The organism is Mesorhizobium sp. M1163, assembly GCF_040318415.1.
In the GTDB taxonomy this organism is placed as follows: domain Bacteria; phylum Pseudomonadota; class Alphaproteobacteria; order Rhizobiales; family Rhizobiaceae; genus Mesorhizobium.
Map to the genome: position 1 here is coordinate 111,482 of NZ_JAMYMF010000003.1, position 54,715 is coordinate 166,196.

58 protein-coding genes (2 of these 58 cut by a window edge) are annotated in these 54,715 nt (G+C 62.9%); 28 read left to right on the top strand and 30 right to left on the bottom strand.

Annotation, left to right across the window (positions count from 1 at the left end; all coding sequences use genetic code 11):
* From NKH43_RS04135 to NKH43_RS04160, 6 genes are all read left to right on the top strand, one after another.
* Window positions 1–755 carry the 3' end of a carboxyl transferase domain-containing protein gene (locus NKH43_RS04135; protein ID WP_352856739.1) on the top strand. Its footprint begins 853 nt before the window's first position, so only the last 755 of its 1,608 coding nucleotides appear in the window; the start codon falls outside the window, past its left edge; its stop codon occupies window positions 753–755.
* Between the two features lies 1 nt (window position 756).
* Entirely contained in the window at window positions 757–1,287 is a 531-nt protein-coding gene (locus tag NKH43_RS04140; protein ID WP_352856740.1) for an O-acetyl-ADP-ribose deacetylase, read from the top strand.
* Window positions 1,288–1,403: 116 nt separating this feature from the next.
* Window positions 1,404–1,778, top strand: coding sequence for a hypothetical protein (locus NKH43_RS04145; RefSeq protein WP_352856742.1), 375 nt, complete (start codon window positions 1,404–1,406; stop codon window positions 1,776–1,778).
* A 45-nt stretch (window positions 1,779–1,823) separates the two neighbouring features.
* The gene (locus NKH43_RS04150) at window positions 1,824–2,192 is read left to right on the top strand and encodes a hypothetical protein (protein WP_352856744.1); all 369 of its coding nucleotides are present in this window, start codon (window positions 1,824–1,826) and stop codon (window positions 2,190–2,192) included.
* 36 nt (window positions 2,193–2,228) lie between these two features.
* Complete coding sequence (locus tag NKH43_RS04155) at window positions 2,229–2,603, top strand: hypothetical protein (RefSeq protein ID WP_352856854.1); 375 nt, start codon at window positions 2,229–2,231, stop codon at window positions 2,601–2,603.
* Window positions 2,604–3,129: 526 nt separating this feature from the next.
* Window positions 3,130–5,118 carry an acetyl/propionyl/methylcrotonyl-CoA carboxylase subunit alpha gene (locus NKH43_RS04160; RefSeq protein ID WP_352856745.1) on the top strand — a complete coding sequence of 663 codons (1,989 nt, stop codon included), beginning with the start codon at window positions 3,130–3,132 and terminating at the stop codon, window positions 5,116–5,118.
* 98 nt (window positions 5,119–5,216) lie between these two features.
* Here the strand turns inward: NKH43_RS04160 and NKH43_RS04165 are convergent, their stop codons facing one another.
* Together NKH43_RS04165 and NKH43_RS04170 are read right to left on the bottom strand one after the other, a co-directional pair.
* Window positions 5,217–6,338 (bottom strand): branched-chain amino acid ABC transporter substrate-binding protein, encoded by a 1,122-nt coding sequence (locus NKH43_RS04165; protein WP_352856746.1) that lies wholly within the window; start codon window positions 6,336–6,338, stop codon window positions 5,217–5,219.
* 380 nt (window positions 6,339–6,718) lie between these two features.
* The gene (locus NKH43_RS04170) at window positions 6,719–6,985 is read right to left on the bottom strand and encodes an SEL1-like repeat protein (RefSeq protein ID WP_006199745.1); all 267 of its coding nucleotides are present in this window, start codon (window positions 6,983–6,985) and stop codon (window positions 6,719–6,721) included.
* Window positions 6,986–7,443: 458 nt separating this feature from the next.
* Between NKH43_RS04170 and NKH43_RS04175 the strand changes: the two genes are divergently transcribed.
* The 5 genes from NKH43_RS04175 to NKH43_RS04195 all read left to right on the top strand — a co-directional run bounded on the left by NKH43_RS04175 (window position 7,444) and on the right by NKH43_RS04195 (window position 11,078).
* Window positions 7,444–7,788, top strand: a complete 345-nt coding sequence (locus NKH43_RS04175) for a DUF2147 domain-containing protein (RefSeq protein WP_352856748.1) — start codon at window positions 7,444–7,446, stop codon at window positions 7,786–7,788.
* 208 nt (window positions 7,789–7,996) lie between these two features.
* Window positions 7,997–8,149, top strand: coding sequence for a hypothetical protein (locus NKH43_RS04180; protein WP_023718367.1), 153 nt, complete (start codon window positions 7,997–7,999; stop codon window positions 8,147–8,149).
* Window positions 8,150–8,180: 31 nt separating this feature from the next.
* Window positions 8,181–8,375 carry a hypothetical protein gene (locus tag NKH43_RS04185; RefSeq protein ID WP_352494833.1) on the top strand — a complete coding sequence of 65 codons (195 nt, stop codon included), beginning with the start codon at window positions 8,181–8,183 and terminating at the stop codon, window positions 8,373–8,375.
* A gap of 83 nt (window positions 8,376–8,458) precedes the next feature.
* A complete protein-coding gene (locus NKH43_RS04190) occupies window positions 8,459–9,961 on the top strand; it encodes an AMP nucleosidase (RefSeq protein WP_352494832.1) in 1,503 nt (500 codons plus the stop codon).
* Window positions 9,962–10,040: 79 nt separating this feature from the next.
* A complete protein-coding gene (locus NKH43_RS04195; protein ID WP_352856750.1) occupies window positions 10,041–11,078 on the top strand; it encodes an endonuclease/exonuclease/phosphatase family protein in 1,038 nt (345 codons plus the stop codon).
* Window positions 11,079–11,109: 31 nt separating this feature from the next.
* Here the strand turns inward: NKH43_RS04195 and NKH43_RS04200 are convergent, their stop codons facing one another.
* The 3 genes from NKH43_RS04200 to NKH43_RS04210 all read right to left on the bottom strand — a co-directional run bounded on the left by NKH43_RS04200 (window position 11,110) and on the right by NKH43_RS04210 (window position 13,785).
* Complete coding sequence (locus NKH43_RS04200; protein WP_352856751.1) at window positions 11,110–11,706, bottom strand: DUF922 domain-containing protein; 597 nt, start codon at window positions 11,704–11,706, stop codon at window positions 11,110–11,112.
* A 110-nt stretch (window positions 11,707–11,816) separates the two neighbouring features.
* Window positions 11,817–13,496, bottom strand: coding sequence for an electron transfer flavoprotein-ubiquinone oxidoreductase (locus NKH43_RS04205; protein WP_352856753.1), 1,680 nt, complete (start codon window positions 13,494–13,496; stop codon window positions 11,817–11,819).
* Window positions 13,497–13,602: 106 nt separating this feature from the next.
* Complete coding sequence (locus NKH43_RS04210) at window positions 13,603–13,785, bottom strand: hypothetical protein (RefSeq protein WP_198030476.1); 183 nt, start codon at window positions 13,783–13,785, stop codon at window positions 13,603–13,605.
* Here NKH43_RS04210 and NKH43_RS04215 point away from each other — a divergent pair.
* The 3 genes from NKH43_RS04215 (at window position 13,736) to NKH43_RS04225 (ending at window position 16,223) form a co-directional block, all read left to right on the top strand.
* A complete protein-coding gene (locus NKH43_RS04215; RefSeq protein ID WP_023718372.1) occupies window positions 13,736–14,380 on the top strand; it encodes a hypothetical protein in 645 nt (214 codons plus the stop codon). The genes NKH43_RS04210 and NKH43_RS04215 overlap by 50 nt on opposite strands.
* A 37-nt stretch (window positions 14,381–14,417) precedes the next feature.
* Window positions 14,418–15,299 carry a uracil-DNA glycosylase gene (locus NKH43_RS04220; RefSeq protein ID WP_023718373.1) on the top strand — a complete coding sequence of 294 codons (882 nt, stop codon included), beginning with the start codon at window positions 14,418–14,420 and terminating at the stop codon, window positions 15,297–15,299.
* A gap of 105 nt (window positions 15,300–15,404) precedes the next feature.
* Window positions 15,405–16,223 carry a helix-turn-helix domain-containing protein gene (locus tag NKH43_RS04225; RefSeq protein WP_352856754.1) on the top strand — a complete coding sequence of 273 codons (819 nt, stop codon included), beginning with the start codon at window positions 15,405–15,407 and terminating at the stop codon, window positions 16,221–16,223.
* Here NKH43_RS04225 and NKH43_RS04230 read toward each other — a convergent pair whose 3' ends face one another.
* Together NKH43_RS04230 and NKH43_RS04235 are read right to left on the bottom strand one after the other, a co-directional pair.
* A complete protein-coding gene (locus NKH43_RS04230) occupies window positions 16,224–17,201 on the bottom strand; it encodes a DMT family transporter (RefSeq protein ID WP_502899437.1) in 978 nt (325 codons plus the stop codon).
* On the bottom strand, window positions 17,198–17,413 hold the full coding sequence (locus NKH43_RS04235) for a hypothetical protein (protein WP_023718376.1): 216 nt from the start codon (window positions 17,411–17,413) through the stop codon (window positions 17,198–17,200). The genes NKH43_RS04230 and NKH43_RS04235 overlap by 4 nt, the downstream gene beginning before the upstream one ends.
* A gap of 154 nt (window positions 17,414–17,567) precedes the next feature.
* Between NKH43_RS04235 and pepN the strand changes: the two genes are divergently transcribed.
* Window positions 17,568–20,213 carry an aminopeptidase N gene (pepN, locus tag NKH43_RS04240; RefSeq protein ID WP_352856755.1) on the top strand — a complete coding sequence of 882 codons (2,646 nt, stop codon included), beginning with the start codon at window positions 17,568–17,570 and terminating at the stop codon, window positions 20,211–20,213.
* A gap of 181 nt (window positions 20,214–20,394) precedes the next feature.
* Window positions 20,395–22,722 (top strand): PAS domain-containing sensor histidine kinase, encoded by a 2,328-nt coding sequence (locus NKH43_RS04245; RefSeq protein ID WP_352856756.1) that lies wholly within the window; start codon window positions 20,395–20,397, stop codon window positions 22,720–22,722.
* A 52-nt stretch (window positions 22,723–22,774) separates the two neighbouring features.
* Here NKH43_RS04245 and NKH43_RS04250 read toward each other — a convergent pair whose 3' ends face one another.
* The 14 genes from NKH43_RS04250 to NKH43_RS04315 all read right to left on the bottom strand — a co-directional run bounded on the left by NKH43_RS04250 (window position 22,775) and on the right by NKH43_RS04315 (window position 38,506).
* Window positions 22,775–23,245, bottom strand: coding sequence for an EF-hand domain-containing protein (locus NKH43_RS04250; RefSeq protein WP_352856757.1), 471 nt, complete (start codon window positions 23,243–23,245; stop codon window positions 22,775–22,777).
* A gap of 145 nt (window positions 23,246–23,390) precedes the next feature.
* Window positions 23,391–26,357, bottom strand: a complete 2,967-nt coding sequence (locus tag NKH43_RS04255; RefSeq protein WP_352856758.1) for a bifunctional [glutamine synthetase] adenylyltransferase/[glutamine synthetase]-adenylyl-L-tyrosine phosphorylase — start codon at window positions 26,355–26,357, stop codon at window positions 23,391–23,393.
* Complete coding sequence (locus NKH43_RS04260; RefSeq protein WP_023718381.1) at window positions 26,357–27,826, bottom strand: sensor histidine kinase; 1,470 nt, start codon at window positions 27,824–27,826, stop codon at window positions 26,357–26,359. The genes NKH43_RS04255 and NKH43_RS04260 overlap by 1 nt, the downstream gene beginning before the upstream one ends.
* A 6-nt stretch (window positions 27,827–27,832) precedes the next feature.
* Window positions 27,833–28,507, bottom strand: coding sequence for a response regulator transcription factor (locus NKH43_RS04265; RefSeq protein ID WP_254819962.1), 675 nt, complete (start codon window positions 28,505–28,507; stop codon window positions 27,833–27,835).
* Between the two features lie 301 nt (window positions 28,508–28,808).
* Complete coding sequence (locus NKH43_RS04270; RefSeq protein ID WP_352856760.1) at window positions 28,809–30,365, bottom strand: Do family serine endopeptidase; 1,557 nt, start codon at window positions 30,363–30,365, stop codon at window positions 28,809–28,811.
* 116 nt (window positions 30,366–30,481) lie between these two features.
* A complete protein-coding gene (locus tag NKH43_RS04275) occupies window positions 30,482–30,949 on the bottom strand; it encodes a cytochrome c-type biogenesis protein (protein WP_352856761.1) in 468 nt (155 codons plus the stop codon).
* Window positions 30,946–32,934, bottom strand: coding sequence for a heme lyase CcmF/NrfE family subunit (locus NKH43_RS04280; protein WP_352856763.1), 1,989 nt, complete (start codon window positions 32,932–32,934; stop codon window positions 30,946–30,948). The genes NKH43_RS04275 and NKH43_RS04280 overlap by 4 nt, the downstream gene beginning before the upstream one ends.
* A 71-nt stretch (window positions 32,935–33,005) precedes the next feature.
* The gene (gene ccmE / locus NKH43_RS04285; protein WP_023718386.1) at window positions 33,006–33,449 is read right to left on the bottom strand and encodes a cytochrome c maturation protein CcmE; all 444 of its coding nucleotides are present in this window, start codon (window positions 33,447–33,449) and stop codon (window positions 33,006–33,008) included.
* 3 nt (window positions 33,450–33,452) lie between these two features.
* Window positions 33,453–34,583: a c-type cytochrome biogenesis protein CcmI gene (gene ccmI, locus NKH43_RS04290; RefSeq protein WP_352588743.1), complete on the bottom strand. Its 1,131-nt coding sequence runs from the start codon at window positions 34,581–34,583 to the stop codon at window positions 33,453–33,455.
* A 117-nt stretch (window positions 34,584–34,700) separates the two neighbouring features.
* Window positions 34,701–35,135: an RT0821/Lpp0805 family surface protein gene (locus NKH43_RS04295; protein ID WP_023718388.1), complete on the bottom strand. Its 435-nt coding sequence runs from the start codon at window positions 35,133–35,135 to the stop codon at window positions 34,701–34,703.
* Between the two features lie 109 nt (window positions 35,136–35,244).
* The gene (locus NKH43_RS04300) at window positions 35,245–36,657 is read right to left on the bottom strand and encodes an ATP-binding protein (protein WP_051409642.1); all 1,413 of its coding nucleotides are present in this window, start codon (window positions 36,655–36,657) and stop codon (window positions 35,245–35,247) included.
* A gap of 10 nt (window positions 36,658–36,667) precedes the next feature.
* Complete coding sequence (locus NKH43_RS04305) at window positions 36,668–37,333, bottom strand: response regulator transcription factor (RefSeq protein ID WP_023718390.1); 666 nt, start codon at window positions 37,331–37,333, stop codon at window positions 36,668–36,670.
* Window positions 37,334–37,397: 64 nt separating this feature from the next.
* On the bottom strand, window positions 37,398–37,697 hold the full coding sequence (locus tag NKH43_RS04310; protein ID WP_352588748.1) for a hypothetical protein: 300 nt from the start codon (window positions 37,695–37,697) through the stop codon (window positions 37,398–37,400).
* Window positions 37,698–38,095: 398 nt separating this feature from the next.
* Window positions 38,096–38,506, bottom strand: a complete 411-nt coding sequence (locus NKH43_RS04315) for a DUF3168 domain-containing protein (protein WP_023718393.1) — start codon at window positions 38,504–38,506, stop codon at window positions 38,096–38,098.
* A 266-nt stretch (window positions 38,507–38,772) separates the two neighbouring features.
* Between NKH43_RS04315 and NKH43_RS04320 the strand changes: the two genes are divergently transcribed.
* Complete coding sequence (locus NKH43_RS04320; RefSeq protein ID WP_352588751.1) at window positions 38,773–38,988, top strand: hypothetical protein; 216 nt, start codon at window positions 38,773–38,775, stop codon at window positions 38,986–38,988.
* 44 nt (window positions 38,989–39,032) lie between these two features.
* The gene (locus NKH43_RS04325) at window positions 39,033–39,257 is read left to right on the top strand and encodes a hypothetical protein (protein ID WP_031193831.1); all 225 of its coding nucleotides are present in this window, start codon (window positions 39,033–39,035) and stop codon (window positions 39,255–39,257) included.
* On the opposite strand, the gene NKH43_RS04330 is transcribed toward NKH43_RS04325, so the two are convergent.
* Both NKH43_RS04330 and NKH43_RS04335 read right to left on the bottom strand, forming a co-directional pair.
* Window positions 39,254–39,520, bottom strand: coding sequence for a DUF1488 family protein (locus tag NKH43_RS04330; protein ID WP_023718394.1), 267 nt, complete (start codon window positions 39,518–39,520; stop codon window positions 39,254–39,256). The genes NKH43_RS04325 and NKH43_RS04330 overlap by 4 nt on opposite strands.
* Window positions 39,517–39,789: a hypothetical protein gene (locus NKH43_RS04335; RefSeq protein ID WP_023718395.1), complete on the bottom strand. Its 273-nt coding sequence runs from the start codon at window positions 39,787–39,789 to the stop codon at window positions 39,517–39,519. The genes NKH43_RS04330 and NKH43_RS04335 overlap by 4 nt, the downstream gene beginning before the upstream one ends.
* A gap of 243 nt (window positions 39,790–40,032) precedes the next feature.
* Between NKH43_RS04335 and NKH43_RS04340 the strand changes: the two genes are divergently transcribed.
* From NKH43_RS04340 to NKH43_RS04365, 6 genes are all read left to right on the top strand, one after another.
* Complete coding sequence (locus NKH43_RS04340) at window positions 40,033–40,371, top strand: co-chaperone GroES (protein ID WP_352588754.1); 339 nt, start codon at window positions 40,033–40,035, stop codon at window positions 40,369–40,371.
* A gap of 102 nt (window positions 40,372–40,473) precedes the next feature.
* Window positions 40,474–42,093, top strand: coding sequence for a chaperonin GroEL (gene groL / locus NKH43_RS04345; protein ID WP_352788997.1), 1,620 nt, complete (start codon window positions 40,474–40,476; stop codon window positions 42,091–42,093).
* Window positions 42,094–42,175: 82 nt separating this feature from the next.
* The gene (locus NKH43_RS04350; RefSeq protein WP_023718397.1) at window positions 42,176–42,337 is read left to right on the top strand and encodes a hypothetical protein; all 162 of its coding nucleotides are present in this window, start codon (window positions 42,176–42,178) and stop codon (window positions 42,335–42,337) included.
* A gap of 610 nt (window positions 42,338–42,947) precedes the next feature.
* Window positions 42,948–45,107, top strand: coding sequence for a transglycosylase domain-containing protein (locus NKH43_RS04355; protein ID WP_352856766.1), 2,160 nt, complete (start codon window positions 42,948–42,950; stop codon window positions 45,105–45,107).
* Between the two features lie 97 nt (window positions 45,108–45,204).
* The gene (locus NKH43_RS04360; RefSeq protein ID WP_023718400.1) at window positions 45,205–45,789 is read left to right on the top strand and encodes a DUF1214 domain-containing protein; all 585 of its coding nucleotides are present in this window, start codon (window positions 45,205–45,207) and stop codon (window positions 45,787–45,789) included.
* Window positions 45,782–46,330 carry a DUF1254 domain-containing protein gene (locus NKH43_RS04365; RefSeq protein WP_023718401.1) on the top strand — a complete coding sequence of 183 codons (549 nt, stop codon included), beginning with the start codon at window positions 45,782–45,784 and terminating at the stop codon, window positions 46,328–46,330. The genes NKH43_RS04360 and NKH43_RS04365 overlap by 8 nt, the downstream gene beginning before the upstream one ends.
* Before the next feature lie 14 nt (window positions 46,331–46,344).
* On the opposite strand, the gene NKH43_RS04370 is transcribed toward NKH43_RS04365, so the two are convergent.
* Window positions 46,345–46,536: a hypothetical protein gene (locus NKH43_RS04370; protein ID WP_031193791.1), complete on the bottom strand. Its 192-nt coding sequence runs from the start codon at window positions 46,534–46,536 to the stop codon at window positions 46,345–46,347.
* Between the two features lie 187 nt (window positions 46,537–46,723).
* Between NKH43_RS04370 and NKH43_RS04375 the strand changes: the two genes are divergently transcribed.
* Window positions 46,724–47,731 carry a DUF2336 domain-containing protein gene (locus tag NKH43_RS04375; RefSeq protein ID WP_352856768.1) on the top strand — a complete coding sequence of 336 codons (1,008 nt, stop codon included), beginning with the start codon at window positions 46,724–46,726 and terminating at the stop codon, window positions 47,729–47,731.
* Window positions 47,732–47,741: 10 nt separating this feature from the next.
* On the opposite strand, the gene NKH43_RS04380 is transcribed toward NKH43_RS04375, so the two are convergent.
* The 3 genes from NKH43_RS04380 to NKH43_RS04390 form a co-directional block, all read right to left on the bottom strand.
* On the bottom strand, window positions 47,742–48,089 hold the full coding sequence (locus NKH43_RS04380; protein ID WP_352856770.1) for a DUF1491 family protein: 348 nt from the start codon (window positions 48,087–48,089) through the stop codon (window positions 47,742–47,744).
* Between the two features lie 94 nt (window positions 48,090–48,183).
* A complete protein-coding gene (locus tag NKH43_RS04385; protein ID WP_023718404.1) occupies window positions 48,184–48,951 on the bottom strand; it encodes a peptidoglycan-binding domain-containing protein in 768 nt (255 codons plus the stop codon).
* Window positions 48,926–50,671, bottom strand: coding sequence for an ATP-binding protein (locus NKH43_RS04390; RefSeq protein ID WP_352856856.1), 1,746 nt, complete (start codon window positions 50,669–50,671; stop codon window positions 48,926–48,928). Before NKH43_RS04390 ends, NKH43_RS04385 begins: the two co-directional genes overlap by 26 nt.
* 519 nt (window positions 50,672–51,190) lie before the next feature.
* On the opposite strand from NKH43_RS04390, the gene NKH43_RS04395 reads away from it, so the two are divergent.
* Both NKH43_RS04395 and NKH43_RS04400 read left to right on the top strand, forming a co-directional pair.
* Entirely contained in the window at window positions 51,191–51,556 is a 366-nt protein-coding gene (locus tag NKH43_RS04395; RefSeq protein ID WP_352856858.1) for a DUF5330 domain-containing protein, read from the top strand.
* A gap of 113 nt (window positions 51,557–51,669) precedes the next feature.
* Complete coding sequence (locus tag NKH43_RS04400) at window positions 51,670–52,098, top strand: SufE family protein (protein ID WP_023718407.1); 429 nt, start codon at window positions 51,670–51,672, stop codon at window positions 52,096–52,098.
* 113 nt (window positions 52,099–52,211) lie between these two features.
* On the opposite strand, the gene NKH43_RS04405 is transcribed toward NKH43_RS04400, so the two are convergent.
* From NKH43_RS04405 to NKH43_RS04415, 3 genes are all read right to left on the bottom strand, one after another.
* Window positions 52,212–52,637 carry a Ros/MucR family transcriptional regulator gene (locus tag NKH43_RS04405; RefSeq protein ID WP_023677844.1) on the bottom strand — a complete coding sequence of 142 codons (426 nt, stop codon included), beginning with the start codon at window positions 52,635–52,637 and terminating at the stop codon, window positions 52,212–52,214.
* A 413-nt stretch (window positions 52,638–53,050) separates the two neighbouring features.
* A complete protein-coding gene (locus tag NKH43_RS04410; protein WP_352856771.1) occupies window positions 53,051–53,185 on the bottom strand; it encodes a hypothetical protein in 135 nt (44 codons plus the stop codon).
* An 11-nt stretch (window positions 53,186–53,196) separates the two neighbouring features.
* Entirely contained in the window at window positions 53,197–53,421 is a 225-nt protein-coding gene (locus NKH43_RS04415) for a hypothetical protein (RefSeq protein ID WP_352856772.1), read from the bottom strand.
* A gap of 115 nt (window positions 53,422–53,536) precedes the next feature.
* Between NKH43_RS04415 and NKH43_RS04420 the strand changes: the two genes are divergently transcribed.
* Window positions 53,537–54,715, top strand: the 5' portion of a protein-coding gene (locus tag NKH43_RS04420; protein ID WP_352856774.1) for a S9 family peptidase. The gene runs 933 nt beyond the window's last position; 1,179 of the gene's 2,112 nt are visible here — the first part of the coding sequence; its start codon is at window positions 53,537–53,539; its stop codon lies off the right edge, out of view.

Below are 54,715 nucleotides of genomic sequence, written 5' to 3' on the forward strand. Positions count from 1 at the left end.
ATCCACATGAACTCTACGGCATCGTACCGACGGATTTGCGCCAGCCTTACAACGTGCGCGAGGTGATCGCCCGCATCGTCGACGGCTCCGAGTTCGATGAGTTCAAGCAGAATTACGGCACCACGCTGATCACCGGCTTCGCCCACCTCAGCGGCATGCCGGTCGGCATCGTCGCCAACAATGGCGTGCTGTTTTCGGAAAGCGCGCTGAAGGGCGCGCACTTCATCGAGCTGTGCTGCCAGCGCAAGATCCCGCTGGTCTTCCTGCAAAACATCACCGGTTTCATGGTCGGGCGAAAATACGAGGCCGGCGGCATCGCCAAGGATGGCGCCAAGCTGGTCATGGCGGTCGCAACGGCCAAGGTGCCGAAGGTGACCGTGATCATCGGCGGCTCGTTCGGCGCCGGCAATTACGGTATGTGCGGACGCGCCTATTCGCCACGCTTCCTGTGGATGTGGCCGAATGCCCGCATCTCGGTGATGGGCGGCGAACAGGCAGCAACGGTGCTGGCCGTCGTCAAGCGCGAAGGCATCGAGCGCAAGGGTGGCGAGTGGAGCGCCGAAGAGGAAGCAAAATTCAAGAAGCCGATCCTGATGAAGTACGAGCATGAAGGCCACCCGCTCTATTCGTCGGCAAGGCTCTGGGACGACGGCATCATCGATCCGGCGAAGACCCGCGAGGTGCTGGCGCTAAGCCTGTCGGCCGCGCTGAACGCCGGGATCGAGGAGACCCGGTTCGGCGTGTTCAGGATGTGAGATGAGCGCAGTCGGCCAGAGGATTCGCGTTCACACCGGCGACATCACGAAGCTGGCGGTCGATGCCATCGTCAATGCCGCCAACACCTCGCTTCTCGGCGGCGGTGGCGTGGACGGCGCCATTCACCGCGCGGCCGGCCCCGAGCTTGAGTTCGAATGCCGGATGCTGAATGGCTGCAAGGTTGGCGAGGCAAAACTCACCAAGGGCTACAGGCTGCCGGCACGCTACATCATCCACACGGTCGGACCGGTCTGGCAAGGCGGCAGCAAAGGAGAAGCCGAGCTGCTCGCCTCCTGCTATCGCCGGTCACTCGAAATCGCCGCCGCAAAGGACTGCCGGACGGTGGCGTTTCCAGCGATCTCGACCGGTGTCTACCGCTATCCTAAGGATCAGGCGACGCAAATTGCTGTCGGTACCGTGAGTGCCTTCATCGGCCAGAATATCGTTCCGGAAACCGTCATTTTCTGCTGCTTCGACGAGCCGACGGCCGAACTGTATCAGCGGATCGTTGCTGCACTCGGCAGGGTGTGACCCTGCGCGGGCGACGAACCCGTCCACACCTCCAGACCTTTTTTGCTTCTTCATCTGGCCAGCCGAAAGAATCACGGCTATTGGTCATCGCAAATACCAATGGGGATTGGGCGAAGATGAAACGGCGGCTTTTCAAGGAAAGAACTGCGTCTATACTTGCGGGGTTGCTTATATTAGCGACGCCTGGCATCAGTGCAGCGGCGTCGCTGGCTGGGAAAGTCGGCGACAAGCGTTCCTTCGTGTATCTCCCTCAGCAAGGCTCGGAAGGCAATTGCAGGCAGGCCTACAACGCCTATGTGGCTGCGGCCGGTCATTCCGCCTACGCATCGACCATCACCGGAGCAAGGGTCCTGTATTTCGTCTGCGGCGTGCACGTTAACGCACCGTCCCAGAAGGCTGCCGAAGCGCTCGCGCTTAAGTCATGCGAATCCGGTCGCAAGAAGTTCAAAGTGGACATGGTCGGCGGCTGCGGCGTAGTCGCTTCCAAGTAGCTTTCGGCATCAAAGGGCCAGATAGCAATGGGGGATAGGGCGAAGATGAGACTTCAGCTTTTTCAGAAAACAACTGTATCCATATTTGCAGGGTTGCTCGTGTTGGGGGCGCCCGGCATCGGAGCAGCGGAGTCGCTGGCGGGAAGCAATGGCGACAGCCGCTATCCCGTCTATTTCGCACCTGGCTCGACGGGAGGCTGTCAGAAGGCATACAGGGCCTATGTGGCGACCGGCAGCCATTCCGCTTATGCGTCGACTCCATTCAATTGGGCGACCGAGTTCATGATTTGCGCGCGTGCAAATGCAACGTCGCAAAAGGCTGCAGAGGCGCAGGCGCTGAAATCCTGCCAGTCAGCCAAGAAGAGCTACAAGGTCACAACCGCGGGAGCTTGCAGCATCGCTGCCTCCAAGTAGGAGATGCTGTTGGCGTTCGCTCTTCCAGGGGGAAAAATGACACCGAGACACGCCAAAAGTACAATCGCTTCGATACTTGCCGGCTTTCTTGTATTCACGGCACCTGGCATAGGAACGGCGGAATCGCTGGCGGGAAGCAAGGGCGAGACCCGTTTTTACCCCTATTTGCCGAAGAATCCGAAGGATCCATGCACCATGGCTTACAAGGCCTATGTAGCGGCCGGCGGCCATTCGGCCTATGCAAGCACTCCGTATTCCCGGGTGCGTTCGCTGTACATCATCTGCGGCTCACGCTTGAATGCACCATCACAGCAAGCTGCCGAAGAGTTGGCGTTAAAATCCTGTCAGGCCACCCGCAACAGTTACAAGGTTACGACAGGCGGAGGCTGCGAAATAGCCGCCTCCAAATAGCTGAATATCTGCCAGTCTTGGTTTTTTCAAATGGGTTGGGCAATGAAATCTTTATCCATCAGGCGAGCAACCATATTGGTACTTGCACTGCTCGTGGCCTCTGCACCGAATGTTGGCGCCGCCGAATCGCTAGTTGGAAGCAAGGGCGACGTCCGTTTCTACCCGTATTTGCGGGCAACCGCGGATCGGCCGTGTACCAAGGCATATAAGGCGTATATGGCGGCCAGCGGCCATTCAGCCTATGCGACCACTCCCTATTCCAGAGTGCGTTCGTTGTACATCATGTGCGGCTCGCGCTTGAATGCGCCCTCGCAAAAGGCTGCCGAGGATATGGCTATGAAATCCTGCCAGGCCACCCGCAGCCATTACAAGGTCACGACCGGTGGAGCTTGCGAAATCGCGGCCTCCAAGTAGGCAGGCCTCGCTTGCCTATCCTTTGACGGCCAGATTACAAAGCGGGGTATTGCCGCAGCTCGCGTGAAGAGAATTCGCGCCGTTGGCGGCGAGCTCTGCCTGTGGAGGCCCGATGTTCGCCAAGATCCTGATCGCCAACCGTGGCGAGATCGCCTGCCGGGTGATCCGCACGGCACGCAGGATGGGTGTGCGCAGCGTCGCCGTCTATTCTGACGCCGACGCTCGCGCCTTGCATGTCGAGACGGCGGACGAGGCGGTGCATATCGGTCCCTCGCCTGCCGGCGAAAGCTATCTGCGGGGTAACAAGATCATCGCGGCGGCCTTGGCCACGGGTGCCGAGGCCATTCATCCGGGCTACGGCTTTCTCTCGGAAAATCCCGACTTCGTCGACCAGGTGGTCGCGGCGGGGCTGATCTTCATCGGGCCGTCGGCGGCCTCGATCCGCGCCATGGGATTGAAGGACGCGGCTAAGCGGCTGATGGAAAAGGCCGGCGTGCCGGTGGTGCCGGGCTATCATGGCGAGGCGCAGGAGATCGTGTTGCTCGCGTCCAAGGCGCGCGAGATCGGCTACCCCGTATTGATCAAGGCGCGCGCCGGTGGCGGCGGCAAGGGCATGCGGCGCGTCGAGCATCCCGATGATTTTTCGGAAGCACTGTCTGGCGCACGGCGCGAGGCGAAGGCCGCCTTCGGTGACGACCGCGTTTTGGTGGAAAAATATGTCGACAAGCCGCGCCACATCGAAGTGCAGATATTCGGCGACAGTTTCGGCAATGTCGTGCACCTCTACGAGCGCGACTGCTCGGCGCAACGCCGCCACCAGAAGGTGATCGAGGAGGCGCCTGCCCCCGGCATGACGCCGGCGTTGCGCAAGGCGATGACCGAGGCGGCGGTGAAGGCCGCCAAGGCAATCCACTATTCCGGCGCCGGCACCATCGAGTTCATTGTCGATGCCTCTCAAGGTCTGAAGGCCGACCGTTTCTGGTTCATGGAAATGAACACCCGCCTGCAGGTCGAGCACCCGGTCACCGAAATGGTCACCGGCATCGACCTGGTCGAGTGGCAGTTGCGGGTGGCCTCCGGCGAAAAACTGCCGAAGACGCAGAGCGAGGTCGCGCTCTCCGGCCACGCCTTCGAGGCGCGCATCTATGCCGAGGACGCAGCAAGAGGGTTTTTGCCGGCGACCGGCACCTTGCACCATTTAAAATTTCCGCAACCGGCGCCCGAAGGTGCGAGCATGCGCATCGAAACCGGTGTGCGCGCCGGCGATGCGATCTCGCCGTTTTACGATCCGATGATCGCCAAGCTGGTCATCCATGGCAAGGACAGGCGGACGGCGCTCACGGCACTCGGCGCGGCGCTGTCGCAGACCGAAATCGCCGGCTCGACGGTCAACACCGCCTTTCTTGCCGCGCTGGCCGCTGATGCGGATTTTGCGGCGGGCGATGTCGATACCGACCTGATCGCCAGGCATCAGCAGGCGCTGACGGCGGTTCCGCCGCCGAGCGGTGAGACGATTGCCGCTGCGGCACTTGCCGCGTCTGGTGCGGGCGACTTGCCGTCCTCCGACGATCCCTGGTCGTCACTGGCCGGCTATGCGCATTTCCACGCGGTGGCGCGGCGCACGCTGCTGAGATTTGGCGAGCAGGGGATCGTCGCGCGCGTATCGGTGCGGCCGGACGGGCGGTTCGAGGTGGCGCTGGATGCCCCCTATGACAGCGCCAATTCGCATGATCTCCGCGCCGGGCCTCGCCTCGCCCGCTGGCCGGGCCACGTCACGGTCTTCGAAGGCGCCATCGGCTACGGTTTTGCCGTGCCGGATCCGCTGGCGCGGGCCGACGAAGCCGCAGCCGCTTCCGGCAGCCTGCGCGCGCCAATGCCGGGACTGGTCAAATTGGTTCGTGCTGGCAAAGGCGAGGCCGTGATCAAGGGGCAGCCGCTGCTGATCCTGGAGGCGATGAAGATGGAGCACACCATTGCCGCCCCCCATGACGGGGTAATCGCCGAAATCGCTGCCGAAGGCGCGCAGGTCACCGACGGAACCGTGCTGGTTCGCTTTGCCGAGGAACCACAGCTGACTGCTGTTTCCCTATCCACGAAGTGATCTCGAACGCGTCACAAAGGCATCGCCAAGAACAACATGGCCGGGTTTGACCCCGGCCATGTTCGATTACACCAGCGCAGCTTGCGGCGCCGCGGCCATTACGGCTGGATCGGGGCGTATTTGCCGTCGTGCCACTGGTTGATGTCGTAGCTGGCGTTCTTGAGGTCGCCTTTCTCGTCGAAGGTGACCGGACCGACAACCGTGCTGATCGGCTGGCCGTTCTTCAACGCTTCAGCGACCTTGACCGGGTCGTCGCTGCCGGCGCGCTTGATGCCTTCGGCGAAGGCCTGGATCACCGCATAGGAAAACAGCGTGAAGCCCTCCGGCACGAAGCCGCCGGCCTTGATTTTGGCGATGGCTTCCTTGGCTTCGGGCTTCGCCTGCGGATCCGATGGGAAGACGAACATGGTGCCTTCACCGGCCGGACCGGCAACCTGCCAGAATTCCGGCGAAGCGATCGAGTCCGGCATGATCAGCTGGAACTTGAGGTTCTGCTCCGCCGACTGGCGCAGGATGAGGCCCGCTTCGGGATGATAGCCGCCGAAATAGACGACATCAGCTTTCAGCTCCTTGAGCTTGGTAACAAGCGCGGAGTAGTCCTTCTCGCCGGCGTTGATGCCCTCGTAGAGGATCTCCTTGAGACCGTTCTGGTTCATCGTTGCCTTGACGGCATCGGCCACACCCTGCCCATAGGCGCTCTTGTCGTGCATGATGACGACGTTCTTGCCGGCATATTTCTTGGCGATCCATGGACCGATGAAAGCGCCCTGCGCATCGTCGCGCGTATAGAGGCGCATGATCGTCGGCCAGCCGGCCTTCGCCGCTGCGTCGGTCAGCACCGGGTTCGAGGAAGCCGGACTCATCATCAGCGCACCGGCTTCGGCGTAGACAGCGGAGGCCGGGATGCTGGAGCCCGAGCAGGCATGGCCATCGATGAACTTGACACCATTGGCGATGATGCGGTTCGCGACCGAAACTGCCTGCTTCGGATCGCACTGGTCGTCCTCGATGTCGAGCTTGATCTGGCGGCCGTCGACGCCGCCCGCCGCGTTGATCGCGTCGGTGGCGGCTTGCGCGCCCTGCTTGAACTGGTCGCCGATGGTGGCAAGCTGACCGGTCATCGGTCCGACCACCGAAAAGGTGATGTCGTCGGCGAAGGCGACCGGCGCGGTCATCATCAGGCCAAATATGGCGGCGCTCAAAATACTGAATTTCTTCATGGTGACACAACTCCTCCACTCTCGCGCGACCGTTCCGGCCGCGCCTCTTCCAGAGTGGCGGGAGAATTTCATCCTTCACCGGAGCTGTCTAGGCGCATCGTCGGCACTCGATTGGGCCTGCAACACGCGGTCCCAAAGACAAAGCCGCGCCAGCCTTGTTCCGGCCGGTCGCGGCTTTTGCCATCGAGCTTCCCAACGCATCGGCGCCAGGAACCGCTCGCCTTCCCTGTCTATTGCACAGCTCGCTGCCGTGTTCTTGATCTTGTTAGCCCAGCCGTCTTGCGCGGCCTTGATTTTTCGGGCCCCGCCATCTGCGCGGCTTTGACCCGAAGCGTCCCTGTCGTGAACTCAGTACCCCCGTGAAGTCGACATTGACGAATTCAGTGCATCGTCATCCATTCGCGGGCTTCGCGGAGCGCCTTGGCGATCTCGACCTTCGACATGGCGGCCGACAGTTCAGAGCGCAGTTCCGCGGCGCGGACCGACCCCTTGATCGCGGCGATGTTGAACCATTTGTGGGCGGCGACGACATCGGTCTCGCAATCGCGGCCGGTCGCATACATCATGCCCAACTCGAAAAGAATATCGGCCTGGGCAGTTGCCCCCATGGCGCCGAAGCCGGCTTCAAGCATTTCAAAACGTGCCATTTCAATCCCCTGTTCTGGCTCCCGAGAGCTGTCTCCGTCTGTCCCTCGGTGTCCTTGACTACCTTCGGGGGCGGCCGCTCTTTCGATGCTTTCGAGAATGCCGCGGAGGCTTGAATCCGTCGTTAAATGGCGTGCTTAATTTGAGGAAAACAAAGCTAAAACAAGAGGTAAACGCGAAAATTCGTTAAGGATACAAACCCAGCAATCGCGCCGGTTCGCACAAAATTTGAAGAAAACTTGCGAGGCACGGATCAAGACTCCGCTAACCACGGAAGATAAAGACGTGTGCGGCCCGTTTCATTTTTCACCGGCGCGGCCGTTCGGGAGCGGGCAAAAACCCGCAACCCTTCCCTCGCGGCACCGCTTTTGTTTTTCCGGGAGCTGGACTAGCTTACGTTTGCGTAAGGGGCAGACAGCCGGGACGGAGCCCGATTGGACTTGCCTGAGGGAGGAGAGACATGTTTCGACAAGTGAGCCTGGCCCTCGCGGCCGCAATAATGATGACCGGCGCGGCATGGGCCGATCCGATCGAAGGCAATTGGAAAACGCAAGCCGGATCGACTGCCGCCATTTCGGGTGGCGGCGGGGCATTTTCGATTACGCTCAAATCCGGCAAATTTGCCGGCAAGAACATCGGTTCACTGAGGGTGGCCGGCGACAACAAATATGCCGGCACGATAACCGACCCGGAAACCGACAAGACCTATTCGGGCAAGGCGTCGCTTTCCGGCAGTTCGCTCAAGATGAGCGGCTGCGTGCTCGGCGGGCTGATCTGCAAGAGCCAGACCTGGCATAAGCTCTGATCGAGCCATTCCTGCCGGGATGAGCGGGGCCAGTTGGCCCCGTTTTCATGTTATCGGTCTCGCGGCCACGGCATCGCCATCGGTCGCTGCTTTCAAGGCGGCCCGTCCAGAGATCATCAACCATTTTGAACCCCAGATGAACGCCGGCATCAGAGCTGGTTCAGCCGGGGCGAGGCATTGTCATGCGTGTTGAAGGAGACACCGCGCAATGCTTGCCCGCCGCTTCACCATCGTCTGCCTGCTGATGAGCCTGTTCGGCATGTTGTTCGCTGTCCTTGTCGCCGAAGCCGGCCGTCCGGCCCGCGCCTGGGATGTCGCCATTTCCTGCCGGCTCGGTTGCCCGAACCAGCTTCGCCACTGAACCCGACAGCGAGAATCTAGAAAACCACGCCATGACCCACCTCACCGCCAACGTCCTCAAGACCCTTCGGCTTCTGCCGCGGACGGCGCTCATCCTGATGCTTCTGGCGGCCCCGGTCCTGGCCGTGCCGACGATGCGCGCCGATGCCGGTTCGACCATCGAGGCGCCTGCGCTGAGGAAGTCCGGTCTCGGCTTTGTGCTGCTGGTCAGCCTGCGGCGCGGTTGAATCGCAGGAAAGAAAACGCCCAACAGCGTTCTGAGACCGCCTTACCCCCTCCCAACCGCGCGCCCAACTCTCTATATTGGGTCATGGAAAAGCGAATCTATCCCCAAGCCATTGAATCGGTCGTCACGCCGGAGCCGTTTGGCCGACAGAGCTTCAACGACGCCAAGAAGGCGGTCGCCGCCCTGCAGGTGCTTTACGACCGCAATACCAAGTTCCTGCGCGATTCATTTGCCGCGCTCGCCGCGGGCGGCGACAACAACAAACGCTACCGGGCCTTCTATCCGGAGATCGGCGTCACCACGAGTTCGTTCACCCAGATCGACTCGCGGCAGGCCTATGGCCACATGCCGACGCCGGGGCATTTCTCGACCACCGTCACCCAGCCTGCCCTTTTCGAAAGCTATCTCACCGAACAGCTTCGGCTGATCATGCGCAACCACGGCGTTCCGGTCACGGTTTCGGAATCGACCACTCCCATCCCGCTGCATTTCGCCTTTCTCGAAGGCACGCATGTCGACGGCACTGCTGCCGAGCGCATTAAACGGCCGATCCGTGACCTGTTCGACGTGCCGGATCTCGACGGCACCGACGACCAGATCGCCAACGGCACGTTCGAAGTGGCATTGGGCGAGGCACGGCCGCTGGCACCGTTCACCGCGCAACGGATCGACTATTCGCTGCATCGGATGTCGCATTACACCGCGACCAGTCCCCAGCATTTCCAGAACTTCGTGCTGTTCACCAATTACCAGTTCTATATCGACGAATTCGTCGCCCGTGCACGCGATTTGATGGCCAATGGCGGTGACGGATACGTCGAGTTCGTCGAGCCGGGCAATATTGTGACCAAAGTCGGGGACAGCGCGCCCGGTGAGGGTGCCGCGCCGCCTCGCCTGCCGCAGATGCCGGCCTATCATCTGAAGAAGCCGAACCATGGCGGCATCACCATGGTCAATATTGGCGTTGGCCCTTCCAACGCCAAGACGATCACCGACCATATCGCGGTGCTCCGGCCGCATGCCTGGGTGATGCTCGGCCATTGCGCCGGTCTGCGCAACACGCAGGCGCTGGGGGATTATGTGCTGGCGCATGCGTATGTACGGGAAGACCATGTCCTCGACGACGACCTTCCGGTCTGGGTGCCGATTCCGCCGTTGGCTGAAATCCAGGTGGCGCTGCAGGAAGCGGTCGCCGAGGTCACCGGGCTTTCCGGCTACGACCTCAAGCGCATCATGCGCACCGGCACCGTCGCCACCATCGACAACCGCAATTGGGAGCTGCGCGACCAGCGCGGGCCGGTGCAGCGGCTGTCGCAGTCGCGGGCGATCGCGCTCGATATGGAATCGGCGACGATCGCCGCCAACGGCTTTCGCTTCCGGGTGCCCTATGGCACGCTGCTTTGCGTCTCCGACAAGCCCCTGCATGGCGAATTGAAGCTGCCTGGCATGGCGACCGAATTCTACAAGCGGCAAGTGGCGCAGCATTTGACCATCGGCATCAGGGCGATGGAGAAGCTGGCCGAAATGCCGATGGAGCGGCTGCATTCGCGCAAGCTCAGGAGCTTTTCGGAAACTGCCTTCCAGTAGCTGCCGATCGCATGTGTCGGTCCACGGCAGGACGTTTCGTCATCTTGATTGAGCCGCATTTCTGCCGATAGACAAAGCGATGGCACGTGTTCGAGACATGACGGTTGCACTGGCGTTCGTCGCAATGCTTGCACTCTCGGTCGCGCTGGTGGCCGGGTTCTTCGGATCGCTGCATCCGGCCTTCGATTCTTTTGCTCATTTCCGCGTTCATTTTGCCTTCTTGATGGCGCTTTGCGCGCTGCCGCTGCTCGCCACCTCGTTTCGCCTGCAGGCCGCCGCCGGATTGCTGTTTGCGGTGGCCGCCTTTGCCACCACGTCGAATGCCTTGCCGCTTTCGCGGCTATGGCAGGTGCAGGCCGCCTACGACGCCAGGCCCGGCGGCGAGGCGGTCTACCGCCTGCTGCAGATGAACCTCAGGTTCAACAATCCAACGCCTGAGAAGGTGCTGTCGCTGATCGGCCGGACCCAGCCTGATGTGATCACCCTCGATGAGGTGTCCGAAATGTGGAAGGCAAAGCTTGGGCTGCTGTCCGGCGCTTATCCCTACCGGATCCTCTGCCCGTATCCCAATGGCGTGTTCGGCGTTGCGCTGCTGTCCAGACGACCGTTTGCCGCGGGCACAGAGCCGCACTGCGACAGCCGCGGCGCGATGGCAATCGCTACGGTCGATTTCGGCGGAACCGACGTCGATGTCGCCGCCATCCACCTCACCTGGCCATGGCCGCACAACCAATCACGGCAGATTGACGGACTGTCGAACGAAATCGTCTCGCTTGGCGAGACGTCGATCCTGGCGGGCGACTGCAACGCAGCGCCATGGAGCGCCGCTGTCCGGCGCGTCGCATCGCTTGGCAAGCTGACTGTAATGCCATCGGTCGGGCCGACCTGGCTCTACAGAAAGCTGCCGGATTTCCTGCGCTTCGCCGGACTGCCGATCGACCAGGTTTTCAGCAAGGGCGCTATCGCCATCCGTTCGGCGTCGACCCTTGAGGACACCGGCTCAGATCATCTGCCGGTGCTGGTGGAATTTTCGCTACGCTCGGATGAACAAAAGCCGCTCGACGAGCACCAGACGGCGACCGCGCTTGCGGCGCTGCCTGGCGGGGCCCGAAGCTGAAAATCCGCAGTCCAATCTCTACCCTGGCTTATTATTGGCCCACAAAAGCGCGGATGAGGTGCTCGACGGGGCCGCCGTCGCGATGCTCGCGCGCATCGAAGGCCTTCTGCTTTGCTTCATATTCGGCATAGATGGCATTGATCCGGCGCTTTGCCTCGCGACGTGCCTCGAAACAGTGCGGGTCATCATCGACTGTCAGCCCTCGAACCGACTTTTCGGTGGCCCGCATCATCTGTCTGGCGATGCGGCCATGGGTCTCTTCATGGGCGCGGACGCCAGCGAAGAACCGCTTCCACCGCTTCTGCAGTGCCGGCGACGTGGCTGAGGCCAGTTTGGGATAGGTATAGAAGAGATTGAGCGTCCCGTTGGCCTGGCGCAGGCGGCAGACGCCGTTTTCCGTATAGGCGTCGAAGGTCCAATCATCGACGCTGTAGCCGGTCTGCGCGATGGCGTGGGTCATGAAGCCGTGCTTCGGCCCACTGCGATCCATGGCCTCGATCAGGGCCGCGCCGGTGGTTCCGGCAATGTTATAAGTTCGTGTCTTGACCAATACTTTAGTGTCGGCCAAGGCTAAAGGGGTGCACAACGCCCCGATCGCCACAGCGCTCGTCAGAACTGCCAGACGCATTTTCCTTCCTCCCTGTCGTCACAGAAAGGAAACACAGGCAGGCGGTCTATTCAACAATCCTACGGTTGCGCTGCTCCTCATCTTGTTTGGTCCGGAGCAAACCTTGTGACTTACATGTTCTGGTAGACCGGGCCCTCGCCGCCCTGTGGCGGCACCCAATTTATGTTCTGGTTCGGGTCCTTGATATCGCAAGTCTTGCAGTGCACACAGTTCTGCGCGTTGATGACGAAGCGCACATCCTTGGCCGCAGGATCGGCGGCGGCATTGCCGTCCTTGTCGACCCATTCGTAGACGCTGGCCGGGCAGTAACGCGTCGAGGGCCCGGCATAGACGTCATGTTCGGAGCGCTTCTGCAGGTCCATGTCGGCGACGAGCAGATGCACCGGCTCGTTTTCCTCGTGGTTGGTGTTGGACAGGAACACCGACGACAGCCGGTCGAAGGTCAGCACCCCGTCCGGCTTCGGATAGGCGATCTTCTGGTGCGCGGCGGCCGGTTCCAGCGTCGCGTAGTCGGCCTTGCCGTGCTTCATCGTGCCGAAGGGCAAGAAGCCGAACAGCGTGTTCAGCCACATGTCGAGCCCGCCAAGACCGACGCCGACAATGGTGCCGAAGCGCGACCATAGCGGCTTGACGTTGCGCACTTTCTTCAGATCCTTGCCGATGTCGGTGGCGCGCCAGGCGGCCTCGTAGGAGGCCAGCTCGTCATTGGCCCGGCCGGCGGCTATCGCATCGCAGACATGCTCGGCCGCCAGCACTCCTGAAAGCACGGCGTTGTGCGAGCCCTTGATGCGCGGCACGTTGACGAAGCCGGCCGCGCAGCCGATCAGCGCACCACCGGGGAAGGACAGTTTCGGCACCGACTGCCAGCCGCCTTCGGTGATGGCGCGGGCACCATAGCCCAGCCGCTTGGCACCCTCGAAGGTGCCGCGGATCGCCGGATGGGTCTTGAAGCGCTGGAACTCGTCAAAGGGCGACAGATAGGGGTTCTTGTAGTTCAGGTGAACGACGAAGCCGACTGCCACCTGGTTGTCCTCGAGATGGTAGAGAAAGGAGCCGCCGCCGGTCTTCATGTCGAGCGGCCAGCCGAAGGAATGCTGGACAAGGCCCGGCCGGTGGTTTTCCGGTTTGACCTGCCAGAGTTCCTTGAGGCCGATGCCGTATTTTCCGGGCTCGCGGCCATTGGAAAGATGGTATTTGGCGATCAGCTGCTTGGCTAGCGAGCCGCGCGCGCCCTCGCCGATCAAGACATATTTGCCCATCAGCGCCATGCCCGGCGCAAAGCCCGGGCCGTGCGTGCCGTCCTTCTCGACGCCCATGTCGCCGGTGACGACGCCGGTGACCGCACCGGCCTCGTTGTAGAGCAGGCCGACCGCGGCAAAGCCCGGATAGATCTCGACGCCCAGCGCCTCGGCCTTTGTCGCCAGCCAGCGGCAGACATTGCCGAGCGAGACGACATAGTTGCCGTGATTGTTCATCAGCGGCGGCATCAGGATATTGGGCAGACGGAACGAACCGGCGGGGCCGAGAACCAAGAAATGGTCGTCGGTGACCGGTGTCCTGAAGGGATGACCCTCCTCTTCGCGCCAACCCGGCAACAGCCGGTCGATGCCGATCGGATCGACGACGGCGCCGGACAGGATGTGCGCGCCGACTTCGCCGCCCTTTTCCAGCACGACGACGGAAAGCTCGGGATTGACCTGCTTGAGACGGATCGCGGCGGCGAGGCCGGCCGGGCCGGCGCCGACGATGACCACGTCGAATTCCATGCTTTCGCGTTCGATATCGCTCATCGACCCCTCACTGGCTCGCTATTCCCGGCATCTTGCTGGCTCACGCGCTGCATAGCGCATCAAATAGCGACGGGAAACCGGCGCGGACGCGACAATACCGATTTCGTCAAAAAGTCGCGTCCTGCCGCACAGATTCGCGGTGGCGAGCACCAATCTTCAATCCTATTCCGTTTGTAGAGATATGTCGCACTGATGTTTTTAATTGTTCGACGGCTTGCTTATCGGCCATACTTCCCGCCATGCGCATATTCGGGCCGGCTGGCTTTTCATCGACGCGCTTTTTTTTCACGCCCGGCCGGATTTGCCGTGCGGCGTTCTTGGCGCTTCTGCCGCTGGCGGCCGTCGATGCCCGCGCCGACCCACGACTGGTCTGGGCGACCGGCGCCTACTCCTTTTCCGACGAGCGCGGCGGCTTCCGCATCACCGGGGCTTCGGGCGTCGGCACGAAGGAGGATCCGCTCGTCATCACCGAAGAGCTGAATTCAGCGACGCCGGTAACGCTGGCCATTCGCACGACGAAGCCGATCCAGCCGTTCGGCAAGGCTGGAGACTTCGCCAATGGGCTGATGTACATGCGCATCGACGTGCTCAACAATAGCGGCCAGGCCTGGGTCGAGTTCCAGTTCGAACTCCAGGAGATCCTCGACCAGCCGAGCGTGTTCGGCGACGGCCTGTCGTTCGACCAGCGCAACAAAACGCCCGAAAATATCTGGTCGAGCAGCTACGCCGATTTCGACCGCAATTTCGAACCGTATGACCGCCTGCTGTTCAAGAACGGCAAGATCGACCCGCTGAAGACCGCCAGCTTCTATTTCCTGATCACCGACTACACGCCGCGCTGGACGTTCTATCTGGTGCAGGATCCGCGCATACCGTCGAGCTGAACTTGCAAATTCAAGCTCCGCGGCCGAATGTGAAACCATGACTGCCGCCCCCCACAATAACCGAGCCGATCTCGCCGAGCTGCTGGCCTTCTACGCCAGCGCTGGCGTCGATGAGGCACTTGAAGAACAGCCGGTAAACAGGTTTGCAGAAGCCAGGCCGCCGGAGCGGGTACCCGCGGCGGCCGCTCTGCCGGCCGGTGAAAATGCGGCGCCGCAACGCTCGACGAGCGTGTCGCGTGCCGAAATGGGCGAGAGACCGAATACGGCACCGGTAGTGCGAACGCCTCCGGCCACCGCAACGGTGCCCGACGAGGCGCAGGCGGCGTTGGCGCGCCAACTGGCGAGGTCGGCGGCAAACCTCGACGAGCTTCGCCAGCACATGGCGGCATTCGACGGCTGCAATCTCAAATTCACGGCCAAGAACCTGGTGTTCGCCGACGGCAATCCGACTGCCGAGGTGATGCTGGTCGGCGAAGCGCCGGGCCGCGACGAGGACATAGAGGGCCTGCCGTTCGTCGGCCGCTCTGGCCGGCTGCTCGACCACATCCTGGCCGCGATCGGTCTTGATCGAAATTCAGTCTACATCGCCAATGTCATTCCCTGGCGGCCACCGGGCAATCGCACGCCGACGCCGCACGAGACCGAGATATGCCGGCCGTTCATCGAACGGCAGATCGAGTTGGTTGCTCCGAAAGTGCTGGTCAATCTCGGCGGCCCGTCGGCAAAGACCCTGCTCAACACCTCCGAAGGCATATTGCGGCTGCGCGGCAACTGGCGCGTCCACACGACCCCATCCGGCGTCGCAATTCCCGCCATGCCGACCCTGCATCCGGCCTATCTCCTGAGGACGCCGGCGCACAAGAAGCTGGCGTGGCGGGATTTCCTCGAAGTGAAGGCGAAGTTGCGGGCGCTGAGTTGAGGTTCGCGCGCCTCTTCCTTCTCTCTGTGGTGGAGAAGGGAAAGACAGTGCCGATGACTTCCCAGGTAATTGAAATCCCTCTCCCACCGGCCTAGTCATCTCGTCATGACAGCAGTCCAGATTTCAGCCGGCAGTCTCATTCGCGAATGGCGTACACGCCGGCGCATGAGCCAGCTCGACCTCGCCATGGAGGCCGAGATCTCGCAGCGGCATCTGAGCTTCGTCGAAAGCGGCCGCGCCGCACCCTCGCGCGATATGGTGCTGCATCTGGCCGAGCAGCTTTCGATCCCGCTCAGGCAGCGCAACCAGCTGCTGCTGGCCGCCGGCTTTGCCCCGAGCTTCAGTGAGCGGCCGCTTGACGATGCCTCGATGGCGCCGGCGATGGCGGCGGTCGAGACCGTGCTCAAGGCGCACGAGCCGTTCCCGGCGCTTGCCGTCGACCGGCACTGGAACCTGGTGTCGGCGAACGCCGCCATAGGCCCGTTCCTCGCCAATGTCGCCGATGCCTCATTGCTGACGCCGCCGGTCAACGTGCTGCGCCTCAGCCTGCATCCCGGCGGCATCGCGCCGCGCATCGTCAACCTTGCGGAATGGCGGACGCATCTTCTGGAGCGGCTGAAGCAGCAGAACGATGCTACCGCCGATCCGGTGCTGGTCGAGCTCGAGCGCGAGCTTCGGGCCTATCCGTCCGGCCTCAAAGGCAGCCGGCCGGCGCCGGTCGAACCGAATGCGATTGTCCATCCGCTCAAGCTTGCCCATGGCGACGCGATGCTGTCGTTCATCAGCACCATCACCGTATTCGGCACGCCGCTCGACGTGACGTTGTCGGAGCTGGCGATCGAATCCTTTTTCCCGGCCGACGAGCAGACGCGGGCGGTGCTGGTGCGGCTGGCGAAAGGGCGGGCCGACGCGGCGAAAGACTGATCACCCCTGTGGCGCGATCGCCTTGCGCGTGCGGGTGCGTTCGAGGCCGAGCTGGCGCTCACGCCAGATGATGAAAATGCCCGCTGCGACGACGATAATGCCGCCGACCAGCATGTTGATCGTGGCGACGTCGCCAAAGACCAGATAGCCGACCACGACGCCGAGGATCATCGAGGTGTATTCGAACGGTGCAACGACCGAAGCTTCGGCATGGCGATAGGCCGAGGTCATCAGGATCTGGCCGAGCCCGCCGCAAAAACCCGCGGCAATCAGAAGCCCCGCCTGCACTGGCGTCAGCGCCTGCCAGCCGAATGGCAGCGAAAGCAGCGCCATGACGCTCGCCGTCACAGAGAACCACAGCACGATGGTCGCCGTCCGCTCGCTCTGGACGAGGTTGCGCACCAGGAGCATGGCGATGGCCGAGATCGCCGCGGCCATGAGGGCGGCGATGACGCCGAGCACCTCCTGGTCGCCAAGGGCAGCGCCCGAGCCCAGCAGCGTCAGTTCCGGCCACGAGATGATCAGCACCCCGACCAGGCCGACGGCAACCGCGCTCCAGCGATAGATGCGGATGGCTTCGCCGAGGAAGATCGAACTGAACACCACGACCAGCAGCGGCTGCGCGTAGTTCAGCGTAATCGCCTCGGGCAGCGGCAGCCGCGTCAGCGCGAAGAAGCCGAGCCCCATGGCGCAAACCCCGACAACACCGCGCGCAATGTGGTTGAGCGGGCGCTTTGTCGAAAAGGCGGTGCCGAGTTTCCCCTGGAAGGCGAGGAAGGCGATGATCGGAAAGATGGCAAAGAAGGAGCGGAAAAAGACGATCTGGCCCGCCGGCACCGTGCCTGCCGCCTTGATGCAGGACGACATGCCGACGAAGACCGCCACCGATACGATCTTGAGCACGATCCCGGTTAACGTGCTGTGTTCGCCGGCGTGGTCGCCGGCAGCAAGCACTGGCAAGTCCCGTTCGGCTGTCACGCCCCTTTTGCTTCCTGGATCGCCGCCAAGATGCGCGCCGGCGTTGCGGGCATGTCGATATGTCTGATGCCGTAGGCGCTATAGAGAGCGTCGGTCACCTCATTGAGCGCGGCACGCGTCGACCCGATCGTACTCGCCTCCCCGGCGCCCTTGAAGGCCTCGCGACGCAGCACCGAGGCGCCCATCCCGAATTTCGGCGTGACGACGGTCATGGAAGCCTCGCGATGATGCTTGGGAAATGATCGCCTGAAATAGACGTCGCTGCAGTTTTGTCGAGGGAGTGTTTCGTGTAAAGAGCGCAGACTTCAATTTATTTGGACCAGCGGACCCGCCCGCCACTCCCGGATCGACAGGAAAAATCAAGGAATGCGCACCGATACCGGCCAGGTCTTCAAGCTAGAAGACTATCGCCCCAGCGATTATCTCATTCCGGAAACCAGCCTGACTTTCCGCCTTTCACCTGAAGCAACGCATGTCACCGCCGTGCTGGCGGTCGAACGCCGCGACGGGATTGCGGCATCAGTGCCGCTGGTGCTCGATGGCGACGGGCTGACGCTCAGCAGCATCGCCATCGACGGCCAGGAAACGAGCCCTGCGGATTTTCTCGCCACGCCCGATCAACTGACAATCGTCAGCCCCCCTGCGGCAAGGCGCTTCCAACTGAGAATCGAAACCGTGCTGGCGCCGGCGCGGAACGAAGCGCTTATGGGCCTCTATCGCTCCAGCGACGTGTATTGCACGCAGTGCGAGGCCGAAGGCTTTCGCCGCATCACTTATTTCCTCGACCGCCCCGACATCCTGTCGGTCTATACGGTGCGCATCGAAGCTCAGCGCCGTGAGGCGCCGCTGCTTTTGTCCAACGGCAACCCGGCCGGCAGCGGCGAACTTGCCGGCGGCTGGCACTATGCGGTCTGGCACGACCCGTTCCCCAAGCCGTCCTATTTGTTTGCGCTGGTGGCGGGCGACCTCGGCAGGATCTCGGACAGTTTCGTTACCCTGTCTGGCCGCAACGTCGAGCTCGGAATCTATGTCGAACCGGGCAAGGAGAGGCTCGCCGGCTACGCCATGGATGCCTTGAAACGCTCGATGAAATGGGACGAGGAGGCGTTCGGCCGCGAATACGACCTCGATGTCTTCAACATCGTCGCCGTGTCCGACTTCAATATGGGCGCGATGGAGAACAAGGGTCTCAACATCTTCAACGACAAGTACGTGCTGGCCGACCAGGAAACCGCGACGGACGCCGATTTCGCCAATATCGAAGCCATCATCGCGCATGAGTATTTCCACAATTGGACAGGTAACAGAATCACTTGCCGCGACTGGTTCCAGCTTTGCCTGAAGGAAGGCCTGACCGTTTTCCGCGACCACGAATTCTCCGCCGATCAGCGCTCGCGCGCCGTCAAGCGCATCGCCGAGGTGCGTACGCTGCGCGCCCATCAGTTTCCCGAGGACCAGGGGCCGCTGGCGCATCCCGTGCGGCCGCGCCGCTACCGCGAGATCAACAATTTCTACACGGCGACGGTCTACGAAAAGGGCTCGGAAGTCGTGCGCATGATCCATACCATCCTCGGCGCCGAGACGTTCCGCGCCGGCATGGACCTGTACTTCGAACGTCACGACGGCCAGGCGGCGACGATCGAAGACTTCATCAAGGTGTTCGAAGACGTCTCCGGTCGCGACCTGTCGCAGTTTTCGCTGTGGTACCATCAGGCCGGTACGCCGAACCTGACCGCCAGCTCGGCGTATAATCCGGCGGCGCGAGAATTCACGCTCGAAATCGAGCAGTCGGTGCCGCCAACACCGGCGGAAAGCCGCAAGCGGCTGATGCACATTCCGCTTGCCTTCGGCCTGGTTGGCGCCGGTGGCGAGGCGATAGCGCATAGCGGCGTCGAAGGGGCGAACGTCGAGGACGGTGTCATCCATATCCGCAAACGTCGCCATGTCCTCAGGTTTTCCGGGATTGCCGAGCGTCCGGCCATGTCGCTCAACCGTGGCTTTTCGGCGCCGGTGACGCTTTCGGTCGAGCAACGGCCCGACGACCAGTTTTTTCTGGCTGGCCATGACAGCGACGCCTTCTCGCGCTGGCAGGCGTTCAACACGCTTTTGACCGATGCCCTGATTGCAGCCTTCCGTCAGATCCTGGACCACAGGCAACCCGAGTTCAGCGCCCGGCTGACCGAGCTTGCGGGCAAGATAGCCGGCGACGAAGCACTCGAACCCGCCTATCGGGCATTGGCGCTGGCGCTGCCCGGCGAGGCCGATATCGCCCGCGACATCGGCAAGAACATCGACCCCGACGCCATTTTCGCGGCGCGCGAGGCGCTAGTGGTTGCGATCGCCGAGACCAACAGCGAGATATTCTCCAAACTTTACGATCGGCTCGCCGACAATGGTCCGTTCAGCCCGGATGCGACCAGTGCCGGGCGGCGTGCACTGCGCAATGTCCTGCTGGATTATCTCTGCTTGCTGCCGGGAGGCGCGGAACTCGCTGCCCGGCACTTCCAGTCGGCGACCAACATGACCGACCGGGCCGCGGCGTTGACCGTGCTTGCGCACCGTCACCACGGCTCACCGGAGGCGACCAAGGCGCTGGCCGATTTCGAGGCGAGATATGCAACCGATGCGCTGGTCATGGACAAATGGTTCCAGATCCAGGCCAGTGTGCCCGGCCCGCAAACCGTCGATGCGGTGCGCGCTTTGACCGGCCACCCGACGTTCTCGATGGCCAACCCGAACCGGGTGCGCTCACTCATCGGTACGTTTTCCAGCGCCAACCAGACCGGCTTCCATAGCGCCGACGGCGAGGGCTACCGGCTTTTCGTCGAAACGGTGCTGCAGGTGGAAAAGCGCAACCCGCAGGTGGCCGCCAGGCTGGCGACGGCGCTCAGGTCTTGGCGGTCGCTCGAACCGGTGCGGCAGGCCAAGGCAAGGGAGGCGCTGCTTTCGATCGCCAATGCAGAAAAGCTGTCGGCCGATTTGCGAGACATCGTCGAGCGCACGCTGGCCTGACAACGCGCCGGCTCACCACCACAATGGCGTCTCGCCCGAAAACCGCATTATTTTAGTCGATTTTTAATCTTTTTTCGCCGCGCCTCTGGACAAGGCGAATCACCTTTGATTCTTTACAGACGATTCGGAAGTGCGGCGTTGCCGGATCGTCAAGCAGATTGAAAATCGGGGAGTGCCATTTATGGCGAAGGCGGACGCGTGGGGCGCGCCCGGTGGGACGGCTTTTGAGCGACGCGAGGCGCGAAGCGACGGTCTCGCCGGCAATACGCGGCTCATCGCCGAACCTGCCTACCGACGGCTGCTGGCAGCCGAGCCGCTGTTGCGGCGATCGATACCGGCCCTCATCATCATCTTTCTGTTGATCATTGCAGTATTGCGCTTTCTGTCGCTGATGAACGAGCGCGACGAGATCGAGCGCGACGCTAAGGCGATCCTTGCGCTGGCCGCGGGCCAACTGGCCAGTTCGATCGCTGCCGACGCGACCTTGGTTTCGACGCCCGGCGCGATCCAGGACCTGCTGGGGGGAACCGGCCGTCAGGGCGCGATGGGCCGAAGCCACGTACTGGCGATCACCGACAGCGCCTTCAAGATCATTGCCGTATCGCCGCAGTCGACGCACTGGGAGGGGCGATCGCTCGATGGCGTCGTGCAGGGCGGGCAGCCGCTGTTCATGTTCGGCGACCGCGCCGGGGTGATGGAGGTCAGCATCGGCGGACAGGACTGGTACGCGGCGGTGAGCCTGGCGAATGGCCGAAGGGGTGCCGCGGCAGCCTTTGTGCCGCAGGAGGCAGTTTTTGACACCTGGCGCAAGACGGTCTCGCTCAACGTCACGCTGTTTGTGCTGACGGCCGGCGTGCTGATCATCATCCTCTACGCCTATTTCGGCCAGGCGGCGCGCGCCCAGGCCGCCGACCGCATCTATCTCGAAGCCCACCAGCGCATCGACATGGCGCTGGTGCGCGGCCGCTGCGGCCTGTGGGACTGGGACATGGTGCGCGGCAAGATGTACTGGTCGCGCTCGATGTACGACATGCTGGGCTACGAGCCTTGCGACACGATGCTGTCGTTCGGCGAAGTCGACGAAATCATCCATCCCGAGGACGGCGATTTGTTTGAACTCGCCAACAGGATCGTCGGGCGCGAGATCGACCACATCGACCAGGTGTTCCGGATGCGTCATGCCGACGGGCAATGGGTCTGGATGCGGGCAAGAGCACAGGTTATCGACCCGGAAGCGCCGGAGATCCAGCTGATCGGCATCGCCGTCGACGTCACCGAGCAGCGGCACCTGGCGCTGCGCTCCGAAGCCGCGGACCTGCGCCTGAGGACAGCCATCGAAAACATCAACGAATCCTTCGTGCTGTGGGATTCGTCCGAGCGCCTGATCATGTGCAATTCCAAATACCAGCAGGATAACGGCCTGTCGGATCGCGACGTGATGCCGGGCGCCCCGCGCGCCGTGCTGGATGAACGCATGTTGGCGTTCGCCTCGGAGCGGCGGCTTGCCAATACCAACGGACCGCAGGGGGGCGTGACCTTCGAGCGCCAGCTTGCCGACGGCCGCTGGCTTCAGGTGAACGAATTGCGGACAAGGGACGGCGGCACCGTCTCGGTCGGCTCCGACATCACCCAGATCAAGCTGCACCAGGAGAAGCTGGTCGACAGCGAGCGCCGTTTGATGGCAACGATCCACGACCTCAGCCTTGCCCGTCGGGCGGAAGAAGAACGGGCCCGCGAACTCGTCGAGCTCAATCGCAAATACATGAAGGAAACCGAGCGGGCGGAAGCGGCGAACCGGGCCAAATCTGAATTCCTGGCCAATATGTCGCACGAGTTGCGCACGCCGCTCAACGCGATCATCGGCTTTTCGGAACTGATGGAACGGGGCCTGTTCGGGCCGCTGGGTTCGCCGCGCTACGAAGAGTATGCCACCGACATCAACGGCAGCGGCAAATATCTTCTCGGCGTCATCAACGATATCCTCGACATGTCGAAGATCGAGGCCGGCCAGTTCGCGCTGGATCAGGAACAAATCGATCTCTGCCCGCTGATCAGGGAAACGGTTCGCGTCGTTTCGCTGCAGGCGGCGGAAAAATCGATCACCGTCGAAACCCGCATCGCCGATTCGCTGACGCTGTTCGCCGACCGCAGGGCGATCAAGCAGATCCTCATCAATTTGTTATCGAATGCCGTGAAGTTCACCGGGCAAGGCGGCCACATCTCGGTCAGGGCCCGCAGCATTTCCAGCGCGCTGATCCTGACGATCGAGGACAATGGCTGCGGCATCCCGAAGGCGGCGCTGAGCAAGCTCGGGCGGCCGTTCGAACAGGTGCAAAACCAGTTCTCCAAGAGCCATGCCGGCTCCGGCCTCGGCCTCGCCATCTCGCGCTCGCTGGCCGAGCTTCAGGGTGGCGCGTTGAAGATCCGCTCGACCGAAAGCGTCGGCACGATCGTCTCGGTACGCATCCCGATCAAGAAAGCCACGCAGGCGGTCAAGGCCGCTGCCTGAAACGACAAAATAAGTCTCCGGCGGCTCGCGCCGCCGGAGAGGTTATTAATTCTCACTGCATGCCGTCATTGCCGTCGCCGCCCCATTGGTGGTGACGGCCGGGACCCTTCGGCAGTTCGTTCTTCTCGATCTTGCCGTCATTGTCGCGGTCGAGCATGGCGAACACCTTCTTCTGGCGGCTGGTGATGTCGTCGGCGGTCAGCGTGCCGTCGCCCTTGGTGTCGTAGCGGGCGATGATGCGCCTGGCCATCTGCTCGAAGCGTGCCTTCTCCAGCGCGTCGGCGAGCTGTGCCACGGTCAGCTTGCCGCCATTGTCGGCGACCATCTTCTTCAGCCGCGCGTTCATGGCGTCGGAGAACTGGTCGAAGGTGATGGTGCCTTCATTGTCCTTCATGACCTTACCGAGGCGCATCATCATGCCCTCGCGCGGCCCGGCGCCGGAGTGCTCGTCTGCATAGGCAGCGGTGCCGACGGCGCCGGCCAGGGCTGCGAAAACGAGTGCAAGTCTGGTCGTCTTTCTCATGGTCTTCTCCTGTTGCATCGTCACCCCCGATGCTAGAGCGGCAGATCTTCAATCCCCGCTCTATCTCCTTGTTTGAGCATCGGAAGCTCCCAAAGCAGGTCGCCACTTTTGGCTCCGATGCTCTCGCCCGTTCGGCCGATTGCCGTCACGGTTGTTTCGCACGAAGCAAAAGGTCAAAATCCTTTCTGACCTTCTGCGACGTCTCCTTGAGGTGCGCTTCAAGCACACCGAAATCCGGCAGGTCGGTGACCGCCAGAAGCAGATCCGAAAGCCCTGGCGGAACGTCGTCGCGTTCGAACGCGCCGGTAAGGCAAAGCCGTATTATCTGGGTCAGCGCCAGATAGAGCGAATAGGCATCCACCAGTTCCTGCCTGACCTGGGCGCTGGCGAAATCCGGCGCCAGGCGCGACAGGATGTCAGCCGTGCCGGTGGCCCTGCGGCCTGCCTCGATCTTTCCGGTGATCACCGCAACCTGGGCGATGAATTCGAGATCGATGAGGCCGCCCGGGATCAGCTTGATGTCCCAGGTATCGCGCGGCGGCTTCTCCTTGTCGACCATGGCGCGCATCTCGGATGCCTCGGCCATCACCTTGGCTGGATCGCGCGGCAGAGCGAGCACTGCGGCAACTTCCCCTTCGACCTCGCGGCAGAGCTCGGCATCGCCGCCGATCGTGCGGGCGCGCGCCAGCGCCATGTGCTCCCATGTCCAGGCGTCCTGGCGCTGATACTTCTTGAAAGCATCGACATGGGTGGCCACCGGCCCCTTGTTGCCGGACGGCCGCAGGCGAAGGTCGAGCTCATAGAGCACGCCCTCGGCCGTCGGCGCGGAAACGGCGGCGATCAGCCGCTGCGTCAGCCGGCTGTAGTAATGCGACGGGGCAAGCGGCTTGTCGCCGTCGGACTCCTCGGCATCGGCGTCGTGATCGTAGAGCAGGATGAGGTCGACGTCGGAACCTGCCGTCAGTTCGCGGCTGCCGAGCTTCCCCATGCCGAGCAGTGCGACCCTGCCGCCGGCAATACGGCCATGACGCAGCACAAATTCCGCCGTCACCGTCTGCAATGCCGCCTCGATGGTCAGATCGGCGAGGTCGGAAAAAGCGCGGCCGGCGCGCGGCGGATCGATTGACCCGGCAAGCAGCCTTACGCCGATCAGGAACTTTTGCTCCGAAGCAAATATGCGCAGTCGGTCGAGCACATCCTCATAGGCTCTGTCGCCTTCGAGGAAGGCGGTAAGACGCGCCGACAGATAGGCGCGGTTGGGCAATTCGCTCAGCAGCGCCGGATCGAGCAGGCCGTCGAAGACATGTGGCCGGCGCGTGATGATGGCGGCCAGCCGCGGTGCCGCGCCCATGATCGTCGCCATCAGCTTCAGCAAAGCCGGGTTCGAATGCAGCAGCGAAAACAGCTGGATGCCGGCAGGCAGGCCGGCAAGGAATTCGTCGAAGCGGATCACTGCCTCGTCCGCCCGCCGCGTCTGGCCGAAGGCTTGCAGCAGCGCCGGCGTCAGTTCGGTCAGCCGCTCGCGCGCTTCCGCCGACCGGGTGACACGATACCGGCCGAAGTGCCAGCCGCGGATAACCCGGCAGATGTCGCTCGGCCGCTGGAAGCCGAGCCGCTTCAGGGTCTGCAAGGTGTCGGGATCGTCGACGTCGCCGGTAAAGACCAGATTGCCGATGCCTGCCGAAAGCTCCGGCGCGGTTTCAAACAGCGCTGCATAGTGGCGCTCGACCTGGTGCAGCGCCGCGCGAAACGCTTCGGCAAAGCCTGCCGCATCGGCAAAGCCCAACATGCGGGCGACGCGCTCCAGCCCCTCTTCGTCCTCCGGCAGGATGTGCGTCTGCTGGTCGGCAACCATCTGGATGGCGTGCTCGACGCGGCGCAGGAACCAGTATTGCCTGGTGAGCGCCTCGCGCGCATCCGCAGTGATCCAGCCACGCGCGGAGAGTTCGCCAAGCATCGGCACGGTCTCGCGGCCGCGCAGTTCGGGAAAGCGACCGCCGGCGATGAGCTGCTGGGTCTGGACGAAGAACTCGATCTCGCGGATGCCGCCGCGGCCGAGCTTGACGTTGTGGCCCTTGACCGCGACCTCGCCATGGCCCTTGTGGGCGTGGATCTGGCGCTTGATCGAATGGACGTCGGCAATCGCCGCATAGTCCATGTATTTGCGCCAGATATAGGGCTGCAGTTCCTTCAGGAACGCGGCGCCGGCGGCAAGATCGCCAGCCACCGGGCGCGCCTTGATCATGGCGGCGCGCTCCCAGTTCTGGCCGCGCGCCTCATAGTAGCGCAGCGCCGCCTCGACCGGGATCGCCAGCGGCGTCGAGCCGGGGTCGGGACGAAGCCTGAGATCGGTGCGGAAGACGTAACCGTGCTCGGTGCGGTCCTGCAGAATACGGACCAGCCGGCGGGTCAGGCGCGAAAACAGCTCGGTGGCATCGAGCGGATCGACGACGGCAGGCGCATCGGGGTCGAAGAAGACGACGAGGTCGATGTCGGAGGAGAAGTTCAGCTCATGCGCACCGAGCTTGCCCATGCCGAGCAGGATCCAGCCCGAGCGTTGCGCCGGATTTTTCGGATCCGGCAAACTGAGCTTGCCTTGCTCATGCGCGTCGCGGAGCAGGAAATCGACGGCTGCACGCGTGCAGGCGTCGGCAAGGTCGCTCAGTCGCCGCACCGTCAGCGAAGTCTCGGCCTCGCCGGCGAGATCGGCCAAGGCGATCAGGAAATGCGCCTCCGCCTTGCATCGGCGCAGCTCCATCATCAGGCTGCCTTCGGAGACGGCCTCTGCGCGCGCTGCCTTGTCGACCGCGGCGCCGATCGATGACAGCCGCGCCTCGATGGTCTCGTCAAAAAGCGCATCGAGGATTCGCGGCCGGCGGCGCGCGGTATCGCGCAGGAACGGCGACAGGTCGAAAACGGCGGCGAGGAAATCCTGGACGACCCCCTTGCCGGCGAGAAATTTCGCCAGTCGCGGCAGTTCTTCCTGCCGCGCGGCGTCGGCGATCTCCGCCAATTCCTGCCTGGCGCGGCTTGCATCCAGCGGAACGAGCTTTACCGCCGGCTTCAAAAGCCAGTCCGTCTCGCGGCGTCGCGCTGCCATCCTCGCCACCATCAGCGATCCTCCCGCCCGGGAAAACTCATGACGACGGACAATCCGGGATTGCCGGGCAGAAGCGCAAGCCGTCCATTGTGGAACGTCATGATCGCCTTGGCGAGGCTCAAGCCAAGGCCGGAACCCGGCTGCGAGCGGCTCTTTTCCAGCCGCACGAAACGCTCGGTCACCCTGGCGCGGTCGACATCGTCGGGAATGCCCTGGCCGTTGTCGGAAACAGCAAGCCTGATCTCGCCATCGATACGCTCCAGCGTCACGCGAACCGTAGGCCTGGAGGTCGAGTCGGTCGAATATTTGATCGCGTTGTCGACGATATTGGACAGCGCCTGGCCGATCAGCTCGCGATTGCCGTTGACGGCGAAGGCACCCTGTACCGAGGTTTCGAGCGTCACACCCGCCTCTTCCGCCACAGGCTCGTAGAGTTCGACGACGTCGTGCACGGCAGCGGCCAGGTCGACCCTGGTGGTGCTTTCGGAGGAATAGCCGGCCTCCAGCCGTGAGATCATCAGGATGGCGTTGAAGGTCTTTATCAGCTGATCGGATTCGGCGATCGTTCCTTCCAGCGCCTGTCGGTAGTCGCTGGTGTTGTGCTTGCCGGAAAGCGTCGCTTCGGCGCGATTGCGCAGCCTGGTCAGCGGCGTTTTCAGGTCGTGGGCGATGTTGTCGGAGACCTGCTTCAGTCCCTCGTTCAGCGTGGCGATCCTGGCCAGCATGGAATTGAGGTTTTCCGACAGCCGGTCGAACTCGTCGCCGGCGCCGGTGACCGGCAGCCGGCCGGAAAGATCGCCGCCCATGATGCGGCGGCTCGCCTCCGACACACTGTCGATGCGCTTCAGCGCAGCGCGCCCGACGAAGAACCAGATCAGCAGCCCGCCGACGCCCATCATGCCGAGCGCCAGCATCAAGGCGCGGCGAATGACGGCGCGGAAGCGCTCCGGCTCGCCGAGGTCGCGGCCAACCAGCATGATCATCTGGTTGGGCAGGCGCAGCACCAGGGCGATGGCGTTGTGGCCTTTCTCGCCTTCGGCCTGGACCTCGTTCTGCGCGGGCTCGTTCGGGTCGGAGACCGGGTTGCGCTGCCGCTCGAGCTCGCCCTCGCCGAAGCGGCGGTAGGAGAACGGTTCGGTGGTCCAGCCCTCGGCCTCAATCACGCCCGGCTCCAGGCTCTGCACGTTGCCAGTCAGGATCTGGCCGTTGGCGTCGGCGATCAGATAGAGATTGGCGCCGGGCTGGCGGGAGCGCTGCTCGACGACGCGGACCAGCACCGGCAGGCCGCCGCGCTGATAGGCGCGGGCAAGGCCGAGTACCTCGTCGTTGATCGTCTCCTGCGTCTGGGCGGTCAGCATGCGCGCCGAGAGCGAGGTCATGTACAAGACCAGCAGCACCGCGCACAGCGCAAAAAGCAGAAGATAAAGCGCTGAAAGCCGCGCTGCCGTCGTCCTCATGATGGCCGGCACGGAAAGAGCCATAGGGTTCTAGCCGCTTTTCAGCATATAGCCGGCGCCGCGAACCGTGTGCAGGATCGGCTTGTCGAAGCCCTTCTCAATCTTGCCGCGCAGCCGCGAGATATGAACGTCGATGACGTTGGTCTGCGGATCGAAATGGTAGTCCCAGACGTTCTCGAGCAGCATGGTGCGCGTCACTACCTGGCCGGCATGGCGCATCAAATATTCGAGCAGGCGGAACTCGCGCGGCTGTAGCGTTATCTCGCGCCCGGCGCGCCGCACCGAATGCGACAGCCGGTCGAGTTCGAGATCACCGACCCGGTAGACGGTTTCTGCCTCCCTGGCGCTGGCGCGGCGGTTCAGCACCTCGACGCGGGCGAGCAGTTCGGAAAAGGCGTAGGGCTTGGTCAGATAGTCGTCGCCGCCGGCACGCAGACCGGTGACCCGGTCGTCGACTTCGCCGAGCGCCGACAGGATCAGCACGGGCGTCGTATTGCCTCTGGACCTGAGCCCGGCAATGACGGACAGGCCGTCGCGGCGCGGCATCATGCGGTCGACGACCATGACGTCATAGTCGCCGGAATCAGCGAGTGCGAAGCCGGTTTCGCCGTCGCCGGCGACATGGGCGGTATGGCCGGCCTCGGCGAACGCCTTCTGCAGGTAGTCGGCCGCCTCGCGATCGTCTTCTATGACGAGAATCTTCATAGAACCGTTATACGCGATTTCACTGGAAGATTGAGTGGCCGGCATATGCATCGTGGCCGTCTCCATGGCGTATCGCGAACAAAGTGATTCAGGGATACGCGGTAAGTCTTTGTTTTAGCATGTCGTAGCCTAAAACCGCTTCACGCTTTGAGCGGCATGTTCGAGCGGCAGCGGGCGATGGGAAGCCCGCTGCCGCTGGGGCGGAACACGATGACTGACTAACGTATTCAGGCCCCCGTGCTTTCCCGTGCGGCGGCTCGGGGGTGTGAAAACCGCCGCACCGGAAAAGTCGAACCGGTCGTCAGCCCTTGGCGACAGGCAGCGCGACGAAGCGGTTGCTGTCGTCGCGGGTGATCTGCATCAGCACCGCCTTGCGTCCGGACTTCACCGCGTCGGCCATCGCCTTGTCGACGTCGCCGGTGCCGGTCACCTCCGTCGAATTGACGGAGGTGATGACGTCGCCGGGCTGGATGCCGCGATCGGCGGCATCGCTGTCGGGGTCGACATCGGTAACCACAAGACCCTTGCCGTTGTCGGACTTGGTGACGGTCAGGCCGAGATCGGCCAGCGTATCGGTCTTCGGCGCGGGTGCAGGCTGCTGGTCGGCCGAGGCCTGCTTGTCGCTGGACGGCAGCTTGCCGAGATCGACCTTGACCGCCTCGCTCTTGCCGTTGCGCCACACCGTGACATCGACCGATTTGCCGGGCGGGTAAGCGCCGATCAGACGGGCGAGTTCCTTCGGCGAAGCAACGTCCTTGCCGTCCACCTGAGTGATCACGTCACCTGCGGTGATGCCGGCCTTCTTGCCGGGACTGTTGTCCTGCGCGCTGGCAACGAGCGCGCCCTTGCCGGACCCAAGGCCAAGCGACTCGGCGATTTCGGGCGTGACCGGCTGGATTTCGACGCCGAGCCAGCCGCGCTGGACTGTGCCGTTTTTCATCAGATCCTGCACGACCTGCTTGGCGGTCGAAGCGGGAATGTCGAAGGCAATGCCGACGCTACCGCCCGACGGCGAGAAGATCGCGGTGTTGATGCCGACGACCTGGCCGTTGAGGTTGAAGGTCGGGCCGCCCGAATTGCCGCGGTTCACCGAGGCGTCGATCTGGATGAAGTCGTCATAGGGGCCGGCGCCGATATCGCGGCCGCGGGCCGAAACGATGCCTGCGGTAACCGTGCCGCCGAGGCCGAACGGATTGCCGACAGCCACCACCCAGTCGCCGACGCGAACCTTGGAATCATCGGCGAAGTCGACATAGGTGAACTTGTTGCCGTCATCGACCTTGAGCACGGCAAGGTCGGTGCGCGGATCGGTGCCGATCAGCTTGGCGTCAAGCTCCTTGCCGTCATTGGTCACCACGGTGAAGGCGGTGCCTTCCTCGACGACATGGTTGTTGGTGACGAGATAGCCGTCATCGGAGATGAAGAAGCCCGACCCTTGCGCCACCGGCCGCGGCTGGTCGTTGTTGCGGTCACGGTGTCCAAAACGGCGCATTCCGTTCGGACCCTGGTCGCCGCCTTGGTCGCCAAAGCCGCGGAATTCGCGGAAGAACCGGCGCAGCTGCGGATTGTCGGGAAGATTGCCTAGGCCGTCCTCGTCGTCCATCTGGCCGGAACCGTCATCGGCCGTCGACTGGATCTTGGCCTTGACGCGCACGCTGACGACCGCCGGCGAAACGCGCTCGACCACATCGGCGAAGCTCGGGACCTGCGGTGCCTCGACACGCACGGCATCGGCCAGAACCGGGGCTGTCCCGGTGGCAACAGCACCAAAGCCGATCGCGCCGGCAATGGCTAGGGATGCGGCTGCGGCCAGCAGGCGTTTGCGGGTGCGAAGATATGAATTGGGGGCAACATTCATGGTTCTCGTATCCTCTTTTCAAGGGACGCCCCTTGATTGGCATCCTCGACAAAGGAAATAGAGAGCCGCACATTACGGCGCCATTTCCGGTACATGAAACTTTCGTAATGTTAGGATCAATCGCGGCGGAGTATCGCGTCCAACGCCGCCTTCTCGTCCGAGGTCAGGGCAGCGGTCGCTGTCGAGCGGCGCGAGCGAGCGGCCAGCAGGATGAACGTCCCGCCAACGAGCAGCAGAAGAACTGGCGTCCCCCAGAGCAAGGCGTTGCGCAGATTGAAGCGTGGCTTCAGCAGCACGAATTCGCCGTAGCGCGAAACGACATAGTCCATCACCTGCCGGTCGGTATCGCCGGCGACCAGGCGCTGGCGCACAAGGATGCGCAGGTCACGGGCAAGGTCGGCATCGGACTCGTCGATCGACTGATTCTGGCAGACCATGCAGCGCAAGCCTTCCGACAAAGCGCGCGCCCTCGCCTCGAGCGCCGGGTCGGCGAGCACCTCGTCGGGCTTGACCGCCTGCGCGGCGCCGGCGAACAACAGCGCCAGCAAGAGGACCAGCGAGGCCAGCGTGACCCTTTGGCTCATGGCGGGCTCGCCGATGGCACGGCGCCCGCCGGCTTGCGGGACGACGGCGCGCCGACACGCAGGCGGCGGTCGAGCAGCGACATCGCCGCACCCGCCATCATCACCAGGCCGCCACCCCAGATCAGCGTCACCAGCGGCTTCCACCACAGACGAACGACTACAGAGCCGTCGCTGGCCTCGTCGCCAAGCGAGAGATAGAGCTGGCTGAAGCCGATCGTGCTGATGCCGGATTCGGTCGTTGTCATCTGGCGCACCGGGTATGAGCGCTTGGCTGAGGTGATCTCGCCAGCGATGCTGCCGTCAGCGCCAAGCAGGGCGAAGCGGCCGCGATCCTCGCTGTAGTTAGGCCCCTGGGCCGGGTAGAGCCCCTCGAAGCGCAGGGTGTGGCCGGACAGTTCGACTGTATCGCCGGCATGCATCGACAGGATTTTTTCGGTGCCGAAGCAAAGCGTGCCGACAATGCCGAGCGTCGTCAGGCCGAGGCCGAGATGCGCAAGCGCGGTGCCGAAGACCGAGCGCGGCAGGCCGGCGAAGCGCCTGAGCACGGTGGCGGGCGCGACGGTGCCGAAGCCGGATTTGACGGCGAGATCGGTGAACGCGCCGCAGATCAGCCAGAAGGCAAGGCCGACACCGAGTGCCGCCAACACCGAAGCGCCATCGATGAACAGGGCGGTCACCAGCACGGCGAGCAGCGCCGCCGCGAAAGCCGCAATCAGGCGTTGGGCGACCGCGAAAATGTCGCCGCGCTTCCAGGCGAGCAGTGGCCCGAACGGCACGACGACCAGCAGCGGCACCATCAGCGGGCCGAATGTCAGGTTGAAGAACGGCGCGCCGACAGAAATCTTGTCGGCCGAAAGCGCTTCGACTACGAGCGGGTAGAGCGTGCCGACCAGCACGGTGGCGGTGGCGGTGGTCAGGAACAGATTGTTGAGGACCAGCGCGCCTTCGCGCGAGATCGGGTGAAACAGGCCGCCGGCCGTCAGCCGGGAGGCGCGCAAGGCAAACAGCGCCAGCGAGCCGCCAATGAACAGCGTCAGGATGCAGAGGATGAAAACGCCGCGCGTCGGATCGGTGGCGAAGGCGTGGACTGAGGTCAGCACGCCGGAGCGCACCAGGAAGGTGCCGAGCAGCGACAGCGAGAAGGTCAGGATCGCCAGCAGCAGCGTCCAGATCTTCAGCGCCGAGCGCTTTTCCATGACAATCGCCGAATGCAGCAGCGCCGTGCCCGCCAGCCACGGCATGAAGGACGCGTTCTCGACCGGATCCCAGAACCAGAAGCCGCCCCAGCCGAGCTCGTAGTAGGCCCAGTAGGAGCCCATGGCGATGCCGCCGGTGAGGAACATCCAGGCGACCAGCGTCCACGGCCGCACCCAGCGCGCCCACGATGCGTCGATGCGGCCCTCGATGAGGGCGGCGACCGAGAAGGAAAAGCATATCGAAAAGCCGACATAGCCGAGATAGAGCAGCGGCGGATGGATGGCGAGGCCGAGATCCTGCAGGATCGGATTGAGATCGCGGCCCTCGATGGGCGCCGGATTGAGCCTGACGAACGGGTTCGACGTCGTCAGGATGAACAGCAAGAAAGTAGCACCGATCGCTCCCTGCACCGCAAGCACATTGGCCCGGAGCGTCGCCGGAAGATTGCCGCCGAAGACGGCGACAAGCGCGCCGAAGAAGGTCAGGATCAGCACCCAGAGCAGCATCGAACCTTCGTGATTGCCCCAAGTGCCGGTGATCTTGTAGATCAGCGGCTGCAGCGAATGCGAGTTCTCCCAGACGCTCTCCACCGAAAAGTCGGAGCCTGCATACGCGGTCGCCAGCGCCACGAAGGACAGCGCTGTCAAGGCAAAGCCGGTCAGCGCGGCGGGTGCGCCGACGGCCATCATCTTGTGGTTGCCGGTGCGCGCACCGAACAGCGGCACCACCGTCTGCACCAGGGCCAGCGCAAACGCCAGGACCAGGGCGAAATGTCCGGTTTCAACCATTGTCGCCGCGCTCGCCAGGTTTTGCCGCAGGTTCTTGCCGCAAAACCGTGGAACACTTTTGCGGAACCTCTCTAGTCACTCTTGCTCTCCTGCCAGACGCCCTTGGCCTTGAGGCCGTCGGCCACTTCCTTGGGCATATAGGTCTCATCATGCTTGGCGAGCACGCTGTCGGCGACAAAGATTCCGTCAGGGCCGAACGAGCCTTCGGTGATCACGCCCTGCCCTTCCCGGAAAAGGTCGGGAAGAATGCCGGTATAGGTAACCTTGACGTCCTTCTGGTTGTCGGTCACCGAAAAGGCGACGGTGGCGCCCTGGCTACGCTCTACTGTGCCTTTTTCGACGAGGCCGCCGAGCCTGATACGCTGGCCCGGCTGAAGGCTGGCGGTGGCCAGATCGGCCGGCATGTAGAAGTAGGAGGCCTTCTGGCCGAGCGCATAGAAGGTCAGCCCGGTGGCAACCCCGAGGAAGGCCAGCCCCGCAGCGATCACCGACAGTCGTTTCTGCTTGCGCGTCATCGTCTACTCCGTCGCCGTCACGCCGAGCGAGGCGGCAAAGGCGGTGAATTTCCTGGCCTGGTCGCTGTCCGCGCCAAAGACGGCGATACCGCGATTGAGTGCGTCACGCGCCTGATCTGTCTTGCCCAGCACGGCATAGGAACGAACGAGCTGCATCCACCCTTCCTCGTCGCGCGGATTTTGCCGAAGCTTTTCGTCGAGGCCGGCAACCATGGTGCTGATCATGGCTTGCCGGTCCTGCGGCGACATCGAGGAGGCAGCATCGATATCTTCGGCGCTCGGCCCTTTCGCGGGCGCCTCCGAAGCGACGTTGCGGGCGGCGGATTCAGCGAGCGCCTGCTCGACGGCGCCGCGCCACGGCGAGCCTTGCGGTAAGGCGGCGAGCATCTTTTGCCAGGCCGCCGTGGCTTCAGCTATGCGGCCTTCCTGTGCCATGGCCATGGCGAGATAGAACGTGGCCTTCGGGTTGGCCGGATCGAGCTTCAACGCCGCCTCGAACGCTGCCTGCGCATCGGCTGAAACGATGCCGCCGGCCGCATTGGCGATCGCCTCGCCGAGGCCGGCTTGACGGGCGGCACTGTCGCCGTCAAGGCGAATGGCATTGCGGTAGGCGGTTACCGCATCGGCGTATCGCTGCATGCGCAGATAGACCGGCGCCAGCACGTCCCAGCCGCGGCCATCGGACGGGTTGGCCGCAAGGTGCGCTTCGGCGCGTGCCACCAGCTCGTCCACCGAGCTGTCGGCGGGGTTCTTGGCCAGGCGTTCGCTGAGCGGCTGCGACGGCAGGTCGGGTGAGCCGAGCTGGCCGTAAAGGCCCCAGCTAACCAGCGGAACCACCAGCACGGCAGCGGTCGCCACCAGCCTTGTCGACCGCTGTGTCGCCGTCGTGCCGGCCGGGCCGGCATTGCTCAGGCGAAGGATGCGGCGGGCGATCTCGGCGCGCGCCTCTTCGGCCTCCATTGGCCGGATCAGGCCACGCGCCACGTCGCGGTCAAGCTCGGCCAATTGGTCGCGATAGACTTCAAGGTCGTGATCGCCGGCAGCGGACGTGTTCTTTGTTTCGCCCGCCAACGGCAGCAGCACCGCCAGGCTTGCGCCCAGCGTCAGGATTGCGGCTATGACCCAGAACAGCATGGCTCTTCCAATAGAACGAGACCCTTGCCCTGCCAACACAAGCGTGCTGCGACGCTTTGACGGGACCGCTCCGATCGATAGTGCCGGACCGGGATCGGTGTATTAACGGCCGGCGAGCTACGTCAGCGGGGTCCAGCTGCCGTCGGCATTGCGACAGGCGGTTCCGCGCGCGGTGGCGCCGGCAGCGCCGGTAAACACCGTATGGGTGTATTGCCGGCAGTCCTGCGAGCCGACGCGATAGGGCTGGGCGGCGACAACTTCGCCGCGATGGGCCGAACTGTCGCTCTTCCACGCCACCTTCTGGCCGCTCGCCGTATATTCAAGCGCCTTGTATTCCGCCTCGAGCGCGCTGCGCTTCTCGGTCTCGCTCAAGCCGGTGCCGATCGAGCCACCGACGAGGCCGCCGCCCATGGCGGCGATGATCGTCGTCGCGACCTTGGCGCCACTGGGAGGCGTGGCGGCCGGTGTCACCGTAACGGCTGGGCCCTTGCCGAGCGTCGTACAGCCGGAGACGGCGAGCAGGGCGGAAACGAGCGCGACGCGAATCTTCATGCCAATACCGGCTTTCTTGAGCTGGACCGCCGCGCTGTCAGCAGGCTGGCGCGGCCATAATGTCGATGTTTATCGGAAATTTGGCCGCAGCCAGCCGCCCGGAAAAGCATTACTGAAGGCTCCGCAATCGAACCACCGCCTTCAATCCACCCATGACGGATCGTTCCAGCGCCAGAACGCCTCCATACTCGTTGATAAGGTCGGCGACAATGGCAAGTCCGAGCCCGCTGCCGGGTTTTGTCTCGTCGAGACGCCGTCCGCGCTGCAATGCCTCGCGCGCCTTGTCTTCGGGAATGCCGGGGCCGTCATCCTCGATGGCTATCTCGAACAGATTGGCCGCCCCTTCCCTGCCGGCGATGGGCTTGACGGAAACGGCGACCGCGCTCCTTGCCCATTTCATCGCATTGTCGAGCAGATTGCCGAGCAGCTCCTCAAGGTCCTCACGTTCGCCGGCAAAGACGATGTCGGTGGCCGGCAGCGAGAGCGAGAGCGCGGTCCGCGGGTTGAGCTTCTGCAGCACGCGCACCATGCGCTGGACCAGCGGCGCCACCGGCGTGCGGTAAACGACGCTGTCGCGCTGCGCGGCAACGCGGGCACGTTGCAGATAGTGGTCGACCTGCTTCTGCATGGAAGCGGCCTGCTCGGCGATGAGCTGGCCCTTGGCGCCACCCAGCGCCCGCCCCTCGTTGAGCAGCACGGCCAGCGGCGTCTTCAGCGAGTGCGCGAGGTTGCCGACCTGCGTGCGCGACCGCTCGACGATACGCCTGTTGTTCTCGATCAGCGCATTCGTCTCGTTGGCGAGCGGCTCGATCTCGGCCGGGAAGCGGCCGTCGAGCCGTTGCGCAGTTCCTTCGCGCACCATGGCAAGGGCATTCCTGACCCGGCGCAGCGGCTGCAGGCCGAGCAGGATGGCGATTGCATTGATGGCGATCATGCCGACGCCGAACAGCGACAGATAGGTCAAAAGGCGCCGCTGGAAGGTGGCGATTTCCTGCTCGAGCTCGGTCTGGTTGCCCATGACACGGAAGCGCGCGGCGCGGTTTTTCGCATCGAGGACGAACTCGCTCTCGAACACCTCCAGTTGCTCGCCTTCGATGCCGTCCGCCGAATAACTGCGCTGGAAGCTGGCATTGAATGGCACCTCGGCAACGCTTGGCGACGGGATCGCCTTGGTCATCGACGACGAATGGAGATCGCCGTGCACGCCTTCCGAGGCGGGCTCGACCGACCAGTACCAGCCGGAATTCGGCTCCGAGAACCTCAAATCGCCAAGGTCGGGAGCGCCGGTCAATTGGCCGCTTTCGGAAACGCCGACCGAGCCGATCAGGTTGAACAGATGCGCCGAGAGCAGGCTGTCGAAACCGCGCTCGCTGGCCTGGCGATAGAGCGTGGTGATCAAGGTGAAGATGACGACCAGAGTGAGGATCGCCCAGACCGTGGAAAAGGCGATGACGCGAAACGCCAGCGAACGCGGCCATGACCGCAGCGACGGCGTGTTCGAGACGGCGGGTTTTGTAGGCAGCGGTTCCGCGTTACGCCTCCGGCTTACGCATGCGGTAGCCCATGCCGCGAACGGTTTCGATCATGTCGATGCCCATCTTCTTGCGAAGCCTTCCGACGAAGACCTCGATCGTATTGGAATCGCGGTCGAAATCCTGATCGTAGAGATGCTCGACCAGTTCGGTCCGGGACACGACCTCGCCCATATGGTGCATCAAATAGGCAAGCAGGCGGAATTCATGCGATGTCAGCTTCAGCGGTACACCATCGACGTCGGCCTTGGAGGCCTTGGTGTCGAGGCGCAGCGGTCCGCAGGTCAGCTCCGACGAGGCATGCCCGGCGGCACGCCGGATCAAGGCCCGCACCCTGGCCAGGATTTCCTCGATGTGGAAAGGTTTGGTGACGTAGTCGTCGGCGCCTGCGTCGATACCGGCAACCTTGTCGCTCCAGCGGTCGCGTGCCGTCAGGATCAGCACCGGCATCTTGCGGCCGCCACGGCGCCAGCGCTCGACCACGCTGATGCCGTCCATCTGCGGCAGGCCGATGTCGAGCACGACGGCATCGTAGGGCTCGGTGTCGCCGAGAAAGTGCCCTTCCTCGCCGTCGAAAGCGCGATCGACGACATAGCCGGCATCGACCAGCGCGTCGCCGATCTGCCGGTTGAGATCCTTGTCATCTTCGACGACGAGTACGCGCATGCGGGAGGCCTGTTGAAGCTGTTCAGATATAGGCCGATTCCGGCAGACTGGGAAACGGCACGGTTCAGTTCAGCGGAACGACGATCTCCGAGCGACGCGGACGCTGCCCTTCTTTGCCCGGAACCAGCACGACGATGACGCAGACCGGCTGGCCGCCGCGTGTCGACTGCGAGGCCTTGGCCAGGGTGCCGCCATTCTGCTCGGCCACCTGCTGGCCGATCGCATAGCAGTCGGAGGCGGCGAGGACGACCGGCTGGGGCTGCTCGGGCACGACAACGGGGATCGCCATCGCCTGCGACGCAAGCAGACCGGCGGCTGAGAGCGCCAGTGCCGCGGTCCGGAAGTGGGAGCGAAGGATGTTCATGGTCAGCGTTCTAACGCGCCGGTGCTGAACGTGATATGAACGGTGAACGCTCGAATGCATGCCCGCCACACCCCTGAAGCGCGAGATTACCGGATTGCCATTTCGCCGCCCGTCTCGCGAAATCGCCAAAGTTTAACCTAGCCCTCCGATCGTTCGCCGACAACCGGCATCATTTGGCGGAGAAGGCAATCGCTTCAGGTGTGCGCCGACTTCGACAATCGATCCGGGACAATCGATCCGGCAACCGAAGGCAGGTTCAGGCGAACCGACCTGAAACAAAAAAACCCGCTCGGCGGCGGGTCGTTGGCGCCAATCAGCACCATAGTGAAATTAGTAGCATAGCTGCCGGCACAAAGCAAGAACAAAATTGCCCGATTCTTACAGAAAGTGGCCGGCGGTCAGCCCTCATCCTCGATCATGGCGCGGAAACGCAGCAGCCCGTGGTGGGCCGAAAGGTCCTCGTCGTAGCGGGCTTCGGCGAATTCGAGCTTGAGATAGGCGCGGCGATGTTCGCCAAGCGAGAGTGCCGCATCTCGCAAGCGGGCGCTGACCAGGTCCATGATGTCGAGCGTTTCCTTGCTGGCCTCGGACTTCGACCAGACATGCAGCGTCAGCAACTGCTCGGCGTTGTTCTCCGTGCCCGTAGCCCAGTCGTAAACGCTGGTGCGGCCGAAGGTCATGTGGGGAAACGCAACATTTTCCGGCGCACGGTCGAACAATCTTGCGTCGCCCAGTGCCGCCGATAAATCGGGATCGCCATTCACTGCCTCGAATATGGCCTTCTGCAATTCGACGGGTGGCGCGGTCATTGTCTTTCCCCTCGCCCGTCGCGTCGACCTCCCTGCTGCGTAGCTGCGTTGCATGGCGGCATCCCGGCAAAGCGCGAATCAGCGCGTCTCATACGGATTATGAACCTTCATGATCTCGGGAATAAGCCCTGCTACTGGAACCCGCGACGCCGCGGCCTTTCGCGTCACGGACGCCCTTGAGGGTGACGCGAATTCATTTGGCGTGCAGGGCGTTCGAAGAACGATGCTATGAAGATTCTGGTTTCCAAACATTCGAGGTCGTTTTCGTGCGCGAGCCATCGCTGCTGCCTGTTTTCGGAAAGCTTGGGGTCAGGGCGCGGCCGGTCGCGATTGCGGCGCCGACCATGTCGATGACCATCAAGAATTTGGTCAACCGCACTCGGGAGCTGCTCTCGGCGCACGGTAGCCTGGCCCTGAAGCTGTTCGTCGTTTTGTGGACGGTGCTTATCCTGGCGGCAATATTCTTCGTCGCCCAAGCCTGACCGCGCGACATTCATCGATCGGGCGGAAACTAAAGGATGCCAAGATGGCAAACCGCTACGCGCTGCGTATGGAACGTCCTCACAGCTGGACCGTCTTCTACGTCTTCACCGGCCAGCCTGTCGAGCTCAAGCAGCAATCCATGGTCGGCATGAACACGTGCGATGCGCACGCGATGGTCGATCGGCTGAACAGTCGTGACATCGCGGCGGATGCAGGCGGACCGGAAGCCCCGAGAAAGCGTCTTGTGGACGGATCGCGACGGATCTAGCGAAAATCGGCCGCAGTCAGCACATATATGCTCCTGCGGGTGCGGGCATAGGCATTCCTGGCGACATCGTGGATCGAGCTGGAAGCCGTGTCGAAGGCCGCCAGATAGGTAGCTTCCGAGGCCGCCGTTCCCGGCTGCACTTTGGAGATGGCATCGGTTGCGACAGAGAAGGAAATCTGGAACATGCCGTCATGGCCGACGAAGCGGATGCGTTTGCTTGCCTCGTCGTAGCTGCGGCTGGGATTGGGAAATGTCAGGCTCATGATTTGGCCTCCGTCGATGCGGATACGGCCTGCTTGACTGTCCGCGCCGCCCGCTTCTTCTTTGGGGCGACCGGATTCAGAGCTGCCGCCGCGCGATCCGCCTCTTCCTTGGCCAGTCGCAATTCCCTCAGTCTTGCCGTTTTGATCGCCCTGGCCTTGGCCTCCGAGAGATATTCGGCAGTTGCCTTGTTCCGCTCCGCCGTTTTCTTTTGATTTTCCATGAAGCGAGCCTGAGCTTTTTCCATGATGTTCTGATTGCCTTCGGCCATCGGTAAAATCTCCCTTGCAGCGAAAGTCGTGAGTGTGAACTTCACCATAAAATAGGTGTTCAAAGACAGAAATTCAATTTCATTAATATTCGGCAATGCCCGAACACCAAGGGATAGCCAGGCAAAATAATTCATTCAATATTTGACATACCCCATGAATATTTTTTGGCACTCCTATCAATCGAGTGCCAAGGCGCCTATAGAGAGGGGCGGCCGCCTAAGCCGGCCCCAGAAAGAGTCCCCATGAAATTCCGGCCACTCCACGATCGCGTCGTCATTCGGCGCGCCGAAAGCGACACCAAATCCAAGGGCGGCATCATCATCCCCGACAATGCCAAGGAAAAACCGCAGGAAGGCGAAGTGATCGCCGTCGGGCCGGGCGCGCGGGACGAAAGCGGCGCGCTGATGGCGCTCGACGTCAAGGCCGGCGACCTCATCCTGTTCGGCAAATGGTCCGGCACCGAGGTCAAGATAGACGGCGAGGACCTTCTGATCATGAAGGAGGCCGACATCATGGGCATCATCGAGAAGAGCGAGATGGGCATCATCGACAAAACCGTGGCTGCCAAGAAGGCCGCCTGACTGGAATGCCGCGCGCCCTGCCGGGCGCGCAAAGGATGCTCCAAGCTTTGATTCAGGCGCGCTGCAAGCGTCTTGCCACAACCAACCGAACTGGAAAAAATCATGTCTGCCAAAGAAATCAAATTTTCCACCGACGCGCGTGACCGCATGCTGCGCGGTGTCGAAATCCTCAACAACGCCGTCAAGGTGACGCTCGGCCCTAAGGGCCGCAACGTCATCATCGACAAGGCCTATGGCGCGCCGCGCATCACCAAGGACGGGGTGACTGTGGCCAAGGAAATCGAACTTTCCGACAAGTTCGAGAACATGGGCGCACAGATGGTGCGCGAAGTGGCCTCGAAGACCAACGACCTCGCCGGCGACGGCACCACCACCGCCACGGTGCTTGCCGCTTCCATCCTGCGCGAGGGCGCCAAATTCGTTGCCGCCGGCATGAACCCGATGGACCTCAAGCGCGGCATCGACCTTGCCGTCACCGCCGTCGTCAAGGAAATCCAGGCTCGAGCCAAGAAGGTCAAGTCCTCAGGCGAGATCGCGCAGGTCGGCACCATTGCCGCCAATGGCGACACCAGCGTCGGTGCCATGATCGCCAAGGCGATGGACAAGGTCGGCAATGACGGCGTCATCACCGTTGAGGAGGCCAAGACCGCCGAAACCGAACTCGACGTCGTCGAAGGCATGCAGTTCGACCGTGGCTATCTCTCGCCCTATTTCGTCACCAATGCCGAGAAGATGCGCGCCGAGCTGGAAGACCCTTACGTGCTCATCCACGAAAAGAAGCTCGGCAATCTGCAGGCGCTGCTGCCCATCCTCGAAGCCGTGGTGCAAAGCGGCAGGCCGCTGTTGATCATCTCCGAGGACGTCGAGGGCGAAGCGCTGGCGACGCTGGTCGTCAACAAGCTGCGCGGCGGCCTCAAGGTCGCGGCCGTCAAGGCGCCTGGCTTCGGTGACCGCCGCAAGGCGATGCTGGAAGACATCGCCGTGCTCACCGCCGGACAGATGATTTCCGAGGATCTCGGCATCAAGCTGGAGAACATCACCATAGACATGCTCGGCCGCGCCAAGCGCGTGCTGATCGAGAAGGACACCACCACGATCATCGACGGCGCCGGCGAGAAGGCCACCATCCAGGCGCGCGTCCAGCAGATCAAGGGGCAGATCGAGGAAACCACTTCCGACTACGACAAGGAGAAGCTGCAGGAACGTCTCGCCAAGCTGGCGGGCGGCGTTGCCGTCATCCGCGTCGGCGGCGCCACCGAATCCGAGGTCAAGGAAAAGAAGGACCGCATCGACGATGCGCTGAACGCCACCCGCGCGGCCGTCGAGGAAGGCATCGTTCCCGGCGGCGGCGTCGCGTTGCTGCGCGCCAAGGCTGTGCTGAACGGGCTGACCGGAGCCAATGCCGATGTAACGGCGGGCATTTCGATCGTGTCGAGAGCGCTCGAAGCGCCGATCCGGCAGATCGCCGAGAATTCCGGCGTCGAAGGTTCGATTGTCGTCGGCAAACTCGCCGACAGCAAGGACCACAATCAGGGCTTCGATGCCCAGAACGAGGTCTATGTCGACATGATCAAGGCCGGCATCGTCGACCCCGCGAAGGTGGTGCGGACGGCGCTGCAGGACGCGGGCTCGATTGCGGCGCTACTGATCACTGCTGAGGCCATGATCACAGACGTTTCAGCCAAGGAAGCCGCTGCTTCGCCCGGCGGCATGGGCTATTGACCAGCCGCTGCCGGAAACAAGCCTGAAAGACAGCCGCCGGGGGATATTCCCCGGCGCGCGCCATCGGCAAGGAGATCGATCCATGATCGCATTCGTCCCGAAGCCAAATGCAGCCACGAAGACCAAAGTGGCAGAGGAAAGCCGCTTCGATCGCATTCGCAGGCTTGCCGACAAGCACAGGAAAGCCGACGCCGGCACGATAGGCCGCGACCCGAAAAAGATCGCGGACAAGCGTCCCATGTGACGATTGCCAATCCTCGGCACCCCGCGCAAGCGCGGCACCAGACCCTTATCGCGTCTCGTCGCTGATCAGCGCCAGCTGAATGCGATTCTTGCCCGAACGCACAAGCGCCGTCAGTGCCTGCATGGTGCGGTCAAGCTTATCTCCGAGCGGCGGCAACTGGGGCCGCTACTTGGCGGCGTCATCGTACCGTTGGTTCTGCGCCATGAGGTGGTGGACCACGAGGTGAAGGAAAGCCTGATCGTTCAATCCAGGCTCGACTGGACCATCGTGGAGCCGCCCAGGTTGAGCAATGGAGCGGCAACGGGCGAATTCCGCACGGCAAACGGCATCCGGTCGGCGTCGCTGCTGCCGACGCTGGCGCGTGCCGACCTTCATGCTCGCCCAACTCGACGGCACCACCTACTCGCGCAGGGCAGCCAACATCCTGCGCTGACGCCTCGCGGGAGCCGTCTTCCCCTCGACGAACCGCCCGCTATATCTTCATCGCCCTTACCTTCATCGCCCTTGTCGGCAGCACCAAAATGGACGAATAGTCTTGCAAGGCGCGCCGCCCTGAAATTGCCGGCATGCGGTTTCTCAGTTGGCGGCATCGCCGCAGCCGGATCCTGGAATGGCCAGTCCTTTGGAACCACGCAAGAGAAGAGGTCCGATCGCGGCAAGGCTGCTGGCGGTGGATGCGTGGATCGATTCCTCGGTCTACGAAATCGGCTTCAGGGCGCGTCAGTTCTGGGAAGCGGCGACCATCTTCTCGCGGCGTTTCCGCGTCGGCGGCTGGCGCCGCGGCATGATCGAACTGTTGAGTGAAGGGTTTACGCTCGGTGCCGGCGGCATCGTCGTGCTTTTGGCGCTGGCCTTGCCGGCCTTTCAGATAACCGCCGGCGACTGGCGCACGCAGGGCGACTTCGCCGTCACCTTCCTCGACCGCTACGGCAACGAGATCGGCCAGCGCGGCATTATCCAGCGCGATTCGGTGCCGGTCGACGAGATGCCCGACCATGTCATCAAGGCGGTGCTGGCCACCGAGGACCGGCGCTTCTTCGACCATTACGGCATCGACGTGCTCGGCCTGTCGCGGGCGATATTCGAGAACGTACGGGCGAATTCTGTCGTCCAGGGCGGCTCGAGCATCACCCAGCAGCTGGCCAAGAACCTGTTCCTGACCAATGAGCGGACATTCGAGCGCAAGATCAAGGAAGCCTTCCTGTCGCTATGGCTCGAAGCCAATCTGTCGAAGAAGGAAATCCTGCAGCTTTACCTCGACCGCGCCTATATGGGCGGCGGCACCTTCGGCATCGAGGCGGCGGCAGATTTCTATTTCGGCAAGAGCGTCAAGGACCTGAACCTTGCCGAGGCGGCGATGCTGGCCGGCCTGTTCAAGGCACCGACCAAATATGCGCCGCACATAAACCTGCCCGCCGCCCGGGCGCGCGCCAATGTCGTGCTGTCCAACCTGGTCGATTCCGGCTTCATGACCGAGGGCCAGGTGCTGCAGGCAAGATTACACCCGGCCGAAATCGTTGATCGCGGCGAGCAGAAAAGCCCCGACTACTATCTCGATTGGGCCTTCGAAGAGGTCAAGAAAATCGCCGCCAAAAGCGGCCAGCACTCGCTCGTCGCCCACACCACCTTCGACGCCAACATCCAAAAGGCGGCCGAAGAATCTATGGAATTCCACCTCCGCCAGTTCGGCAAGGAATACAACGTCACCGAGGGCGCGATCGTCGTCATCGAGACCAATGGCGCGGTCAGGGCGATCGTCGGCGGCCGCGACTACGGCGCCAGCCAGTTCAACCGCGCCACCAAGGCACTTCGCCAGACCGGCTCCTCTTTCAAACCTTATGTCTATGCAACGGCGATGGAGCATGGCTTCACGCCGGATTCGGTGGTTTCCGGCGGACCGATCTCCTGGGGCAGCTGGTCGCCCCACAATTACAATGGCGGGTCGGCCGGCAACGTCACGCTGATCACAGCGATGGCCAAATCGATCAACACCGTGCCCGTGCGGCTTGCCAAGGATTATCTCGGTATCAAGCCGATCAAGGCGATGGCCGAGGCGATGGGCGTCGAGTCACCGCTGGAATCACACAAGACCATGGTGCTCGGCACATCGGGCATGACCGTGATGGACCAGGCGACGGGCTACAGCGTGTTCGCCCAGAACGGCTTTGCCGGAACCCGGCATGGCGTCAGCCAACTCTTCACCCGCACCGGCGAGGTTGTCTACGACTTCGCCAAGGATGCGGCGCCGCCGCACCGGGTGCTGTCGGAGCAGGCGCTCAAATACATGAACATCATGCTGGCAGCGGTTCCGGTGATCGGCACGGCCCGGCGCGCGGCCCTTCCAAACATCGTTATCGCCGGCAAGACCGGCACGACCCAGTCCTATCGTGATGCCTGGTTTGTCGGCTTTACCGGCAACTACACGGCCGCCGTCTGGCTCGGCAATGACGACTTCACCGCGACCAACAAGATGACCGGCGGCACGCTGCCGGCCATGGTGTGGCAGCGCCTGATGCTCTATGCGCACCAGAATATCGACCTCAGACCGATCCCCGGCCTCGATCACCCCTTCGTCGATGCCGAAATCGCTGCCAAGGCCGAGGAAGCGGAAAAGAAGAGCGCCGAACAGGCAGCAGCCGATGCCGCCGCCGAGCGTCCGCCGGTGCTGTCCAGCCGGACCACCCAGACCCTGAAGGAACTCACCAAGCTGTTCCAGGCGGCACCCGTGCTCGACGCGCCCGCTGCACCGGAGACCCTCTCGGCGCTCTGAGCGGTCAATTCCACAGGGCCGCTTGCCACAAGCCCCCGCACCGCGATATCCCGAGCGACAGTCTTTCAGTCCCCGGCCTTCGGTTCCCCGGCTCCTCATGCTCAAGAATGCCTTCCTGACACTGCTTTCGCTTGCCATCGCCGTCGTCGGCGGTGGCGGCAGCGTCTGGTATGCACTGAAGCTGCAGGACGGCGTCGGCGCCATCAGGATCGGCCAATGGACCGCCTTCCCCGATATCGGCACGCCGACGGCGGATCCTTATTCGAAGGCCCGCGTGGCGCGCGAAGGCGTGCTGGCGCTCGGACAGGCGGAAGGACTGTCCTTCATCGCCGAGCGCGATTCCGGCGGCGAGCAACTCAAGCGGCAATGTGCCTACAAGATTGCGGGCGGCTTTCCCACCGCCCGGTTCTGGACCCTCTATGCCGCAGATCGGTCGCTTGGCGTGATCGAGACCGGCAAGCCGAGGCTGGCTGCGCTGCAGTCCTATCAAGTGCTGCGCGAGGCCGACAATTCGGTGATCATTTCCGTCGGCAGCCGCCCGGCGCCCGACAACTGGCTGCTGACCAGCGGCGCCGGCGGGATGTACTTCGTGCTCACGTTCTATGACACGCCGATCGCCAGCAGCACCGGCCTCTCGGACGTCACGCTGCCGCAGATCCAGAAGGTCGGCTGCAATGCGTAGCCTGCTGCATGCCGTGCTGCTCGGCCTGCTTGGCGGTGGCATCGTGCACATCATCGTGCTGCTGCTCGTCCCCGAGTTTTCCGAACGCGACGCCTGGTCGCGATTGGCCATGGCTTCGGATCTCTACAAGATGACCAGGCTCGACGCGGAAGCCGGCGGCGCGCCGGTGGTGAAATCGGTCGATCCGCTGTTTTATGCGGCGGCTTGCCGCTTCGACCTTGCCGAGGGGATGGTGCGGGTCAAGGCGCCGGGAAAGGTGCCGTTCTGGTCGATATCGGTCTATGACCGCGGCGGCCACAACATCTACTCGTTCAACGACCGCAGCGCGACCGCAGGCGTGCTCGACACCGTGGTGCTGACGCCGGCGCAGATGATCGAGGTCCGCAAGAATCTTCCCGCGGAACTGCAAGGGGCGATCTTCGTCGAAGCGCCGATAGCGGAAGGCATGTTCGTCATCCGCTCGTTCGTGCCCGACGACAGCTGGAAGCCGATCGTCTCGCGGTTTCTCGAACAGAGTTCCTGCGAACTGCAGGATTTTTAACCCACTTCCGATGCTCAGTGATGCGGTACCGGCAATGTCCCCGAAGGTCCCGGCTTATCGGGGCCGACCGGCCGCGTCTCGCCGGTCAGCGGCCGCTGCTCGTAGCGGACCCCGGGAAAGATGATCACCGCCGCCGGCGTTCCCGCGGTTTGCTGTGCTCGATTGGTTGCCGCCGTTCGCGGCACGAAAGACAGTACCATGCCCATGGTTCGCGTATTCCTCTCGGTTGCCCCGGAGCACAACGCAACGCCTCCATAGTCGATTAAGGAGGCAGTAGGTTAACGGAGCGCTAACGGATCGCCGCTAAATTGATCTTTGTTCTTGGGAAACGCGAAACCGGTACAGCCCGGCAGAGCGCAGTCCAGATCGTGTCGAGTGTCGGGCGTATCCTTCGTGTCAGCTTCGGATTTCAGGCAAATCGCAGCAGGAGCTGAATCGGGAAAGGCCGAAAGGCTGTTCCGCGCCGCCGTGTCGGCGTTCTGTTCGCTCACCCGACCTTCGCGCCGCGAGATCGCGCAGCTCGAAGACCTGACGCTGCCGCTTTTCGACAATGTCTCGGTCGAATCGCGCCGCTACGTCGCGGCAGCCCTTTCCGAATGCGAATATGCACCCGCCGCACTGGTGCGGCGGCTTTGTCAGGAGCGGGTCGACATCGCCGCCCCGCTGCTCATCCGCTCGCGTGCCCTCAGTGACGTCGACCTCATCGCGCTGATCGGGCGTCACGGCCTGCCGCATGCCCGTGCCATTGCCCGCCGCAAGGATCTCAATCAAACGATCGCGGATCTCATCAAAGTGCTCGAAAGGCCGACGCTGGTGCGGTTGCAGCAGCCCGAAGCGACTGCCAATGCCGCGTCCGAAAACGCCGAAGTGGTTGCGGGCGATGCCAACAGGCAAGAGGCTTCCGATGCCGCCGAAACAGTACGCCGCCGGTTGCGATCCATGATGCGCGCCGAGAGCGGCACCGCTATCGGTCCGTTCGTCGAGCCGCAAACCTATGTCAAGCTGCGCGAGACCGCGCTGACCGGCAATGCGGCATTCTTCCAGACAGCGCTCGCCGATGCGCTCGAAGTCGATTTTTCAACGGCGCGGACGCTCACCGCGAGCCACAATTACACACCGCTGCTGGCCGCCTTGCGCGCGCTCGACCTTAGCGAAGACAAGGCGTTCCTGATCACGGCCGCCATCTATCCGACCGAGTTCCCCCACCCGCAGGCGATCCGCATCTTCCTCGACCGCTACCGCCTGCTACACCGCGACGCGGCGTTGGACAGGCTCCGCGGCTGGAAGGCCGACACCGTGTCGAAAATCGTTCGCAGGCCTGGGCGCGTCGCCGCAAACGCCGACCTGCGCAAGCCGAACAGCGCCGATGTTGCCGCTATCCCAAAGGCGCGTCGCGTCTGAAGGCTTGCCGTTACGGCGACTTGACCGAGATAAGCTCCTCGACGGGAATGGCGCCCGCCTCGACCTCGACCACCCAGATATCAGGATCGAATTTCTTCTCGCGCTCCAGCCGCGCGTCGAAGATGGCAGCATCGCCGCCTTCGCCGAGACGGGTGAAAAAACGGTCGTCCGGCCTGGCCGAATCGTAGCTCGTCTGCGGCGCCGGCCCGAATAGCGCCATCTCCCCCAGCCTGCCACGCGCCAGCACGAAAACCGCGCCGGCTTCCGTGGCGCCGCGCTTGGCCACGGCGGCAAAGCCGCCGGCGCTGAAAACCCGACGCAACAACGCCGATACCCACAGATCGGTGGTTACCCGCATGGAGAATTCCTGGCCATGCGGCGGTCCTTACAGCATTGGCCGGAAGACTGTAACCGGTCTTTGCCGAGCGACCGGCGTGCGGCCGTCACGACCCTCAGTTGGTCAGGCCGATCTCGCGCATCTTGACGTAGACGATCTCGTCGGGCTCGCCGGTCTCGGGCAGGCCGAAAAGCGCCTGGAATTCCTTGATCGCGGCCTTGGTGCGTGCGCCGACGACGCCGTCCAATTGCATGTCGTCATTGCCGAAAGCTTTCAGTCCGGCCTGGATCTTGACGATGCGGGGATCAGGTGCCGCCGCATTTGCCGGTGCGGACGCTGGAATGGCGGCTGGAACAGCGGCCGTTTCGACCGGCCGCGGCACGGGATGCGGCACCACGGCCGCGGTCGTCGGCGTGGCACCCAGTTGATCCAGCAGAATGCTGTCGATCTCGCCGGAGGCATTCAATCCGACCTTCTGCTGATAGGCCTGGATGGCCTTGCGCGTATTCGGTCCGGGAATGCCGTCGACGGTGCCGGAATAGAAATCGAGATCCTTCAATATGCCCTGGACCTGCTCGACGACCGGGTCGCTCTTGATCGGCGCAGCCGCCGGACGCACGATGTTGATGGTGGTTTCGGGCTCGTCGCTGTCCGCCCGGGGAAAGCGCTCGATGCTCCTGGTGACGAAAAACGCGCCGGCGTGCGGAAAGGGCTGGTACCAAAGAGCGTTCGCCGAGACGTAGAACAGCGTCACCAGGAATGCGGTGGAGCCGCCGACCACAACTGGGTTGCGCGAGATCAGGCTGCCCAGAGCCATCGCTCCGTGCTCGAAGGCATTGCCGCGGCGTTTGACCGCCTTAGGCTGTTTTGCGGAGCGACCCATTGCTCTCCCCTTTGCCACCGTCCGCTCTGGCTTTGGCCGCGGACATCGGCACCACGCCGGTCTTGTCCGCCGAGTGGCCCGTCGGGCCGTTCACGGGAAGGCTGATCGTTACCGTGGTGCCCTCGCCCGGCATGCTTTCGATCGACATGGTGCCGTCGTGCAGCGCCACCAGCCCCTTCACCAGCGAAAGCCCGAGCCCGGTGCCTTCGAACCGGCGGGTATAGTCGTTCTGTATCTGCATGAACGGCTTGCCGAGATTGGCAAAATCTTCCTCGGCGATGCCAATGCCGGTGTCCCGGACCCAGAAATGCAGCCGCGAGCCGATCCGCTTGGCGCCGATGGCGACGTTGCCGCCTTCGGGCGTGAACTTGATCGCGTTGGAGACGAGATTGATCAGGATCTGCTGCACGGCGCGACGGTCGGCATTTATTTCGCCTGCGTCCGGCGCGATCTGGGCCTGCAGATCAATGGCTTTTGCCTCGGCTTGCAGGCGCATCATCGACTGGCACATCTCGACCGCTTCGCGGAAGCGGAACGGTTCCGGTTCGGTCGCATAGGCGCCCGATTCGATCCGCGATACGTCGAGTATCGAGGTGACGACGGCAAGCAGGTGCTGGCCCGAATCCCGTACCAAGCCGACATATTCCTTCTGGCGCGGATCCTTGAAGGTGCCGAACATCTCGTGCAGCAGCATGTCCGAAAAACCGATGATGGCATTGAGCGGGGTGCGCAGCTCGTGGCTGACGACGGCAAGGAAGCGTCCTTTCGCCACCTCGGCCGAGGCAGCCGCTTCATTGGCGGCGGCAAGCTCCTGGCGCAGTCCGGCCAGTTCATCATTCTCGCGCAGAACGAGCGTGAAGACAGTCTCCTGCCCCGGCGCGCGCATCATCTCGAGCGAGAACGGCCGGTAATTGTCGGCCGTCACGCCGCTGTTCTGCGGCAGCCGGACGCGAAGGTCGAGCCGGCGCGACAGGGCGCCATCGCGCATATCGGCCAGCGCGCTGAGATACGGGACGCGGTCGGACAGATGGATGCGATCGAAAAGCCCGGCGCCGAAAAGCAACTCCGGCGGCAGCCTCAGCATCGTGCGCGCCTTGGTCGAGGCGTCCAGAACCTCGCCATGCGCCGCTATTCGCAGCACGACAGCGTCGATCAGGTCTTCGAGCCGGTCGCTGCCGGCAGGATCGAGCTGTGCGTTGGCGGCGCCACGAAGTGGAGCGACACGCGGAAAGAGCGTGAGCGCCCAGGCCAGTGGTACCAGCCAGTGCCATGCGGCGATTTCGGTCTGGCCGAGCGGCAAGACGGAACCGGCGAAAGGCTGCAGCAAGACTGCGACAAGGGCCGATATGGCGCCCCAGATCACGGCACGGCGCGACTGGCCGATCCACCAGGCTTCAAACGGCAGCGCCACCGCAAGCACGGCAACCGGCGAGGCCACACCGCCGGCGGCAGCGACAAGGGCACCCAGGGCAACACTGCTCACGACCAAGGCTAGTTGGCCGGCCAGGGTGATCTTACCCGATGCAGCCACCAGCAGGGCGGCGAACCAGCAAAGGCCGAACGCGGCAAAGATCGCAGCCACAGTCACGGCCGCGCCCATGCCCGACGTGACCAGCGTCACCGCTGCACCTGCGCTGAAGAACGGAGCCGCCAGCATGACGCCAATGAACCGGCTGTGGCGGCGGCGGTCGTCCTGGACGAGGACGGACGGATGAACCATCCGTTCGCAACCGGCGGCTATCGCGCCCGGCAACTCGGCGTATCTGGCCTTGATCGCACTCAACTCAACGCACCCGGTCGTGAACGGCCCTGCTTTGCAGGTGGCTTTTGTCGATCCGAAACTCGCATCCAGCGTTTAAGGAATGGATAAGGCTGGGCCGATCGTCCCCTGGCCGGCTGCAAATATCGGGATACCGGCGGCGAAAAACCGGGGCAATTGCCGCCATAGTAAACGGAGCGTTATCCGGACCGCCCGCGCCTGGATCTGCGGCCGAGGCCGCCAAACTGTCGCCGGTTCAAAAAATGAGCAGGAAAAACAACAGGTTGGATGGTTACCCTTTGCTGAATAAAATCTAAGTCGTTCGAGGCAAATGAATTTCAAAACGCTTCGTTTCGAATCTGCCTAAAATTTGAGGAAAACTGTTGCTTTCGGGACAAGCCGTCCTTTGCGCGTCCGTGCCAATATCGCCGTACAGGGGTCGTGCGGTTCGGATGCATGACCGTCATAAAGGACAGACAGATGGGCTTTCTGATAAGAGCTGCTTTCTGGTTTTCGCTGGTGCTTCTGGCGCTGCCGCTGGGTGTCGGCTCCGATGATGCGGGCCGTGAAAGCGTCGGACCGCTCCAGGCGCTGTTTGCCGCGCGCGAAGCCGTCGGCGACATCGCCGGCATCTGCGAGCGCAAGCCGGACGTGTGCGAGACCGGCAAATCGGCAATGCACACCATCACCGCCCGCGCAAAGGAGACCGCCAAGATCGCGGCCGCCATGCTGGACGACAAGGCCGCTGAACCCGATACGGTGACCACCGGCAGCGTGCCCGAGGAAATCGTCTTGCCGGCGAAAGTCGATTTGCCGGCGAAAGTGCACTTGCCGGCAAAGAACTGAGACTGTTTCGGCCGAATCCATCGCTAAACCGCAGGGCGCCCCGCTCTCGGCGCCTGCGGCGTTTCTCCTCTTTTTCCGTGACGCGGCCGCGCCGGATGACTATATCCGGGGAAATGACCACGACGATCCAGACCATCCGCGACGACTTTTCCCTGCTCGACGAGTGGGAAGACCGCTATCGCTATGTGATTGAACTGGGTGAAGCGCTGCCGCCATTTCCCGACGAGCAACGCATACAAGCCAACAAGGTGCCCGGCTGCGTCAGCCAGGTCTGGCTGACCACCGAGCAAGGCGAGGGTGCCAATCCCGTTATCACCTTCAAGGGCGATTCCGACGCCCATATCGTGCGCGGCCTGGTTGCCATCATGCTGGCGCTGTTTTCGGGACGGCCCGCCAGCGAAATCCAGAGGACCGACGCAGAGGCAACGCTAAAGGCACTCGGACTTGACGAGCACCTGTCGCCGCAGCGCGCCAATGGTCTTCGCTCGATGGTCAAGCGTATCAAGCGTGACGCCGAGGCAGCACTGAAGCAGACCGCCTGACCGGACGGCAATTACCAGCAGTATGAAGAACTGGCGGCCCGAGCTTGGTCTCCCCACAATACAAAACGGCGCCCGAAGGCGCCGCTTGAGTGTCAAACCGGAAGAGCCGCTTGTCAGCGTCCCTTGCGCTTGCGACCGAGACCCATCTTCTTGGCGAGCTGCGAACGGGCGGCCGCATAATTGGGCGCAACCATCGGATAGCTCGGGTCCAGGTTCCACTTTTCGCGATACTGGTCGGGCGTCAGATCATAGTGGGTCATCAAGTGACGCTTGAGCGACTTGAACTTCTTACCGTCTTCGAGACAGATGATGTAGTCGTCATGCACCGAACGCTTCGGATTTACCGCCGGCTTCTGCTTGTCGGCAGGCGGCTGCTCGGCGGCCCCGCCGACGCGCCCGAGAGCGGCATGGACATCGGCGATGAGGTTCGGCAATTCGCCGACCGGCACGGGATTGTTGCTGACATAGGCGGCCACCACATCGGCGGTGAGCTCGATCAGCGCGTCACTGTTTCTGGAAGGTGTTTCGGTAATATCCATGGCGTTCAGGCCCCAACGAGAATTGTTTCTGTTTGCGCCCGTTTCGATAGTTGGGCATCGCGCGAACTTGTGCAGGAAAAAGCCTCCGCGATTCGCGTCGCGGCATCTTAATGGGCCTGAGCGTCAAGTAAGTCAATTCGCTTCTTGCGCTCTATTCAGCGATACAAGTCAAATCTTTCATATTCAGCTTCACTCTTTCGTGCAGAGTGTAACTTTGCCGTTTTTTCTGGTCAGACCAGCATCGACTGACGCCGCGGCAACGAGCCATTACACAGACGGTGGCAGGTAAATAGAGCTCAATGCTTGATCCTGCCGGCAGCATTACAGCCTGGCCGATCGGCGGATTCAGTAAAATCATAGGTTGCGAAGCGTTACTGTTGCTCGTGAGCCGTCGGCCGGAACGGCGTGCTGCGTCACTGAAACGGGGTGATGTATTTTCCGTAGACCCAGCCCGTGACGAACTGGCCGTTCTGTGCCGGATCGTGCCAGACTTCGCACCAGCGATGGCGGATCTTCTGTTTCTGCTGCCAGTAGGTCTGCATGGTCATGTCGAGCAGGTTTATCCGGCCGGTGCATTGCCGGTCATCTGCAGAACCGTCCCGTTGGGATAGGCGGCCTGCTTCTGCGAAGTTCCTGAAGGATATTTGCGCACATTGAGTGTGTCGCCGAACGGCACATTGGCCACTTGCCAAGCCGCGAAGGCAGTTGCATGAGATTGACCGCCATTGGCCAGGGTCATCGCAGCGACGGCGAGGGCCGCGGCAGTCCGAGAAAAAATATTCATTGTCCTCTCCTCCAGCCCGTGCTCTCGAGCCCCCACGACAATAGATCGTAGCCCTTGAACCCGCGCTGATCGGCGTGTTCATTCGCCATTCAAGTAACTTCCACAGCGAGACGCAATGACCAGAACCTCAGTGTTTCCGACCGCCACCCCACCGCAGCCGGAGAAGCGGCCGATCTTCGACACGCATCACGGCATGACGCGGACGGACGACTATGCCTGGCTGAGGGCCGTGAATTGGCAAGAGATGTTCAGGGATCCGTCCCTGCTCGACGGCCAGATCCGCGCCCACCTCGAAGCCGAGAATGCTTACCAGGCCGCGCTGATGGCCGATACGGTCCAGCTGCAGAAGCAGCTTTTCGCGGAAATGAAGGGACGTATCAAGGAAGACGATTCTTCCGTGCCGATGAAGGACGGGCCCTACGCCTACGGCTCCTCCTTCAAGCTTGGCGGCCAGCAGCCGCGTTATTTCCGTACCTCGCGCGACGGCGGCGACAAGCAGATCTTGCTCGACGGCGATGCCGAGGCCGAGGGCAAGCCCTATTTCCGCCTGGGCGGCGTCGATCATTCGGACGACCACCGCAAACTGCTCTGGGCCTTCGACGACAAGGGTTCCGAATTCTACACGCTGCGCGTCCGCGATCTCGCCGGCGGCAACGATCTGGCGGACAGGGTCCCGGACACCGGCGGCGGCGGTGTGTGGGATGCCGGCAATGACGGTTTTTTCTACACCCGCCTCGACCCCAACCACCGTCCTTCCAAAGTGCTGTTCCATGCGCTTGGCGATAGTCCTGAAAACGACCGGCTGATCTACGAGGAAACCGATCCGGGCTTCTTCATGGATGTCGGCGGCACACGCTCCAACGAGTGGATCATGATCGGCATCAACGACCATGAGACCTCGGAATATCGCATCATGAACGCCAACGAACCATCCGCAGAGCCGAAGCTGGTTGCGGCACGCCAGACCGGCTTGCAGTACGACCTTGAGGAAGGCGGCGACATCTTCTTCATCCTCACAAATGCCGACGGCGCCAAGGACTTCAAGATCATGACGGCGCCGGCCCATGATCCGGTGCGCGCCAACTGGCAGGAACTGGTGCCGCACGAAGCGGGCCGGCTGATCCTTTCGGTAATCGGCTTCAAGGACCACATGGTCCGGCTGGAGCGCAAGGAAGGCCTGCCACGCATCGTCGTGCGCGATCGCAAGAGCGGCGAAGAGCACCTGATCTCCTTCGACGAGGAAGCCTTCTCGCTCGGCCTGTCCGGCTCCTACGAATACGACACCGAAATCATG

What these genes read in the sequence shown, in the direction of transcription:
- NKH43_RS04140 (WP_352856740.1), top strand. Translation starts at nt 757, where the DNA reads ATGAGCGCAGTCGGCCAGAGGATTCGCGTTCACACCGGCGACATCACG.
- NKH43_RS04145 (WP_352856742.1), top strand. Translation starts at nt 1,404, where the DNA reads ATGAAACGGCGGCTTTTCAAGGAAAGAACTGCGTCTATACTTGCGGGG.
- NKH43_RS04150 (WP_352856744.1), top strand. Translation starts at nt 1,824, where the DNA reads ATGAGACTTCAGCTTTTTCAGAAAACAACTGTATCCATATTTGCAGGG.
- NKH43_RS04155 (WP_352856854.1), top strand. Translation starts at nt 2,229, where the DNA reads ATGACACCGAGACACGCCAAAAGTACAATCGCTTCGATACTTGCCGGC.
- NKH43_RS04160 (WP_352856745.1), top strand. Translation starts at nt 3,130, where the DNA reads ATGTTCGCCAAGATCCTGATCGCCAACCGTGGCGAGATCGCCTGCCGG.
- NKH43_RS04165 (WP_352856746.1), bottom strand. Translation starts at nt 6,338, where the DNA reads ATGAAGAAATTCAGTATTTTGAGCGCCGCCATATTTGGCCTGATGATG.
- NKH43_RS04170 (WP_006199745.1), bottom strand. Translation starts at nt 6,985, where the DNA reads ATGGCACGTTTTGAAATGCTTGAAGCCGGCTTCGGCGCCATGGGGGCA.
- NKH43_RS04175 (WP_352856748.1), top strand. Translation starts at nt 7,444, where the DNA reads ATGTTTCGACAAGTGAGCCTGGCCCTCGCGGCCGCAATAATGATGACC.
- NKH43_RS04180 (WP_023718367.1), top strand. Translation starts at nt 7,997, where the DNA reads ATGCTTGCCCGCCGCTTCACCATCGTCTGCCTGCTGATGAGCCTGTTC.
- NKH43_RS04185 (WP_352494833.1), top strand. Translation starts at nt 8,181, where the DNA reads ATGACCCACCTCACCGCCAACGTCCTCAAGACCCTTCGGCTTCTGCCG.
- NKH43_RS04190 (WP_352494832.1), top strand. Translation starts at nt 8,459, where the DNA reads ATGGAAAAGCGAATCTATCCCCAAGCCATTGAATCGGTCGTCACGCCG.
- NKH43_RS04195 (WP_352856750.1), top strand. Translation starts at nt 10,041, where the DNA reads ATGGCACGTGTTCGAGACATGACGGTTGCACTGGCGTTCGTCGCAATG.
- NKH43_RS04200 (WP_352856751.1), bottom strand. Translation starts at nt 11,706, where the DNA reads ATGCGTCTGGCAGTTCTGACGAGCGCTGTGGCGATCGGGGCGTTGTGC.
- NKH43_RS04205 (WP_352856753.1), bottom strand. Translation starts at nt 13,496, where the DNA reads ATGAGCGATATCGAACGCGAAAGCATGGAATTCGACGTGGTCATCGTC.
- NKH43_RS04215 (WP_023718372.1), top strand. Translation starts at nt 13,736, where the DNA reads ATGCGCATATTCGGGCCGGCTGGCTTTTCATCGACGCGCTTTTTTTTC.
- NKH43_RS04220 (WP_023718373.1), top strand. Translation starts at nt 14,418, where the DNA reads ATGACTGCCGCCCCCCACAATAACCGAGCCGATCTCGCCGAGCTGCTG.
- NKH43_RS04225 (WP_352856754.1), top strand. Translation starts at nt 15,405, where the DNA reads ATGACAGCAGTCCAGATTTCAGCCGGCAGTCTCATTCGCGAATGGCGT.
- NKH43_RS04235 (WP_023718376.1), bottom strand. Translation starts at nt 17,413, where the DNA reads ATGACCGTCGTCACGCCGAAATTCGGGATGGGCGCCTCGGTGCTGCGT.
- pepN (WP_352856755.1), top strand. Translation starts at nt 17,568, where the DNA reads ATGCGCACCGATACCGGCCAGGTCTTCAAGCTAGAAGACTATCGCCCC.
- NKH43_RS04245 (WP_352856756.1), top strand. Translation starts at nt 20,395, where the DNA reads ATGGCGAAGGCGGACGCGTGGGGCGCGCCCGGTGGGACGGCTTTTGAG.
- NKH43_RS04250 (WP_352856757.1), bottom strand. Translation starts at nt 23,245, where the DNA reads ATGAGAAAGACGACCAGACTTGCACTCGTTTTCGCAGCCCTGGCCGGC.
- NKH43_RS04255 (WP_352856758.1), bottom strand. Translation starts at nt 26,357, where the DNA reads ATGGTGGCGAGGATGGCAGCGCGACGCCGCGAGACGGACTGGCTTTTG.
- NKH43_RS04260 (WP_023718381.1), bottom strand. Translation starts at nt 27,826, where the DNA reads ATGGCTCTTTCCGTGCCGGCCATCATGAGGACGACGGCAGCGCGGCTT.
- NKH43_RS04265 (WP_254819962.1), bottom strand. Translation starts at nt 28,507, where the DNA reads ATGAAGATTCTCGTCATAGAAGACGATCGCGAGGCGGCCGACTACCTG.
- NKH43_RS04270 (WP_352856760.1), bottom strand. Translation starts at nt 30,365, where the DNA reads ATGAATGTTGCCCCCAATTCATATCTTCGCACCCGCAAACGCCTGCTG.
- NKH43_RS04275 (WP_352856761.1), bottom strand. Translation starts at nt 30,949, where the DNA reads ATGAGCCAAAGGGTCACGCTGGCCTCGCTGGTCCTCTTGCTGGCGCTG.
- NKH43_RS04280 (WP_352856763.1), bottom strand. Translation starts at nt 32,934, where the DNA reads ATGGTTGAAACCGGACATTTCGCCCTGGTCCTGGCGTTTGCGCTGGCC.
- ccmE (WP_023718386.1), bottom strand. Translation starts at nt 33,449, where the DNA reads ATGACGCGCAAGCAGAAACGACTGTCGGTGATCGCTGCGGGGCTGGCC.
- ccmI (WP_352588743.1), bottom strand. Translation starts at nt 34,583, where the DNA reads ATGCTGTTCTGGGTCATAGCCGCAATCCTGACGCTGGGCGCAAGCCTG.
- NKH43_RS04295 (WP_023718388.1), bottom strand. Translation starts at nt 35,135, where the DNA reads ATGAAGATTCGCGTCGCGCTCGTTTCCGCCCTGCTCGCCGTCTCCGGC.
- NKH43_RS04305 (WP_023718390.1), bottom strand. Translation starts at nt 37,333, where the DNA reads ATGCGCGTACTCGTCGTCGAAGATGACAAGGATCTCAACCGGCAGATC.
- NKH43_RS04310 (WP_352588748.1), bottom strand. Translation starts at nt 37,697, where the DNA reads ATGAACATCCTTCGCTCCCACTTCCGGACCGCGGCACTGGCGCTCTCA.
- NKH43_RS04315 (WP_023718393.1), bottom strand. Translation starts at nt 38,506, where the DNA reads ATGACCGCGCCACCCGTCGAATTGCAGAAGGCCATATTCGAGGCAGTG.
- NKH43_RS04325 (WP_031193831.1), top strand. Translation starts at nt 39,033, where the DNA reads ATGGCAAACCGCTACGCGCTGCGTATGGAACGTCCTCACAGCTGGACC.
- NKH43_RS04330 (WP_023718394.1), bottom strand. Translation starts at nt 39,520, where the DNA reads ATGAGCCTGACATTTCCCAATCCCAGCCGCAGCTACGACGAGGCAAGC.
- NKH43_RS04335 (WP_023718395.1), bottom strand. Translation starts at nt 39,789, where the DNA reads ATGGCCGAAGGCAATCAGAACATCATGGAAAAAGCTCAGGCTCGCTTC.
- NKH43_RS04340 (WP_352588754.1), top strand. Translation starts at nt 40,033, where the DNA reads ATGAAATTCCGGCCACTCCACGATCGCGTCGTCATTCGGCGCGCCGAA.
- groL (WP_352788997.1), top strand. Translation starts at nt 40,474, where the DNA reads ATGTCTGCCAAAGAAATCAAATTTTCCACCGACGCGCGTGACCGCATG.
- NKH43_RS04350 (WP_023718397.1), top strand. Translation starts at nt 42,176, where the DNA reads ATGATCGCATTCGTCCCGAAGCCAAATGCAGCCACGAAGACCAAAGTG.
- NKH43_RS04355 (WP_352856766.1), top strand. Translation starts at nt 42,948, where the DNA reads ATGGCCAGTCCTTTGGAACCACGCAAGAGAAGAGGTCCGATCGCGGCA.
- NKH43_RS04360 (WP_023718400.1), top strand. Translation starts at nt 45,205, where the DNA reads ATGCTCAAGAATGCCTTCCTGACACTGCTTTCGCTTGCCATCGCCGTC.
- NKH43_RS04365 (WP_023718401.1), top strand. Translation starts at nt 45,782, where the DNA reads ATGCGTAGCCTGCTGCATGCCGTGCTGCTCGGCCTGCTTGGCGGTGGC.
- NKH43_RS04370 (WP_031193791.1), bottom strand. Translation starts at nt 46,536, where the DNA reads ATGGGCATGGTACTGTCTTTCGTGCCGCGAACGGCGGCAACCAATCGA.
- NKH43_RS04380 (WP_352856770.1), bottom strand. Translation starts at nt 48,089, where the DNA reads ATGCGGGTAACCACCGATCTGTGGGTATCGGCGTTGTTGCGTCGGGTT.
- NKH43_RS04385 (WP_023718404.1), bottom strand. Translation starts at nt 48,951, where the DNA reads ATGGGTCGCTCCGCAAAACAGCCTAAGGCGGTCAAACGCCGCGGCAAT.
- NKH43_RS04390 (WP_352856856.1), bottom strand. Translation starts at nt 50,671, where the DNA reads ATGGTTCATCCGTCCGTCCTCGTCCAGGACGACCGCCGCCGCCACAGC.
- NKH43_RS04395 (WP_352856858.1), top strand. Translation starts at nt 51,191, where the DNA reads ATGGGCTTTCTGATAAGAGCTGCTTTCTGGTTTTCGCTGGTGCTTCTG.
- NKH43_RS04400 (WP_023718407.1), top strand. Translation starts at nt 51,670, where the DNA reads ATGACCACGACGATCCAGACCATCCGCGACGACTTTTCCCTGCTCGAC.
- NKH43_RS04405 (WP_023677844.1), bottom strand. Translation starts at nt 52,637, where the DNA reads ATGGATATTACCGAAACACCTTCCAGAAACAGTGACGCGCTGATCGAG.
- NKH43_RS04410 (WP_352856771.1), bottom strand. Translation starts at nt 53,185, where the DNA reads ATGACCATGCAGACCTACTGGCAGCAGAAACAGAAGATCCGCCATCGC.
- NKH43_RS04415 (WP_352856772.1), bottom strand. Translation starts at nt 53,421, where the DNA reads ATGAATATTTTTTCTCGGACTGCCGCGGCCCTCGCCGTCGCTGCGATG.